Origin of the sequence: Planosporangium flavigriseum, assembly GCF_011947225.1 — a bacterium.
Classification (GTDB): domain Bacteria; phylum Actinomycetota; class Actinomycetes; order Mycobacteriales; family Micromonosporaceae; genus Planosporangium; species Planosporangium flavigriseum.
On the sequence record NZ_JAATVW010000003.1, the window covers coordinates 56,845 to 112,923 of the forward strand.

Annotated in this window: 59 protein-coding genes (2 of these 59 cut by a window edge); 20 read left to right on the forward strand and 39 right to left on the reverse strand. The window is 71.1% G+C overall.

Annotation, left to right across the window (positions count from 1 at the left end):
- Window positions 1-29, reverse strand: partial view of an NYN domain-containing protein gene (locus HC028_RS05335; protein WP_168073538.1) — the beginning only. Its footprint begins 538 nt before the window's first position; 29 of the gene's 567 nt are visible here — the first part of the coding sequence; it begins with the start codon at window positions 27-29; its stop codon lies beyond the left edge, outside the window.
- Window positions 30-94: 65 nt separating this feature from the next.
- The gene (ligD, locus tag HC028_RS05340) at window positions 95-1,102 is read right to left on the reverse strand and encodes a non-homologous end-joining DNA ligase (protein ID WP_168073540.1); all 1,008 of its coding nucleotides are present in this window, start codon (window positions 1,100-1,102) and stop codon (window positions 95-97) included.
- A gap of 76 nt (window positions 1,103-1,178) precedes the next feature.
- Between ligD and msrB the strand changes: the two genes are divergently transcribed.
- On the forward strand, window positions 1,179-1,589 hold the full coding sequence (gene msrB / locus HC028_RS05345) for a peptide-methionine (R)-S-oxide reductase MsrB (protein ID WP_239075540.1): 411 nt from the start codon (window positions 1,179-1,181) through the stop codon (window positions 1,587-1,589).
- Between the two features lie 9 nt (window positions 1,590-1,598).
- Window positions 1,599-2,027, forward strand: a complete 429-nt coding sequence (locus tag HC028_RS05350) for a GNAT family N-acetyltransferase (protein WP_168073544.1) — start codon at window positions 1,599-1,601, stop codon at window positions 2,025-2,027.
- Between the two features lie 35 nt (window positions 2,028-2,062).
- Here HC028_RS05350 and hemQ read toward each other — a convergent pair whose 3' ends face one another.
- The 3 genes from hemQ to hemE are packed head-to-tail and all read right to left on the reverse strand — an operon-like array spanning window position 2,063 to window position 5,202.
- Entirely contained in the window at window positions 2,063-2,776 is a 714-nt protein-coding gene (gene hemQ, locus HC028_RS05355; protein WP_168073546.1) for a hydrogen peroxide-dependent heme synthase, read from the reverse strand.
- Window positions 2,773-4,140 carry a protoporphyrinogen oxidase gene (gene hemG / locus HC028_RS05360; RefSeq protein ID WP_168073548.1) on the reverse strand — a complete coding sequence of 456 codons (1,368 nt, stop codon included), beginning with the start codon at window positions 4,138-4,140 and terminating at the stop codon, window positions 2,773-2,775. Before hemG ends, hemQ begins: the two co-directional genes overlap by 4 nt.
- An 18-nt stretch (window positions 4,141-4,158) precedes the next feature.
- Entirely contained in the window at window positions 4,159-5,202 is a 1,044-nt protein-coding gene (gene hemE / locus HC028_RS05365; protein ID WP_168073550.1) for a uroporphyrinogen decarboxylase, read from the reverse strand.
- A gap of 177 nt (window positions 5,203-5,379) precedes the next feature.
- On the opposite strand from hemE, the gene HC028_RS05370 reads away from it, so the two are divergent.
- The 5 genes from HC028_RS05370 (at window position 5,380) to HC028_RS05390 (ending at window position 11,805) form a co-directional block, all read left to right on the forward strand.
- The gene (locus HC028_RS05370) at window positions 5,380-5,961 is read left to right on the forward strand and encodes a DUF3000 domain-containing protein (RefSeq protein WP_168073552.1); all 582 of its coding nucleotides are present in this window, start codon (window positions 5,380-5,382) and stop codon (window positions 5,959-5,961) included.
- Between the two features lie 82 nt (window positions 5,962-6,043).
- Window positions 6,044-7,303, forward strand: coding sequence for an HRDC domain-containing protein (locus HC028_RS05375; protein ID WP_168073554.1), 1,260 nt, complete (start codon window positions 6,044-6,046; stop codon window positions 7,301-7,303).
- 199 nt (window positions 7,304-7,502) lie between these two features.
- A complete protein-coding gene (locus HC028_RS05380) occupies window positions 7,503-8,696 on the forward strand; it encodes a thiolase family protein (RefSeq protein WP_168073556.1) in 1,194 nt (397 codons plus the stop codon).
- Window positions 8,693-10,762, forward strand: coding sequence for a 3-hydroxyacyl-CoA dehydrogenase NAD-binding domain-containing protein (locus HC028_RS05385; RefSeq protein ID WP_168073558.1), 2,070 nt, complete (start codon window positions 8,693-8,695; stop codon window positions 10,760-10,762). Before HC028_RS05380 ends, HC028_RS05385 begins: the two co-directional genes overlap by 4 nt.
- 137 nt (window positions 10,763-10,899) lie before the next feature.
- Complete coding sequence (locus HC028_RS05390) at window positions 10,900-11,805, forward strand: DUF2637 domain-containing protein (RefSeq protein ID WP_168073560.1); 906 nt, start codon at window positions 10,900-10,902, stop codon at window positions 11,803-11,805.
- Window positions 11,806-11,865: 60 nt separating this feature from the next.
- Here HC028_RS05390 and HC028_RS05395 read toward each other — a convergent pair whose 3' ends face one another.
- From HC028_RS05395 to HC028_RS05415, 5 genes are all read right to left on the reverse strand, one after another.
- Entirely contained in the window at window positions 11,866-13,077 is a 1,212-nt protein-coding gene (locus tag HC028_RS05395) for a sensor histidine kinase (protein ID WP_168073562.1), read from the reverse strand.
- Window positions 13,074-13,748, reverse strand: coding sequence for a response regulator transcription factor (locus tag HC028_RS05400; protein WP_168073564.1), 675 nt, complete (start codon window positions 13,746-13,748; stop codon window positions 13,074-13,076). Before HC028_RS05400 ends, HC028_RS05395 begins: the two co-directional genes overlap by 4 nt.
- Before the next feature lie 232 nt (window positions 13,749-13,980).
- Window positions 13,981-15,921, reverse strand: a complete 1,941-nt coding sequence (gene dxs, locus HC028_RS05405; protein WP_203981384.1) for a 1-deoxy-D-xylulose-5-phosphate synthase — start codon at window positions 15,919-15,921, stop codon at window positions 13,981-13,983.
- 123 nt (window positions 15,922-16,044) lie between these two features.
- Window positions 16,045-17,256 (reverse strand): class I SAM-dependent RNA methyltransferase, encoded by a 1,212-nt coding sequence (locus tag HC028_RS05410; RefSeq protein ID WP_168073568.1) that lies wholly within the window; start codon window positions 17,254-17,256, stop codon window positions 16,045-16,047.
- Window positions 17,256-19,319 (reverse strand): APC family permease, encoded by a 2,064-nt coding sequence (locus HC028_RS05415; RefSeq protein WP_168073570.1) that lies wholly within the window; start codon window positions 19,317-19,319, stop codon window positions 17,256-17,258. The genes HC028_RS05410 and HC028_RS05415 overlap by 1 nt, the downstream gene beginning before the upstream one ends.
- Window positions 19,320-19,470: 151 nt before the next feature.
- Here HC028_RS05415 and HC028_RS05420 point away from each other — a divergent pair, with 151 nt between their 5' ends.
- Both HC028_RS05420 and HC028_RS05425 read left to right on the forward strand, forming a co-directional pair.
- Window positions 19,471-20,136, forward strand: a complete 666-nt coding sequence (locus HC028_RS05420; RefSeq protein ID WP_168073572.1) for a potassium channel family protein — start codon at window positions 19,471-19,473, stop codon at window positions 20,134-20,136.
- Window positions 20,136-20,828 (forward strand): potassium channel family protein, encoded by a 693-nt coding sequence (locus HC028_RS05425; RefSeq protein ID WP_168073574.1) that lies wholly within the window; start codon window positions 20,136-20,138, stop codon window positions 20,826-20,828. The genes HC028_RS05420 and HC028_RS05425 overlap by 1 nt, the downstream gene beginning before the upstream one ends.
- A 6-nt stretch (window positions 20,829-20,834) precedes the next feature.
- Here the strand turns inward: HC028_RS05425 and HC028_RS05430 are convergent, their stop codons facing one another.
- From HC028_RS05430 to dut, 4 genes are all read right to left on the reverse strand, one after another.
- On the reverse strand, window positions 20,835-21,512 hold the full coding sequence (locus HC028_RS05430; protein ID WP_168073576.1) for a DUF3159 domain-containing protein: 678 nt from the start codon (window positions 21,510-21,512) through the stop codon (window positions 20,835-20,837).
- Complete coding sequence (locus HC028_RS05435; protein WP_168073578.1) at window positions 21,509-21,892, reverse strand: OB-fold nucleic acid binding domain-containing protein; 384 nt, start codon at window positions 21,890-21,892, stop codon at window positions 21,509-21,511. The genes HC028_RS05430 and HC028_RS05435 overlap by 4 nt, the downstream gene beginning before the upstream one ends.
- A gap of 62 nt (window positions 21,893-21,954) precedes the next feature.
- Window positions 21,955-22,677: a DUF3710 domain-containing protein gene (locus HC028_RS05440; protein ID WP_168073580.1), complete on the reverse strand. Its 723-nt coding sequence runs from the start codon at window positions 22,675-22,677 to the stop codon at window positions 21,955-21,957.
- On the reverse strand, window positions 22,674-23,189 hold the full coding sequence (dut, locus tag HC028_RS05445; RefSeq protein WP_168073582.1) for a dUTP diphosphatase: 516 nt from the start codon (window positions 23,187-23,189) through the stop codon (window positions 22,674-22,676). The genes HC028_RS05440 and dut overlap by 4 nt, the downstream gene beginning before the upstream one ends.
- A 51-nt stretch (window positions 23,190-23,240) precedes the next feature.
- On the opposite strand from dut, the gene HC028_RS05450 reads away from it, so the two are divergent.
- A complete protein-coding gene (locus HC028_RS05450) occupies window positions 23,241-23,750 on the forward strand; it encodes a DUF3093 domain-containing protein (protein WP_168073584.1) in 510 nt (169 codons plus the stop codon).
- Window positions 23,751-23,757: 7 nt separating this feature from the next.
- Here HC028_RS05450 and HC028_RS05455 read toward each other — a convergent pair whose 3' ends face one another.
- Together HC028_RS05455 and HC028_RS05460 are read right to left on the reverse strand one after the other, a co-directional pair.
- Window positions 23,758-24,546: a hypothetical protein gene (locus HC028_RS05455; RefSeq protein WP_205861133.1), complete on the reverse strand. Its 789-nt coding sequence runs from the start codon at window positions 24,544-24,546 to the stop codon at window positions 23,758-23,760.
- Between the two features lie 273 nt (window positions 24,547-24,819).
- Window positions 24,820-25,116, reverse strand: a complete 297-nt coding sequence (locus HC028_RS05460; RefSeq protein WP_167923257.1) for a DUF4193 domain-containing protein — start codon at window positions 25,114-25,116, stop codon at window positions 24,820-24,822.
- Between the two features lie 405 nt (window positions 25,117-25,521).
- Between HC028_RS05460 and HC028_RS05465 the strand changes: the two genes are divergently transcribed.
- Window positions 25,522-26,058, forward strand: coding sequence for a LytR C-terminal domain-containing protein (locus HC028_RS05465; protein WP_168073586.1), 537 nt, complete (start codon window positions 25,522-25,524; stop codon window positions 26,056-26,058).
- Here the strand turns inward: HC028_RS05465 and HC028_RS05470 are convergent, their stop codons facing one another.
- On the reverse strand, window positions 26,059-26,880 hold the full coding sequence (locus tag HC028_RS05470; RefSeq protein WP_168073588.1) for an inositol monophosphatase family protein: 822 nt from the start codon (window positions 26,878-26,880) through the stop codon (window positions 26,059-26,061).
- 268 nt (window positions 26,881-27,148) lie between these two features.
- Between HC028_RS05470 and HC028_RS05475 the strand changes: the two genes are divergently transcribed.
- Both HC028_RS05475 and HC028_RS05480 read left to right on the forward strand, forming a co-directional pair.
- Window positions 27,149-28,747 carry an RNA polymerase sigma factor gene (locus tag HC028_RS05475; RefSeq protein ID WP_168073590.1) on the forward strand — a complete coding sequence of 533 codons (1,599 nt, stop codon included), beginning with the start codon at window positions 27,149-27,151 and terminating at the stop codon, window positions 28,745-28,747.
- Window positions 28,748-29,026: 279 nt separating this feature from the next.
- Window positions 29,027-29,257, forward strand: coding sequence for a DUF7455 domain-containing protein (locus tag HC028_RS05480; RefSeq protein WP_168073592.1), 231 nt, complete (start codon window positions 29,027-29,029; stop codon window positions 29,255-29,257).
- A gap of 92 nt (window positions 29,258-29,349) precedes the next feature.
- Here HC028_RS05480 and HC028_RS05485 read toward each other — a convergent pair whose 3' ends face one another.
- Entirely contained in the window at window positions 29,350-31,074 is a 1,725-nt protein-coding gene (locus HC028_RS05485) for a DEAD/DEAH box helicase (protein ID WP_168073594.1), read from the reverse strand.
- Window positions 31,075-31,277: 203 nt separating this feature from the next.
- On the reverse strand, window positions 31,278-31,523 hold the full coding sequence (locus HC028_RS28070) for a DUF3039 domain-containing protein (protein ID WP_239075751.1): 246 nt from the start codon (window positions 31,521-31,523) through the stop codon (window positions 31,278-31,280).
- Window positions 31,524-31,644: 121 nt separating this feature from the next.
- On the opposite strand from HC028_RS28070, the gene HC028_RS05495 reads away from it, so the two are divergent.
- Window positions 31,645-32,562 carry a pseudouridine-5'-phosphate glycosidase gene (locus HC028_RS05495; protein WP_168073598.1) on the forward strand — a complete coding sequence of 306 codons (918 nt, stop codon included), beginning with the start codon at window positions 31,645-31,647 and terminating at the stop codon, window positions 32,560-32,562.
- Window positions 32,559-33,515 carry a carbohydrate kinase family protein gene (locus HC028_RS05500; RefSeq protein WP_239075752.1) on the forward strand — a complete coding sequence of 319 codons (957 nt, stop codon included), beginning with the start codon at window positions 32,559-32,561 and terminating at the stop codon, window positions 33,513-33,515. Before HC028_RS05495 ends, HC028_RS05500 begins: the two co-directional genes overlap by 4 nt.
- Here the strand turns inward: HC028_RS05500 and HC028_RS05505 are convergent.
- The 4 genes from HC028_RS05505 to HC028_RS05520 all read right to left on the reverse strand — a co-directional run bounded on the left by HC028_RS05505 (window position 33,496) and on the right by HC028_RS05520 (window position 36,067).
- On the reverse strand, window positions 33,496-33,852 hold the full coding sequence (locus tag HC028_RS05505) for a DUF3099 domain-containing protein (protein WP_168073600.1): 357 nt from the start codon (window positions 33,850-33,852) through the stop codon (window positions 33,496-33,498). The two genes, HC028_RS05500 and HC028_RS05505, sit on opposite strands and share 20 nt — an antisense overlap.
- 110 nt (window positions 33,853-33,962) lie before the next feature.
- The gene (gene mscL / locus HC028_RS05510; protein WP_168073602.1) at window positions 33,963-34,376 is read right to left on the reverse strand and encodes a large conductance mechanosensitive channel protein MscL; all 414 of its coding nucleotides are present in this window, start codon (window positions 34,374-34,376) and stop codon (window positions 33,963-33,965) included.
- Window positions 34,377-34,495: 119 nt separating this feature from the next.
- Entirely contained in the window at window positions 34,496-35,113 is a 618-nt protein-coding gene (locus HC028_RS05515) for an HhH-GPD-type base excision DNA repair protein (protein WP_168073604.1), read from the reverse strand.
- Window positions 35,114-35,125: 12 nt separating this feature from the next.
- Window positions 35,126-36,067, reverse strand: a complete 942-nt coding sequence (locus HC028_RS05520) for a ribose-phosphate diphosphokinase (RefSeq protein ID WP_168073606.1) — start codon at window positions 36,065-36,067, stop codon at window positions 35,126-35,128.
- 102 nt (window positions 36,068-36,169) lie between these two features.
- Here HC028_RS05520 and HC028_RS05525 point away from each other — a divergent pair, with 102 nt between their 5' ends.
- The 3 genes from HC028_RS05525 to sigB all read left to right on the forward strand — a co-directional run bounded on the left by HC028_RS05525 (window position 36,170) and on the right by sigB (window position 39,226).
- On the forward strand, window positions 36,170-37,654 hold the full coding sequence (locus tag HC028_RS05525; RefSeq protein WP_168073608.1) for a DUF7782 domain-containing protein: 1,485 nt from the start codon (window positions 36,170-36,172) through the stop codon (window positions 37,652-37,654).
- Between the two features lie 2 nt (window positions 37,655-37,656).
- Complete coding sequence (gene dtd, locus HC028_RS05530; RefSeq protein WP_168073610.1) at window positions 37,657-38,079, forward strand: D-aminoacyl-tRNA deacylase; 423 nt, start codon at window positions 37,657-37,659, stop codon at window positions 38,077-38,079.
- A 160-nt stretch (window positions 38,080-38,239) separates the two neighbouring features.
- The gene (gene sigB, locus HC028_RS05535) at window positions 38,240-39,226 is read left to right on the forward strand and encodes an RNA polymerase sigma factor SigB (RefSeq protein ID WP_240939881.1); all 987 of its coding nucleotides are present in this window, start codon (window positions 38,240-38,242) and stop codon (window positions 39,224-39,226) included.
- Between the two features lie 46 nt (window positions 39,227-39,272).
- Here sigB and HC028_RS05540 read toward each other — a convergent pair whose 3' ends face one another.
- From HC028_RS05540 to HC028_RS05550, 3 genes are all read right to left on the reverse strand, one after another.
- Window positions 39,273-41,822: a bifunctional acetate--CoA ligase family protein/GNAT family N-acetyltransferase gene (locus HC028_RS05540; protein ID WP_168074192.1), complete on the reverse strand. Its 2,550-nt coding sequence runs from the start codon at window positions 41,820-41,822 to the stop codon at window positions 39,273-39,275.
- Between the two features lie 76 nt (window positions 41,823-41,898).
- A complete protein-coding gene (locus HC028_RS05545; protein WP_168073612.1) occupies window positions 41,899-43,074 on the reverse strand; it encodes an acetoin utilization protein AcuC in 1,176 nt (391 codons plus the stop codon).
- On the reverse strand, window positions 43,071-43,919 hold the full coding sequence (locus HC028_RS05550) for a sulfurtransferase (RefSeq protein ID WP_168073614.1): 849 nt from the start codon (window positions 43,917-43,919) through the stop codon (window positions 43,071-43,073). Before HC028_RS05550 ends, HC028_RS05545 begins: the two co-directional genes overlap by 4 nt.
- A gap of 53 nt (window positions 43,920-43,972) precedes the next feature.
- On the opposite strand from HC028_RS05550, the gene HC028_RS05555 reads away from it, so the two are divergent.
- A complete protein-coding gene (locus tag HC028_RS05555; RefSeq protein WP_168073616.1) occupies window positions 43,973-44,653 on the forward strand; it encodes an iron-dependent transcriptional repressor DtxR in 681 nt (226 codons plus the stop codon).
- Between the two features lie 56 nt (window positions 44,654-44,709).
- Here HC028_RS05555 and HC028_RS05560 read toward each other — a convergent pair whose 3' ends face one another.
- Window positions 44,710-45,234 (reverse strand): hypothetical protein, encoded by a 525-nt coding sequence (locus tag HC028_RS05560; RefSeq protein WP_168073618.1) that lies wholly within the window; start codon window positions 45,232-45,234, stop codon window positions 44,710-44,712.
- Between the two features lie 181 nt (window positions 45,235-45,415).
- Here HC028_RS05560 and lhgO point away from each other — a divergent pair, with 181 nt between their 5' ends.
- The gene (lhgO, locus tag HC028_RS05565) at window positions 45,416-46,603 is read left to right on the forward strand and encodes an L-2-hydroxyglutarate oxidase (RefSeq protein WP_168073620.1); all 1,188 of its coding nucleotides are present in this window, start codon (window positions 45,416-45,418) and stop codon (window positions 46,601-46,603) included.
- A gap of 23 nt (window positions 46,604-46,626) precedes the next feature.
- On the opposite strand, the gene HC028_RS05570 is transcribed toward lhgO, so the two are convergent.
- From HC028_RS05570 to gvpJ, 12 genes are all read right to left on the reverse strand, one after another.
- Window positions 46,627-47,718: an alpha/beta hydrolase gene (locus HC028_RS05570; RefSeq protein ID WP_168073621.1), complete on the reverse strand. Its 1,092-nt coding sequence runs from the start codon at window positions 47,716-47,718 to the stop codon at window positions 46,627-46,629.
- Between the two features lie 305 nt (window positions 47,719-48,023).
- Window positions 48,024-50,417, reverse strand: a complete 2,394-nt coding sequence (locus HC028_RS05575; protein WP_168073622.1) for an ATP-binding cassette domain-containing protein — start codon at window positions 50,415-50,417, stop codon at window positions 48,024-48,026.
- A 392-nt stretch (window positions 50,418-50,809) separates the two neighbouring features.
- A complete protein-coding gene (locus HC028_RS05580; RefSeq protein ID WP_203981190.1) occupies window positions 50,810-51,166 on the reverse strand; it encodes a type II toxin-antitoxin system PemK/MazF family toxin in 357 nt (118 codons plus the stop codon).
- Window positions 51,163-51,414 carry a hypothetical protein gene (locus HC028_RS05585; protein ID WP_203981191.1) on the reverse strand — a complete coding sequence of 84 codons (252 nt, stop codon included), beginning with the start codon at window positions 51,412-51,414 and terminating at the stop codon, window positions 51,163-51,165. The genes HC028_RS05580 and HC028_RS05585 overlap by 4 nt, the downstream gene beginning before the upstream one ends.
- Before the next feature lie 382 nt (window positions 51,415-51,796).
- A complete protein-coding gene (locus HC028_RS05590; RefSeq protein WP_168073625.1) occupies window positions 51,797-52,765 on the reverse strand; it encodes an SRPBCC family protein in 969 nt (322 codons plus the stop codon).
- The gene (locus tag HC028_RS05595) at window positions 52,762-53,286 is read right to left on the reverse strand and encodes a hypothetical protein (RefSeq protein WP_168073626.1); all 525 of its coding nucleotides are present in this window, start codon (window positions 53,284-53,286) and stop codon (window positions 52,762-52,764) included. The genes HC028_RS05590 and HC028_RS05595 overlap by 4 nt, the downstream gene beginning before the upstream one ends.
- Before the next feature lie 28 nt (window positions 53,287-53,314).
- A complete protein-coding gene (locus HC028_RS05600; protein WP_168073627.1) occupies window positions 53,315-54,046 on the reverse strand; it encodes a GvpL/GvpF family gas vesicle protein in 732 nt (243 codons plus the stop codon).
- Window positions 54,047-54,490, reverse strand: a complete 444-nt coding sequence (locus HC028_RS05605) for a gas vesicle structural protein GvpA (RefSeq protein WP_203981192.1) — start codon at window positions 54,488-54,490, stop codon at window positions 54,047-54,049. It abuts the gene before it with no gap.
- Between the two features lie 15 nt (window positions 54,491-54,505).
- Window positions 54,506-54,811: a gas vesicle protein K gene (locus tag HC028_RS05610; RefSeq protein ID WP_168073628.1), complete on the reverse strand. Its 306-nt coding sequence runs from the start codon at window positions 54,809-54,811 to the stop codon at window positions 54,506-54,508.
- The gene (locus HC028_RS05615; RefSeq protein WP_168073630.1) at window positions 54,808-54,999 is read right to left on the reverse strand and encodes a gas vesicle protein; all 192 of its coding nucleotides are present in this window, start codon (window positions 54,997-54,999) and stop codon (window positions 54,808-54,810) included. Before HC028_RS05615 ends, HC028_RS05610 begins: the two co-directional genes overlap by 4 nt.
- The gene (locus HC028_RS05620; protein ID WP_168073632.1) at window positions 54,992-55,744 is read right to left on the reverse strand and encodes a GvpL/GvpF family gas vesicle protein; all 753 of its coding nucleotides are present in this window, start codon (window positions 55,742-55,744) and stop codon (window positions 54,992-54,994) included. Before HC028_RS05620 ends, HC028_RS05615 begins: the two co-directional genes overlap by 8 nt.
- Window positions 55,741-56,079, reverse strand: the 3' portion of a protein-coding gene (gene gvpJ / locus HC028_RS05625; protein WP_168073634.1) for a gas vesicle protein GvpJ. 15 nt of this gene lie beyond the right edge of the window; only the last 339 of its 354 coding nucleotides appear in the window; its start codon lies beyond the right edge, outside the window; the stop codon is at window positions 55,741-55,743. Before gvpJ ends, HC028_RS05620 begins: the two co-directional genes overlap by 4 nt.

Genomic DNA, 56,079 nt, shown 5'->3' on the forward strand with positions numbered 1-56,079 from the left:
TAGGTCACCGCATTCGTTGATTCGACCACGCTGACACTCCCTAGCCCCTGTCGAGCGTACGTCGCCGCGATCGGAGGGCAGCGAGTCCGTACCGTCAGTTGTTCTTCAGGTCGCGGTCCTTGCTCGGCTGTACCCGCTTGGGCTCCCCCGGCATCTTCGGGTAGTCCGGCGGGTACGGCAGGTCGGCCGCGCCCTGCCGGTCGTACCACTCCAGCAGCGGCGTGAGGTCGTACGCGACCTCGTCGATCGCGGCGTGCGGATCGACACCGGCCGCCAGCCGCGCCGGCACCGTCCGCAGGTCGAAGTCGTCCGGCTCCACGTCGGACAGCTCGTCCCAGGTCACGGGGGTGGAGACGGTCGCGCGGGCGTTGGCGCGCAGGGAGTACGCGCAGGCGATCGTGCGGTCGCGGGCCATCTGGTTGTAGTCGACGAACACCTTGGACCCGCGCTCCTCCTTCCACCACGCGGTCGTCACCAGGTCGGGCCGGCGCCGCTCGACCTCACGGGCGAACGCGATCGCGGCGTGCCGCACGTCGACGAAGGTCCAGTCAGGCCTGATCCGGACGTAGATGTGCACGCCCCGGCCGCCGGACGTCTTCGGGTAGCCGGTCCAGCCCAGCTCGTCGAGGATCTCGCGGACCGTGCCGGCCACCTTCACCGCGTCGGCGAAGTCCGTGCCGGGCTGCGGGTCAAGGTCGATGCGCAGTTCGTCCGGGCGCTCGACATCGGCGCGGCGCACCGGCCAGGGATGGAACACGACCGTGTTCATCTGCGCGGCCCACACCACGTGCGCGAGGTCGGCCGGGCAGAGTTCGTCGGCGCTGCGCCCGCTCGGAAACGTGATCTTCGCGGTCTCGACCCACGGCGGTACGCCGCGCGCCGGCACCCGCTTCTGGAAGAACATCTCGCCGCCGACGCCGTCGGGGAAGCGCTGCAGCGTCGTCGGCCGGTCGCGCAGCGACCGCAGGATCGCGTCCCCCGCCGCGAGGTAGTACTCGACCACGTCCCGCTTGGTGAACCCGCGCTCGGGGAACGTCACCCGGTCCGGGCTGCTGACCCGGACCCGCCGGCCCGCTACCTCGAGGTGCAGATCGTCCGCCATGACCGCCCACCATACGCCGACCGGCGGCGACTGATGTTGTATTGAAGCCATGGAGCACCAGACCCAGAAGCCAGAAATGCACAAGACCGAGGACGAGTGGCGGCAGACGCTGTCCCCGGCGGAGTACCACGTGCTGCGCGAGGCCGGCACGGAACGACCCTGGACCGGTGAGTACGTCTCCACCACCACCAAGGGCGTGTACCGCTGCCGTGCCTGCGGGGCGGAGTTGTTCTCCAGCGACACCAAGTTCGAAAGCCACTGCGGCTGGCCCAGCTACTGGAGCCCCCTCGCGGAGGATCGGGTACGCCTCCTGGAGGACACCGCGCTGGGCATGCGGCGGATCGAGGTGCGCTGTGCCCGGTGCGATTCCCACCTGGGCCACGTCTTCGAGGGCGAGGGCTACCCGACCCCCACCGACCTCCGGTACTGCATCAACTCGATCAGCCTGACCCTGGAGCCCCTCGGGGAGGTACCGGCCGACCAGTAGGTTGAGCGGGTGATCCTCCGGACCGCGCGCTTCGCCGAACTCGACGCCGCCACGCTGTACGCCCTGCTGCGGCTGCGGGTAGACGTGTTCGTGGTGGAGCAGACCTGCCCGTACCCGGAACTGGACGGCCGGGACGTCGAGCCCGGCACCGTCCACGTCTGGCTCGACCAGGACGGGCGCCCCGCGTCGTACCTGCGGATCCTGGAGGATCCGGGCGCGGCGCGGATCGGGCGGGTCTGCACCGCCGCCACACATCGCGGCGACGGTCTGGCCGCTCGCCTGGTGGCGGCGGCGCTCGACCTGATCGGTACGCGGCCTGCCGTCCTGGACGCGCAGGCGCACCTCGCCGACTTCTACGCCCGGTTCGGCTTCGAGGTCAGCGGGGCGCAGTTCGTCGAGGACGGCATCCCGCACGTACCGATGCGGCGGAAGCCCTGAGGCAACGCCCTGAGGCAACGCGTTAGGGCAACGCGTTAGGGCAGCGCTGCGACCAGGTCGCCGACGGACCGGCGCCGGCCGGTGAAGAACGGGATCTCCTCGCGGACGTGCCGGCGGGCGCCGGAGGCGCGCAGGTCACGCATGAGGTCGACGATGCGGTGCAGTTCGTCGGCCTCGAACGCGAGCATCCACTCGTAGTCGCCGAGCGCGAACGCCGCGACCGTGTTGGCCCGCACGTCCGGGTAGCCCCGCGCCATCCGGCCGTGCTCGGCCAGCAGGGCCCGGCGCTCCTCGTCGGGCAGCAGGTACCACTCGTACGAGCGCACGAACGGGTAGACGCAGACGTAGTCGCGGGGGTGCTCGTCGGCGAGGAACGCCGGCAGGTGGCTCTTGTTGAACTCCGCCGGGCGGTGCAGCGCCATCTGCGACCACACCGGTTCGAGGTTGTGCCCCAGCGCGGTGCGCCGCAGCATCCCGTACGCCTCCTGCAGTGCGTCGGGGCTGGACGAGTGCCACCACACCATCAGGTCGGCGTCGGCCCGCAGGCCGGACACGTCGTAGGTGCCGCGCACCACGACGTCCTTGTCGGCCAACTGGGCGAACAGAGCCTCGACCTCGGCGGCCATCTCGTCGCGCGGCGCCGGACCGAGCGGGTCGTCGACCCGGAACACCGACCACATCGTGTACCGGATGGTGGCGTTGAGGTCCCGGATACGGGCTGCGTTGGTCTGCGACTCGGTCTCGGTCATGACGTCAATCCTTCCAGAACTCGGTCGGCGGCTACCCAGCCGGACCGGACGCAGGCGGGGATGCCGACCCCGTCATAGGCTGCGCCGGCGAGGGCGACGGTCGCCGGCACGCTGGCCCGGGCGGAGGCGACCCGTTCGAGGTGGCCCGGGGCGTACTGCGGCAGCGCGCCGCCCCAGCGCTGTACCCGCGACTCGATCGGCGCCGGCAGCGGCCGGCCCAGCAGCTGGCCCAGCTCGGCGTGGGCGAGGTCCACCAGCTCGGGATCGGAGCGCTGCAGGACCCGCTCGTCGCCGTAGCGGCCCAGCGACGTCCGCACGAGGGTCACCCCTGGCCGGCGCATGTGCGCCCACTTCCGGTCGAAGAAGGTGGCGGCCTTCACCGCATACCCTTCCGTCGCCGGCACGAGCAGCCCCGACAGCTCGGGCAACTCGACCTCGGGCAGGGCGAGGGTGACGAGCGCGACGCTGGCGTAGTCGAGCGTGCCGACGAGCGTGGAAGCGCCGGGGGCGACCTCGGCCAGCAGCCGCGCGGCCGGTGTCGCCGGGGTCGCGAGGACCACCGCGTCGCACGCGATCGTCTCCGGGTCCCGGGTGGAGCCGACGGTCACCTGCCAGCCCGCGCCGGCCGGCGTGATCGACCGGACCGGCAGCCCGAGCCGGAGGTCGACCCCGCCCAGGCGGTCGGCCACGGCCGACACCAGGCGCCCCACTCCCCCGACGATCGTGCCGAAGATCGGCCCGCTGCTCGCCGGCCGGGCGGCCAGCGCCGCGCGTACCGCGCCGACCAGGGTGTGCTCGCGCCGAGCGGTCGCGGCGAGGGCGGGCATGGTCACCGCGAGGGAGAGGTGGTCGGCGCGGCCCGCGTACACCCCGCCGAGCATCGGGTCGACGAGCCGGTCGGCCACCTCGTCGCCGAGACGCCGACGCACGAGCACGCCGACGCCCGTGTCCTCCTCGGGCCCCAGGAGCGGCCGGCCGCCGTCGTGGTCGCGCTCCGGAGCGGCCGCTGCGACCCCGTCGAGGGCATCCAGATCACCGGGTACGCCCATCAGCGTGCCCGCCGGCATCGGCCGCAGCTGCCCGTCGACGGCGAGCGCCGCCTTGCCGATCGCCGGGTACACCAGCGAGTCCGCCAGCCCGACCGCGTTCACCAGCTCGATCGCGGCGCTCGGGTTGCCCTGCGGGTCCCGGACCGCGAACGCCTCCGCGCCGAGCTCGACCGGCCCGCCGGCGATCTCGGTCGTGTGAAGTTTTCCGCCCAGCCGGGAGCCCTGCTCCACGAGCACCACTTCGGCGCCCCGCTCGACCAGCCGCTGCGCGGCGGCCAACCCGCTGATACCGCCCCCGACGACGACGATGCGCATGTACCTATCGTCCCCGGGTCAGCGCGCCGACAGCTCGTGGACCAGCTCGACGACGCTGGTCAGCACCTCAGGGTTGGTGTCCGGAAGCACGCCGTGCCCGAGGTTGAACACGTGTCCCGGGGCGGCCCGGCCCTCGTCGAGCACCCGGCGTACCTCCGCTTCGATCACGTCGGCCGGCGCGAAGAGCGTGCAGGGGTCCAGGTTGCCCTGCACCGCCTTGTCCGGCCCGATGCGCCGGGTGGCGACGTCGAGCGGGGTACGCCAGTCCACGCCGACCACATCGGCCCCGGCTTCGCCCATGGCGCCGAGCAGTTCGGCGGTACCGACCCCGAAGTGGATCTTCGGGACCTCGGTGATCCCGTCCAGCACGGCCTTCGAGTGCGGCAGCACGTACCGGCGGTAGTCGGCTTGCGACAGCGCGCCGGCCCACGAGTCGAAGAGCTGGACGGCAGAGACGCCGGCGTCCACCTGTACCCGCAGGAACGTCTGCGTGATCTCGGCGAGCCGGGCGCACAGCGCGTGCCAGACGTTCGGTGCGGTGTACATGAGCGCCTTGGTCTTGGCGTGCGTACGCGACGGGCCGCCCTCGACGAGGTAGCTCGCGAGGGTGAACGGCGCCCCGGCGAACCCGATGAGCGGCGTGGCGCCCAGCTCGGGCAGCAGCAGCCGGATCGCCTCGGTGACGTAGTCGACCTGCTCGGGCGCGAGCGACGGGATCGCCTCGACGTCGGCGAGGGTCCTTACCGGCTTGTCGACGACCGGTCCGGTGCCCGGCACGATGTCCAGGTCGACCCCGGCGGCCGCGACCGGCACCACGATGTCGCTGAAGAGGATCGCGGCGTCCACCCCGTGCCGGCGTACGGGCTGCAGCGTGATCTCGCAGACCAGGTCCGGGCGCCGGCAGGACTCCAGCATGCCGATACCGGAGCGCACCTCGCGGTACTCGGGCAGCGAGCGCCCGGCCTGGCGCATGAACCAGACGGGCGTGTACGGCACCGGTTCACGGCGGCAGGCGCGCAGGAACGGGGACTCGGCGAGGGCAGGCTGGAGAGATTCGCTCATCGCACGCCATCGTGCCACGCGCCGCCTGCGGCACCTCAATTAGGGACACGCGGTTCACTGATCCAGCACGCGTGGTGACCGGACGAACCCGAAATGACCGACTCCCGGTGACGCAAGCGGCACGCTTCTCGGCGCGGCGGGCCCGCTTAGCGGCCACTCGGGCCTACGCTTCGTCGTATGGCGCCCTCGACCGTCCCCCCGGAGGCGTTCACCCGCGCCGTCGCCCGGCTGCAAGCCGGGCAGCACCGACCCGAGATCATCCTCGAGGAGGTGCCCGCGCCACAGCGGCTCGCGCCCTTCGGGTACGCGATGAGCGGCACCGTGATGCGCGACGGCGACGAGGTGGCGACGGGGCGACTCATCCTGCTGCACGACCCCGCCGGACACGAGGCGTGGGAGGGCACGACGCGGCTCGTCACGTACGTGACGGCGGAGCTCGAGCCCGAACTCGCCGCCGACCCGATGCTGCCCGACGTGGGTTGGAGCTGGCTGTTGGACGCCTTGGCGAGCCACGGCGCTGCCTACACCGCGATCGGCGGCACCGTGACGCAGACGCTGTCGACCCGGTTCGGCACCCTGGCCGGGCCGCCCGGCACGGCCGACGTCGAGATCCGCGCGTCCTGGACCCCGCTCGACGAGGATCTGGCCATCCACCTGGAAGGGTGGTGCGCGCTGCTCGCCCTGACCGCCGGGCTGCCGCCACCGGGCGTGACCGCGCTGCCCGAGCCGCGCCCACCCATGCCCGCTGCCCGGGCCTGACGGGGCGCTCACCGGCACGGAGAACCCGACGCGCCGACCCAGCTGCACCTACCCGGAACGCCCGCGCCGTACCGTAGGCGACGTGACCGACGAAGCCCCCCAAAGCCGTCGGGACGCGGAAGAGCCGTCGGCGTCGCCCGCCTCGGTCCTGCTCACCGCACCCCGTGACGGCACACCGTCCCCTGTGACCACGCCGGCCGAGTTGGCGGAGGTGGCCCGGCGCTTCGCCGCCGGCACCGGTCCCGTGGCGGTGGACGCCGAACGCGCCTCGGGCTACCGGTACTCGCAGCGGGCCTACCTGGTGCAGTTGCGGCGGGAGGGCGCCGGAACGGCCCTCATCGACCCGATCCCGCTGTCCGACCTGACCGTGCTCAACGAGGCGATCGCCGACGCGGAGTGGATCCTGCACGCGGCCAGCCAGGATCTACCCTGCCTGGCCGAGGTGGGCCTGCTGCCCCAGCGGCTGTTCGACACGGAACTCGCCGCCCGGCTGGCCGGCTTCGAGCGGGTCGGCTTGGCCGCCCTGACGGAGTCGCTGCTCGGGTACGCCCTGGAGAAGCACCACTCGGCCGCCGACTGGTCGACCCGGCCGCTGCCCGAGTCGTGGCTGAGCTACGCGGCGCTCGACGTCGAACTGCTGAGCGACCTGCGCGAGGCCCTCGCGGCCGAACTGGAGCGCCAGGGCAAGGCACAGTGGGCGGCCGAGGAGTTCGCCGCGCTCGTGGCGAGCGCCGGCCAGCCGCCCCGCGTCCGCCCCGACCCGTGGCGGCGCACCTCGGGCATCCACCGGGTACGCGGAGCGCGTGCCCTCTCGCGGGTACGCGCCCTCTGGTACGCGCGGGACGCGATCGCGGCCCGCCGGGACGCCACGCCTACCCGGGTGCTGCCCGATGCCGCGATCGTCGCCGCCGCCGCGGGCGACCCGAAGGACGAACGGGCGCTCATCGCGCTGCCCGGCTTCGCCGGCCGGTCGGTACGCCGACTGGCCGGCACCTGGCTCGACGCGCTCAGTGAGGCCCGCACGCTGTCCGACTCGGAACTGCCGGTCACGCTGCCGACGGAGGGGCCACCGCCGCCGCACCGGTGGGCCGAGCGGGACCCCGACGCCGCCGCGCGCCTGGCCCGCTGCCGGGAACTGGTCAGCGGCATCGCCTCAACGCACCGGCTTCCTCCGGAAAACCTGATCACGCCCGACACGGTGCGCCGGCTGGCCTGGTCCCCGCCCGACCCGCTGGACGAGGAGACGGTGCGGGAGGTGCTGGCCGGGTTCGGCGCCCGGCGCTGGCAGATCGAACTGACGGCAGCCGGCCTGACGGACGCGCTGCGCGCTCCGGCCGAGTAGCCCCCTTCCGCGTCGATCTAGGAGGAGTGGCCCGCTGGCGCCCGTTTTGTGGCGCCATTCTTCCTAGATCGACGTGTGCCGCCCGCGATCGGCGGCAAGATAAACCGTCAGTGTGGGTCGCGCCACAACGGTCACCTCTACCGGTGACCCTACTGGCGAGTAACATCTGCGGAAAAGACCGTCCGCAAGGAGGCTCTCCGTGCCCCGTACCGTCCGCGACGTCGTCTTCGTCGACGGTGTGCGCACCCCTTTCGGCAAGGCCGGAGGGATGTACGCGAACACCCGCGCCGATGATCTCGTCATCCGCTGCATCCGTGAGCTGCTGCGGCGTAACCCGCAGCTGCCGCCCGAGCGCGTCGAGGAGGTCGCGATCGCCGCGACCACCCAGATCGGCGACCAGGGCCTGACGCTCGGCCGGACCGCCGCCCTGCTGTCCGGTCTGCCCAAGACCACTCCCGGCTACTCCATCGACCGCATGTGCGCGGGCGCGATGACCGCGGTCACCACGGTCTCGTCCAGCATCGCCATGGGCGCCCTCGACATCGCCATCGCCGGCGGCGTCGAGCACATGGGCCGCCACCCGATGGGCGAGGGCGTCGACCCCAACCCGCGCATCATCGCCGAGAAGCTGGTCGACCCGTCCGCGCTGGTCATGGGCTCCACCGCGGAGAACCTGCACGACCGGCTACCGGAAATCACCAAGCAGCGAGTCGACGCCTTCGCGCTCGCCTCGCAGCAGAAGACCGCGAAGGCGTACGCCAACGGCAAGCTCCAGCCCGACCTGGTGCCGGTCGCCGTGCGCGACCCGGCGACCGGCTGGGGTCTGGCCAGCGCCGACGAGGCGCCGCGCGAGACCAGCCTGGAGAAGCTCGCCACGCTGAAGACGCCGTTCCGCCCGCACGGCCGGGTCACCGCGGGCAACGCGGCCGGCCTCAACGACGGCGCCACCGCCGCGATCATCGCGGCCGAGGACGTCGCCCGGGAGCTGGGCCTGCCGGTCGGTATGCGGCTGGTCAGCTACGGCTTCGTCGGCGTGGAGCCGGAGATCATGGGGTACGGCCCGGTCCCGTCGACGGAGAAGGCGCTGAAGATCGCCGGCCTGACCATCGACGACATCGGCCTGTTCGAGCTCAACGAGGCGTTCGCCGTCCAGGTACTGGCGTTCATGGACCACTTCGGCATCGCCGACGACGACCCGCGGGTGAACCCGTGGGGTGGCGCCATCGCCATCGGCCACCCCCTCGCCTCCTCCGGCATCCGCCTGATGACGCAGCTGTCGCGGCAGTTCGCCGAGCACCCCGAGGTGCGGTACGGCCTGACCGCGATGTGCATCGGCATCGGCATGGGCGGCACGGTCATCTGGGAGAACCCGAACTGGGAGGGCAACAAGTGACGCAGCCAACCAACGAGGTCGTCACCAAGGCACTCGTACGCTTCATCGCCGTCCCCGGCCTGGACGGCGAGGCCGCGCTCATCACGCTCGACAACGGGTTCGACCACACCAAGCCCAACACGTTCGGCCCCGGTGGTCTCGCCAGCCTGGACGCCGCGATCTCCACCGCGCTCGAGCGCAACCCGCGGTTCATCGCGGTAACCGGCAAGCCGTACATCTTCTGTGTCGGCGCGGACGTCACCGTCATCCCGCAGGCCCGCTCCCGCTCCGAGGTGCTCGAGACCGGCCGGACCGGTCACCGCATCTTCAAGCGGCTGAAGGACTCGCAGATCCCGACGTTCGCGTTCGTCAACGGCGCGGCGATGGGCGGCGGCCTGGAGCTGGCGCTGCACTGCCACTACCGGACGCTGTCGACCGGTGCGGCCGCGCTCGCGCTGCCCGAGGTCTCGCTCGGCCTGGTACCCGGCTGGGGCGGCACGCAACTGCTGCCCAACCTGATCGGCATCCCCGGCGCGGCGCAGGTCATCATTCAGAACCCGCTGATGATGAACAAGATGCTCAAGCCCAAACAGGCGCGGGAGATGGGCATCGCCGACGAGCTGTTCGAGGCTGCCGACTTCCTGGAGCGGTCGCTCGAATGGGCCGCCGGCGTGGTTCGCGGCGACATCACGGTGCAGCGCCCCGAGGTCGACCGGGACATGTGGGACGGCGTGCTGTTCTTTGCCAAGCAGCAGCTCGACGAGCGGCTGCACGGCGCGCACCCCGCCGCGTACAAGGCCCTGGAACTGCTGGGCCTGGCCAAGGACGCGACGTTCTCCGACGGCACCGCCGCCGAGGACGAGGCCCTCGCCGACCTGGTGATGAGCGAGGAGCTGCGCAGCGGCCTGTACTCGTTCGATCTGGTGCAGCGGCGGGCCAAGCGGCCGGCCGGGGCGCCGGACAAGGGCCTGGCCCGCGACGTCACCAAGGTCGGCATCGTCGGCGCCGGTCTCATGGCGTCGCAGCTCGCGCTGTTGTTCGCCCGCCGCCTGGAGGTGCCGGTCGTCCTGACCGACCTCGACCAGGCCCGGGTCGACAAGGGCGTCGGGTATGTCCACGCCGAGATCGACAAGCAGGTGTCGAAGGGCCGCATGGACGCCGGCAAGGCCGCCAAGTACAAGGGCCTGGTCAGCGGCTCGGTCGACAAGGGCGCCTTCGCCGACGCAGACTTCGTCATCGAGGCCGTCTTCGAGGACCTGGGCGTCAAGAAGCAGGTCTGGGCCGAGATCGAGAAGATCGTCAAGCCCGAGGCCGTGCTGGCGACCAACACCTCGTCGCTGTCGGTCACTGAGATGGCCGCCGACCTGGAGCACCCCGAGCGGGTCGTCGGCTTCCACTTCTTCAACCCGGTCGCGATGATGCCGCTGCTGGAGATCGTCCGGGCGGAGAGGACCGACGACGCGACGCTCGCGACCGCGTTCGCTGTCGGCAAGAAGCTGAAGAAGTCCTGCGTACTGGTGAAGGACGCCCCGGCGTTCGTGGTCAACCGGCTGCTCACCCGGTTCCTGGGTGAGATCTTCGCCGCGGTCGACGCCGGTACGCCGCTGGACGTCGCGAACTCCGCGCTCGACCCGCTCGGCCTGCCCATGCGCCCGCTGGCGCTGCTGCAGCTCGTCGGGCCGGGCGTGGCGCACCACGTGGCCGGGACCATGCACGGGGCGTTCCCGGACCGGTACGGCGTCAGCGCCAACCTCGCCCGGATCGTCGAGGCGGGCAAGCCGGGCTTCCTCACCTCCGACGGCGAGGTCGACCCCGAGGTCGCCGCGCTGCTCCAGGTGGGCGACTCCCCGCTCACCGCGGATGAGGTCCGGACCCGGGCCCTGGACGCGCTCGCCCAGGAGATCCGCCTGATGCTCGACGAGGGCGTCGTGGCGGAGGCGCAGGACATCGACCTGTGCATGATCCTCGGTGCGGGTTGGCCGTTCCACCTGGGCGGCGTCACGCCGTACCTGGACCGGACGGGCACCTCGGAGAAGGTCACCGGTAAGCGGTTCCTGCCGAAGGGTGTGGCGAGCCTGCCCGCCTGACGGTCTTTCGGCAAGAGGGGCGCCCTCCTCCGCGTTTTCGTGGAGGAGGGCGCCCCTCTGCATGATCGAACAGATGTCACAGTCGACACGCCGCGGAAAGGGGTGGCGCGCCACCGGGGATTCAACAGAATCGACGGATGCCTCTGCCACAGCTACAACGCATCCGTTGGGCGGTCCGCAGCGCCCTCGCGCTGGGCGTGGCCGCCTCGGTCGCAGCCAACATCCTGCACGCCCAACCCAACCCGGTCAGCCAGGTCATCGCCGCCTGGCCGCCGCTGGCGCTGCTGCTCACCGTCGAGCTGATCTCCCGAATACCGGTGCACCGCCGTTCCCTGGCCGCAGTGCGAATCATCGCGACCTCGACGATCGCCGGCATCGCCGCCTGGGTGTCGTACTGGCACATGGTCGGCGTCGCGGCGCGGTACGGCGAGACCGGACCATCGCCGTACCTGCTCCCGCTGTCGGTGGACGGCCTGATCGTCGTCGCCAGCGTGAGCCTGGTCGAGTTGGCCGGCCGGATCCGGACGCTCGAAACAGCCGCGGCCGAGGCCGGGGTCGAGGTCACGGCCGACAATCCGGCCGAGGCCGTGGTCGAGGTCACGGCCGACAAGCCGGCCGAGGTCGAGACCGTCATTGTCGAGCCGGCCACCGTCGAGCCGGCCACCGTCGCCGTCCCGGATGACGCCCAGCCCAAGCGGTCGCCGGCACGCCGGGCCAGCCAGCCCCGCGCCACGAAGACCGCACCGGCCAAGGCCACAAAGGCCGCGCCACGTAAGCGGGCCACAACGAAGGCGACCTCGACCACCGCTGCCCCGACTGTGACGGCCCCGGCTGTGACGGCCCCCGCCGTGACGGCCCCCGCCGAGACCCCGCCGGTGACACCGCGCCCCGTCGGCCGCGACCTGCCAGCGGCTGAGCTGCTCAAGCTGGCCGAGCAGCTGAAGGCCGAACGGCCCGGCCTGACCCAGGCTGCGATCGCCGGCGAACTGGGCGTCACCACCCACCGCCTGCAGCAGGCCAAGCGCCAAGCCGTCGCCGCCTGATCCGCCCTCTCCATGATCACCCGGAGTTTTGGGCGCCATGACACCCAAAACTCCGGGTGATCATGGTGAAGTCGACGGGGGAACAGCCGCTGACCCGGTAAGCAGCGGCGTAGTGGCGGCGGCCGGCAGGCGTACCGTCACCTCCAGTCCCCCACCGTCAAGAGCGACCGCGGTCACCGCGCCGCCGTGCGCGTCGCACACCGCCCGCACGATGGACAGCCCGAGCCCGGAGCCCCGCGCGCCGGTCCGTTCCCGCCCACCGCGCCGGAACGGTTCGAACAGCCCCGGTACGTCCGCGGCCTCCACCTCGAAGCCGGTGTTACCCACCACGAGCCACGCCTGGGTGTCGTCGGCCCAGGTGCGTACCCAGATCCGACCGCCCAGGTGGTTGTAGCGCACAGCGTTCTCGATGAGGTTGCCGGCGAGGCGTTCGAGCAGGCCAGGATCGCCGACCACGGGCGCCGGGGCCAGCTCGGTCGTCACGTCCAGGCTGAGCCGGGAGGTCTCCTGGCGTACCGACGCGCACGCCGTCGACACGCCCGTGGCCAGGTCGGCCGGCACCTTGCGGGCCAGCCGCCGCCCCGCCTGGGCCTCCGTACGGGCGAGCAGCAGCAGCGAGTCCACGAGCGCGTTGGCCCGGATGGAGGCGTCGCGCACGACGGTGCCCATCCGGCGCAGGTCGGCCACGTCGGCGTCGGGGTCCGCGAGGGTCACATCGATCTCGGTACGCATGACGGTGAGCGGGGTGCGCAGCTCGTGAGACGCGTTGGCGACGAAGCGCTTCTGGCTTTCGAACGCGGTGCCGATCCGGTCGAGCATGGCGTCGAACGTGGCGGCGAGTTCGGCAACCTCGTCGTTCGCGCCGTCGTAGCGGATGCGCTCGTCGAGCGTCTCCCCCGACAGCCGCCGGGCGGCGGCGGTGACGGCGTGCAGCGGCCGCAGCGCCCGGCCGGCCACAAGGTAGGCCCCGATCACCCCGGCGGCACCGATCGCGAGCAGCGCCCCGGCACCCTTGACCAGAAGTTCCCGCTCGGCGGTGCGCATCAGCCCGTCCTGCCAGGCCCGGGCGTCCACGGTCCGCCCGTCGGCGAGCTGCACCTGAGTACCGGCGCGGAGCTGGTCGGACGGGTGCAGTGCGGAGCTGACGACGGTCCACGACAGCAGGACCAGTACCGCGCCCGCACCGATGAGCAGGATGCCGTTGAGCAGGGTGAGCCGCAGCCGCAGCGTCGGGCGGGGACGCCGTCGACTGCGCGCGTCGTAAAGGGTCACGTGGCGGTCTCCTCGGCGCGAAGCCGGTACCCGGCTCCGACGACGGTCTCGATCAACGCCGGCTCGCCCAGCTTCTTGCGCAGCGTCATCATTGTGACCCGTACCGTCGTCGTGAACGGGTCGGCGTTGGCGTCCCACACCCGTTCCAGCAGCTCCTCGCTGGACACCACCGCTCCGTCCGCTTTGAGCAGCTCCTCCAGCACCCCGAACTCCTTGCGGGTCAGGTCAATCGGCCGGCCGGCCCTGGTCACCACGTGCCGGGCCTGGTCGAGTACGAGGTCCGCCACGGTGAGCACGGGCGGCGTGGCCGGAGTGGCCCGCCGCCCCAGCGCCTGCACCCGGGCCACCAGCTCGGCGAAGTCGAACGGCTTGGGCAGGTAGTCGTCCGCGCCGAGCTGGAGCCCCTCGACCCGGTCGGCGACGCTGCCGCTGGCCGTCAACATCAGTACCCGGGTCAGGGCCCCCGACGACACCAGCGCCGCGCAGATCTCGTCGCCGTGCATTCCCGGCAGGTCCCGGTCGAGCACCACGACGTCGTACCGCGTGATGAAGGCCATCTCGTGGCCGTCGGTCCCGTCGTAGGCCACGTCGACCGCCATACCCGCGCGCCGCAGCCCGCGCGCGATCGCGTCGGCAAGGTTGCTCTCGTCCTCGACCACGAGTACCCGCACCCGGTCATCTCCTCCCACGCCGCCCAGCACAACGGGCCGGGCGTGAAGTCTGCGTGAGCCACGCTAGTGCGCACCGCCCCGCTCCGGTCAGGAGGCCCGCCAGACGCGCACCAACCCGCCCTTCGGCAGCTTCAGTTCGGCCAGCCACTCACCGAGGTCGATGACGGGCCCGGTGGGATGCCCCGTCTCGCCATTGTGCGCGCACGCGCGCTCCGACGGGGCGAGCGACGCGTCAGCGGCCGCTTCGGCCGTTCGAGACCACGCGCGTGCGGGGCAGCGTGGGGTCTTCCAGCCCGGTCATCCACTCGGTCACCTGTCGGGCGACGTCCTGGGCGGTGAGCCCGAGGGCCGCGAGGATCTCCGCGCGGCTGCCGTGCGGGTGCCAGTCCCGCGGTACGCCGAGGTCACGCAGGGGAACCCACACGTCTGCGTCGCGCAGCGCCTTGGCGACCGCGTCGCCGACGCCGCCGGTGCGCACGCCGTCCTCCACGGTCACCACGAGCCGGTGCTCCCGGGCCAGCCCGACGATCTCGTCCGGCACGGGGCGGACCCAGCGCGGGTCGACGACGGTCACGCCGTACCCCTGCTCGCTCAACCGCGCGGCGACCTCGACGCCGAGGTGGGCGAACGCGCCGACCGCGACGAGCAGGACGTCGCGTCGCTCGGCCCGGGCCAGGACGTCAACGGTGCCGACGCGGTCGATCGCGGGCAGGTCCGCGGCGACCGTACCGGTCGGGAAGCGCAGGATCGTCGGGCCGTCGGTGACCGCCACCGCCTCGCGAAGCTCCTCGCGCAGGGTCGCGGCGTCGCGCGGCGCGGCGATCCGCAGGCCCGGCACCACCCCGAAGACCGACATGTCCCACATGCCGTAGTGGCTGGGGCCGTCCGGCCCCGTGATGCCCGCCCGGTCGAGCACGATGGTGACGGGCAGCTTGTGCATCGCCACGTCGAGCAGGACCTGGTCGAAGGCCCGGTTGAGGAACGTCGCGTACACCGCGACGACCGGGTGCAGCCCACCGATCGCGAGCCCGGCCGCCGAGGTGATGGCGTGCTGCTCGGCGATGCCGACGTCATAGGCGCGCTCGGGGTACCTGCGCATGAGTTTGGCGATGCCGGTCGGCTCGGCCATGGCCGCGGTGATGCCGACCACGTCCGGCCGCTCGTCGGCGATCGCGACGAGTTCATCGGCGAAGACGCTGGTCCACTTCACCGAGGCCGGCGCGAGCAGCTTGCCGGTCTGCGGGTCGAACGCGCCCGGGCCGTGGAAACAGTCGGCCTCATGCTCCTCGGCCGGCTGGTAGCCGTACCCCTTGCGGGTGACCGCGTGCACGATGACCGGGCCGCCGAACGCCCTGGCCCGGCGCAGGGCCGACTCCATCGCGGCCAGGTCGTGCCCGTCGACCGCGCCGACGTACTTGATGCCGAGATCTTCGAACATCGCCTGCGGCGAGACGGCGTCCTTGAGGCCCTTCTTGAGGCCGTGCAGCACCTCGTAGAGCGGCCCGCCGACCACCGGCGTGTGCCCGAGGGCCTCCTTGAACAGGTCGAGGACCTTCTCGTACCCGGGGCTCAGGCGCAGCGTCGCCAGGTGGTCGGCCAGGCCCCCGATCGTCGGCGCGTACGAGCGGCCGTTGTCGTTGACGACGATGACCACGGGGTTCTTGGCCGCGGCGATGTTGTTGAGCGCCTCCCAGCACATGCCCCCGGTCAGCGCGCCGTCGCCGACCACGGCCACGACGTGCCGCTTCTCGCCGCGCAGCGCGAACGCCTTGGCGAGACCGTCGGCATAGGACAGCGCCGTGGAGGCGTGCGAGTTCTCGATGATGTCGTGCTCGCTCTCGCCCTGGCTCGGGTAGCCCGACAGGCCGCCGCGCTGGCGCAGCGCGTCGAAGCCCTCCTGGCGGCCGGTCACGATTTTGTGCACGTACGCCTGGTGGCCGGTGTCGAAAAGGATCTTGTCCTTGGGCGAGTCGAACACGCGGTGCAGCGCGAGCGTGAGCTCCACGACGCCGAGGTTGGGGCCCAGGTGGCCACCGGTGCGCGAGACCTTCGCGACGAGGAAGTCGCGAATCTCGGCGGCGAGCAGGGTCAGCTGCTCACTCGTCAGGCCCCTGAGGTCGCGCGGGTCTCGGATCGTGCCGATAACACTGGCTGGGCCCTCAGAAGCGCTCATGACGGGCCAGTCTAGCGGGGCGTCGCATCCGATCATCGGGACCGATCATTCCTACACATTTCCCTCACATACCCTACGATCACCGGGAGTTACGGGACTGATGGCACCCGCAACTCCCGGTGATCACGAGACTGGCGTGAGAAGGCCCACGAGCTCCACGTGCTGCGTCATGGGGTAGGCATCAAAACCACGCAACTTCGACAGCCGCCAGCCGCGCTCGCGGAACGTCGCCACGTCCCGGGCGAACGCGGCCGGGTCGCAGGAGACGTACGCGACCGCACGAGGGTGCCGGGCGGTCACCGCAGCGACCACCTCCCGGCCGATACCCGCCCGCGGCGGGTCCAGCACGACCAGGTCCACGCTGCGCCAGCGCGGGTTGCCCAGCACGGTGCCGACGTCCCCGGCCACCACGCGTACCTGCGGCAGGTCGGCGAGGTTGCGCCGGGCCGCGGTGACCCCGCCCGGCGAGGACTCCACGATCGTCACCCGCCCCTCCGGGCCGAGCGCGGGCGCGAGCGCCGCGGCGAACAGCCCGGCCCCGCCGTACAGGTCCCAGGCCCGCTCCCCCGGCCGGGGTTGGAGGAAGTCCAGAACCGCGCCCGCGAGCGCGTCCGGCGCGGCCGGGTGGACCTGCCAGAACCCGGTCGCGTCGATCTTCCATTCGCGGCCCACCGCACGTTCGCGGACCAGGCGCGGCCCGGAGACCAGGCGGGGTGTCCGGCCGCCCCGCGGCCTGGTGAAGATGGTGAGATCACCGCACGACGAGGCCACCACCTCAACCCCGCCACCCTTCACCGGCCAGGTGCGGTCGGTCACCGGCGCCTCCTGGATCCGCTCGTGCGCGATCAGGCAGCGGTCGATGGGGATGATGTCGTGCGAGCGGTGCTTGCGGAACCCCGGCCGGCCGGCCGCGTCCACGGCGTACTGCACCCGCGTCCGCCAACCGAGCGGCCCGCCGGGCAGCGGCTCCACGCGTACCCCGAGGTCGTCCACCTCGGCGACGGTGAAGCCGCCGATCCGGGTGAGCAACTCCCGCACCACGGCGGTCTTGAGCTCGTGCTGCGCCTCCGGCGTGGCGTGCTGCCAGTCGCAGCCGCCGCAGCGGCCCGGCTTGGCGTACTTGCACGGCTCCTCGACCCGATCCGGCGACGGCTGGAGCACCTCGACCGCGTCGGCGCGCAGGTACCCGCGCCGACGCTCGGTGACGGCCGCGCGTACCCGCTCCCCGGGCAGCGCGTGCCGCACGAACACCACCTGACCGTCGGGTAGCCGGGCGACGCAGTGCCCGCCGTGCGCAACGGGCCCGACCGTCAAATCCAGCAGCTCATCCATCATCAACCACGGGGTGCGAACTCGTCGTCGGCGCGCCTCGGCTCGTCGGGGCGGCCGGCACCGGCGCGTGGGCCGCGCTGCGTGGTACGCCACTCGACCGGACGCTCGATGTTCTTGCCCTGGGTCGAGCTGAGCTGCCACGGCACGCTGGTGACCATCACACCGGGCATGAACAGCAGCCGGGTCTTGATCCGCAGCGCGCTCTGGTTGTGCAGCAGGTGCTCCCACCAGTGGCCGACCACGTACTCGGGAATGAAGACGGTGACCACATCGCGGGGCGACTCACGGCGCATCGACTTCACGAAGTCGATGATCGGGTTGGTGATCTCGCGGAACGGGGAGTCCACGACCGTCAAGGGCACGCTCAGTTCGCGCCGCTCCCACTCCACCTGGATCGCCCGGGTGTCGCTGTCGTCGACGTTGACGGTCACCGCGGTCAGCGAGTCCGGCCGCGTCGCCAGGGCGTACGCGAGGGCCCGGAGCGTGGGCTGGTGCACCTTGCTGACCAGCACCACCGCGTGGTTTCGCGAGGGCAGCATCGGCTTGTCCTCCGACGGCTCCAGCTCCCGCGCCACCCGGTCGTAGTGCCGGCGGATGGTCAGCATCAGCAGGTAGATCATGCCCATCGCGACGATCGAGATCCAGGCACCCTTGGTGAACTTGGTGACCAGCACGATGACCAGGACGAAGCCGGTCAGCCCTAAACCGAAGACGTTGATCGCGCGGGACCGCATCATCCGCCGCCGGACCGCCGGGTCGCGCTCGATGCGTAGCAGCCGGTTCCAGTGGCGCACCATGCCGGTCTGCGACAGCGTGAACGACACGAACACGCCGACGATGTAGAGCTGGATCAGGCGGGTCGTCTCGGCCCGGAACGCGAGGATCAGCACGATCGCGAAGGCGGCGAGAAACATGATGCCGTTGCTGAACGCGAGGCGGTCGCCGCGGGTGTGTAGCTGGCGGGGCAGGTAGCGGTCCTGGGCCAGGATCGAGCCGAGCACCGGGAAGCCGTTGAACGCCGTGTTGGCCGCGAGCACCAGGATCAGCGCCGTGGTGGCGATCACGAACCAGAAGCCGACCGGGAAGTGGTTGAAGACCGCGCCGGCCAACTGGGCGACCACCGTCTGCTGCACGTAGTCCACCGGCGCGGAGATGATCTGCAGATCGGCGGCGGTGCAGCCCGACTTGATCTCGTCGCACTCGACGAACTGGACGCCGGTGATGCGCGCGAGCGTGATGATGCCGACCAGCATGGTGATCGCGATCACGCCGAGCATCAGCAGCGTCGTGGCGGCGTTGCGGCTCTTGGGCTGCTTGAACGCGGGCACCCCGTTGGAGATCGCCTCGACTCCGGTCAGCGCGGCACAGCCCGAGGAGAACGACCGGGCGAGCAGGAACACCATGGCGAAGCCGGCGATGGAGTGCTCGGCCCGCACGTGGATGTCGGCGCTCTCGGCCCGCACCGGATCGCCGAGCCCGAAGTGCCGGAACAGCCCCCAGGCAACCATGCCGATGATGCCGATCATGAACGCGTACGTGGGGATGGCGAACGCGGTACCCGCCTCCCGAACCCCGCGCAGGTTCAGCGCGGTCAGCACCAGCACGAGCACCACCGCGACCAGCGGCGCGTGCTCGGCCACCCAGGGCACCGCCGACCCGAGGTTCTGCACGCCGGACGAGATGGACACGGCCACCGTCAAGACGTAGTCCACCATCAGGGCGCTCGCCACCCCGAGCCCGTACCTGGACCCTAAGTTGACGGTCGCGACCTCGTAGTCACCGCCGCCCGACGGGTACGCGTGCACGTTCTGCCGGTAGCTCGCGACGACCGTCAGCATCACGACGGCGACGCCGAGCCCGATCCACGGCGAGAAGACGAAGGCCGACGCACCGGCCACCGACAGGGTCAGGAAGATCTCGTCCGGCGCGTACGCCACGGACGACAGGGCATCGGAGGCGAACACGGGCAGCGCGATCCGCTTGGGCAGCAGCGTGTGCTGGAGGCGGTCGGAGCGGAACGGACGGCCGACGAGCAGCCGTTTCAGATAAGAGGTGGGACTGGCCACGGCAGCAAGAGTAGTGCTACGCGCGCGTACCAAGACGTGGGTGGGTGATCTCTACCCTGGTAGGGGTACGGGTGTACCGTCCCGCATCGCGAACGGACACGCCGTGTCATGCTCACAGCGATACCTGAGGTAGGAAGTCCGGAGGGCCAGCGTGCACATCGTCATCATGGGCTGCGGCCGCGTCGGCTCGACGCTGGCGTTGAGCCTGCAAGCCCGGGGCCATACCGTGGCAGTCGTCGACCGCAACGGAGACGCGTTCCGCCGCCTGGGCGCCGAGTTCTCCGGCCTGACCATCACCGGCGAGGGCTTCGACCGGCAGGTGCTGACCACGGCCGGCATCGAACGCGCCGACGGCTTCGCCGCCGTCTCCTCCGGCGACAACTCAAACATCATCTCCGCGCGGGTGGCGCGGGAGACCTTCGGCGTACAGCGCGTGGTCGCCCGGATCTACGACCCCAAGCGCGCCGAGGTGTACGAGCGGCTGGGCATCCCCACGGTGGCGACCGTGCGCTGGACCGCAGAACGGATGCTGCGCCAGCTCGTCCAGGACGGCCCGGCCGAGGTGTGGCGCGACCCGACCAGCTCGGTGTCGATCATGGAGGTGCCGGTGCACCCCGGATGGGTCGGCCGACCGCTGCGCGCGCTGGAGGACGCTACCGGCGCCCGGGTGGCGTACGTCATGCGCTTCGGCATCGGCACGCTGCCGACCGTGTCGACGGTCGTGCAGGAGGGTGACCAGGTGTACATGCTCGTCACCGACGAGCTGGCGGCACCGGTGACGAAGATCACGGGCGCGGCGCCGGAAGGGGCACACTGATGAAGGTCGCAATCGCCGGAGCCGGCAACGTCGGCCGCTCCATCGCCCAGGAACTGGTGGACAACGGCCACCAGGTCATGCTGATCGAAAAGGAACCGGCCCGCCTGCTGCCGTCGCGGGTGCCCGCGGCCGAGTGGGTGCTCGCCGACGCCTGCGAGGTGTCCAGCCTGCAACAGGCCAACCTGTCCGAGTGCGACGTCGTGGTGGCCGCCACCGGCGACGACAAGGTCAACCTGGTGGTCTCGCTGCTGGCCAAGACCGAGTTCGCCGTACCGCGGGTCGTCGCCCGGGTCAACCGCGCCGAGAACGAGTGGCTGTTCACCGAGCAGTGGGGCATCGACGTGTCGGTGAGCAAGCCCCGCATGATGGCGGCGCTGGTCGAGGAGGCCGTGACGGTCGGCGACCTGGTCCGCATCATGACCTTCCGCCAGGGCGCGGCCAACCTCGTGGAGATCACGCTGCCGCCGTCGGCTCCGTACGTCGGTCACCCGGTGCGCGAGGTGCCGCTGCCCAGGGACTCGGCGCTGGTGGCGATCCTGCGGGGCAAGCGGGTACTCGTACCGAGCCAGGACGATCCGCTGGAGGCCGGCGACGAGCTGGTCTTCGTGTGCACCGGCGACGTCGAAGACGACGTCCGGGCGGTCATCCTCGGCTCGGACAGCGTTGAGCGGACCCGGTCCAGGACGTCCTGACGCTCGTCAGGCCGACAGCGTCCGGGTCACCCGGCGCACGGCGTACACCGTGATCACCAGAAGCAGGGCGTACGGCGGGTAGCCGAGCGCCAGCCGGGCGATGCCGAGAGCGTTGTCCTGGTTCGCGAGGTACAGCCCGCCGAGCACGGACACCTTGATCACATACACGGCGGCCCAGACGACGGTCAGCCGGCCGAACAGGCGAAGCAGCTGCGGCTCGGTGCGCCACCGGTCGGTGCCGCCGGCGAAGGTGACCGACCACAACCAGCCCACCAGGGGCCGGCGCACGACGACCGACCCGATCAGCGCCGCCGCGTACCCGAGCGTGTAGAGGATCGTCGGCAGGTGGAAATCCTTCGCCTGCCCGGTCCTGGCCGCCAGCACGGCGCCTAATGCGATGCCGAACAGCCCGTTGAGGGCGTGCCGGATCGGTTCCCGGCGCGACAGTCGGAAGCCCGCGATACCGAGCCCGACGACGACGGCGAGGATGACCGCCGGCCGCAGCGCCCACGCGATGTTGGCGACCACGAAGACCGCGACCGGGATGCTCGACTCGGCCAGCCCACGGACTCCGCCAAGCTGCTCGGCGATCTGCTCGGAGAAGGACGGGAGGGCGATCTCCTCCTCGTCGTCGCCGGTGCTCGGCTGGCGGGTGCTCAGGCGGCCATCGCCGGGCTGCGTCATGGGCGCGGGACTTCCAGTTCGTAGTACGGATTGAAGATGACCTTGCGGTCGTCGCGGAACGCGATGCGCCCCCGCGCCGTGATCGAACGCCCCGGCTCGATGCCGGCGATGTGCCGGCGGCCCAGCCAGATCAGGCGGATCAGGTCACTGCCGTCGTACAGGTCCGCCTCCAGCGTCGGCAGGTTGGTGCGCGGCGTATAGACCACTGTACGCAGCCTGCCGGTGACGGTGACCAGCTGTCCCCGGCGCACATCACACGCCGGGGTGCTGCCGCTCTGCGCCGCGTCCCGCTGGAGTTCCTCGGCGTCGAGCTCCTCGGGGCTCGCGAACAGGCGGCGCACGAACCGCCGTACCGGTGAGGACTTTTCCTCGGTGGCCATGGCCTTGCTGTCACCCTCCTTGGCGGGCGATGTTCCCGCACCCGTCATCATCGCGTGACCGGTCAAGCCTGACGAGGGGCTTGCTCGTCGGTGACCACGGCCATCCCGTCGGTGCCGTCGCTCTGCTCCGCCTGCTGGGCGACCTCGCGGGGCAGCCGCAGCGGCAGCGGCTCACGGACCGGCATGGCCTCGCTGCCGCGGTCGACGACCAGACCCTCCAGGCACGCAGCCAGTGGGCCGGCCTGCGCCGGATCGGCGGCCGCCGGGCCCTGGAAGACGGCGCGCACCATCCACCGCGGCCCGTCGATACCGACGAACCGGATGTCCATGGCGCCTTCCGGGGTCCGGATCTGCGAGCGCAGCTCGGTGCCGTACGCCCCGTCGATCTCCTCGGACGCGAAGCCGTCACCCGCCAGCTGCTCGCGGATCTCTTCGCGCACCTCGTCCCAGATCCCCTCGGTACGCGGGGCGGCGAACACGCCGAGCTGCAACGCGCTCTCCCCGGACACCAGCACGACCTGCTGAACCTGGCCGTCGGGGGCCGCCTGTACGCGCACCTCCACGTCCGGTACCGCGGGGATCTGCATGCTGCCGAGATCGAGGCGCTCAACGCCATCCGGCGCGGCGGTCACGTCGTACGGGCCGGTCGTCGCCGACGGCACCCGTTCGCCGTTGTCCGATCCGAACTCATCGCGGGCGCGCCGGTCCCCGGCGTGCCTGGCCCGCCGCGCGTCGTCCACCTTCTGGTGGCGCCCCCCGCTCCCGCGACTCCGCGAGAAGATCACTCAACGTCTCCGTTCGTTCCCGACCGGTCTAGGTCGCCAGACTGGTCGCTGACCAGCCCGGCGTGTCCGCCGGTCGAACCGTGACCCCCCACGCCCCGCCCGGACGGCGGTAGCTGGTCAACGACGTGGAAGTGTGCCCGCTCCACCTGCTGAACGACAAGTTGGGCGATGCGGTCGCCGCGACAGATCTTCGCCGTCGACTCCGGATCGTGGTTCACCAGGTTGACCATGATCTCGCCGCGGTACCCGGCGTCGACCGTCCCCGGCGCGTTCAGCACGGTCACGCCGAGGCGGGTGGCCAGCCCCGAACGCGGGTGCACCAGCCCCACGTACCCGTCCGGCAGCGCGATCTCGATCCCGGTACGGACCAGCGCGCGGCCTCCTCCCGGCGCGAGCTCGGCGTCCTCGGCCGCCACCAGATCCGCGCCGGCATCACCCGGATGGGCGTACGCCGGTAGCGGCAAGTCCGGATCAAGCCGCCGTACCGCTACCGGAACCGTCGTGTCTTCCATGCGCTACATCCTGCCGTGTCGACTACGCGGACTGCGTCGTACTCTCGCACCGTGCCACAGCAAGCCGCTGCGCAGACCGGCAACGAGGCCCCCATCCGACACGTGGAACGGCTACGCGTGCCGTGGTGGCTGTGGCCGCCCGCCCTCGCGTTCACCGCCCTGTTGGCCGCCGAGCTGCACCTCGGGGCGCCGGGGCTGCGGGCCTGGGTGCCGTACGCGATCCTGCTGCCGGCGACGGCCGCCGGCCTCTGGGCGCTCGGACGGCTGCGGGTGGCGGTCGCCGACGGCGAACTGCGCGTCGACGACGCCCGGCTGCCCGTGCGGTACGTGGCCGGGGTCACGGTGCTGGGCGTGGCGGAGAAGCGGACGCTGCTCGGCGTGGCGGCCCACCCGTACGCGTTCGTCGTTCAGCGGCCGTGGATCAAGGGGGCCGTACAGGTGCACCTCAACGACCCGAATGACCCCACCCCGTACTGGGTGGTCAGCTCACGGCGGCCGGCGGCCCTCGCGGCATCCCTGCTCGCCGCGCGCGCCAGCGCGGACAGCGCCCCGGCGGAGTAGCGGAGCGCTAGTCCCCCGGCTCGATCACGATCGGCCGGCGCCGCCCCAGATCCGCACGGATCTCCGTGCCGAGCGAGGTGGTCGCCCGCTGGTTGAGGAAGCCCGCGACCGCGGCGCCGGTCAGCAGCGGACCGAGGGAGGTCAGGTTGCGCCCGAGCCGGCGGATCAGCCGCTCCCGCAGCTCCTTACGGGCCGCCGTACCGAGGGCGGCCGCCACCCCCCGGCCCTGGGTGAGGGGGTTGATGCCGCGCCGGCTCGCCCATGCCTGTAACAGCGCGACCGCCCGCTGCGCGCCGTTACCGGGCACCGGCTGGCGGTAGACCTCGTGCAGCTCGGCGATGAGCTTGATCTCAACCGCGACGACGGCGACGGTCTCGGCGGCCAGCAGCACCGGCGCGGATAACAGCGTCGGCGCGGCGGCCCACTCGACGGCGGCCACGCCGCCGCTCGCCGCACCGATGCCGGCCGTGACGCGGGCGGCGTTGCGCACCAGGCGCTCGGCCAGGGCGTCGCCGTCAAGTCCGTCGTGGTGCGCCCGTAGCGCCGCAAGATCACGGACCGGAATGTGCGGGGCAGCCTCGGTCACGGCGTCGACCACCCACCGCACGGCGGTCTTCGGGCGCAGCAGATCCTTCACGCCGCGGTCGCGGATCTCCTGGCGCACCATCCGGCCGAGCAGCTTCGCCCGCGTTTTGCGGTCGAGCGTGTCGTCGGTCAGCGCGGCGACCGCGCCGGAGAGATCAGCGCCGTCCACATGGAGGGCCCCGTCGACGTCCGAACGGTCAACAGCCGCCAGTCGGGCCGGGTCGACGTGGTCGACTCTGTCGAGCCGCACGGTGTCGTCGCCCCTGTCAACGGCGTCGCCACCATCCGTCTTCTCGGGGCCGGCACCGCCGACCCCGAACCGATTCCCCTCGGACAGCTGATCACCCTCAGACACGGTACCGCCCTCCCTCGTACCCGCGACCAGCCTGGCCCGCGCATCGTCACGAGGTGTCCAGACCGGTCGCCGGATCGGTCGTCGCTCCTATGCCACTACCCGAAGCGACAGCAATCTATGCCGCCTGCGTCAGGCGCACTCGCGACAGATCAGCTCGCCGTTGCGCTCCGCCGCCAACTGGCTGCGGTGGTGCACCAGGAAGCAGCGCGAGCAGCGGAACTCGTCCGCCTGCATCGGCAGCACCTTGACGGTTAGCTCCTCGTCGGCAAGGTCAGCTCCGGGCAATTCGAAGCTCTCCGCCACCTCGGCCTCGTCCACATCGACGATGGCCGACTGAGCGTCGACGCGTCGCGCCTTGAGCTCCTCCAGACTGTCCTCGCCGAGGTCGACCTCGTCGCGACGCGGGGCGTCGTAGTCGGTGGCCATCGGTCAGTCACACTCCCCAAATTCGTGTCGCGCCGTGCGTACCGCCGGACGTCGTCGTTTCCGTACCCGCCCTGGAGCACTTCTCGCCGCGGCTTCCGGCACTGATCGTGCATACCTGCGCCGGAAATGTATCTTGCGAGCGCGGAACCTTACCGCTCCCGTGCGTTGGTTGTACGCCTCCGCGCGGAAACTTGTTCCCAATGTGATTCAGGCGACACCACGGTACGGGCTTAGAGGTCAAGGGAACATCCGCTCGGCGAGCCGCGCCGACTGGTCGCGCACGGCGAGCGGGTACACGCTAACCTCGGCGGCGACCATAGGCTGCACGCCGCGCCGCGAGTCAACCACCGTTGCACGCCCGCCCGGCAACTGTCGGGTGCCAGACAGTTCTACGGGAGCCGACAGATGACCATTGCGAGAATTCGAGCGCTCGTCATCGTCGGCGCGCTCTTCCTCGCCGCGCTCGTGCTCGTGACGGTCAGCATCGTCAAAGACAAACAGACTCAGGCCAAGGGCGCTTCGTGCCCCAAGGACGCCGTGCGGGTGGATACCCGGCTCGCGGACTCCGAGACCATCCAGCTGAACGTATACAACGCGACAGATCGGCCCGGTCTGGCCAAAGAGATCGCCCAGGAATTCAAACAACGGAAATTCAAGGTGGACCCGGAAAAGGCGAGCAATGACCCGCTCGCTAAGCCGGTCGAAGGCGTGGCAGTTCTACGGTACGGCCCGAAGATGGTCGGCGCGGCGTGGGTAGTCCGCTCGTACTTCCTGAACGAAGCGGTCCGTGAATTCGACCCGAGCCGTCAGGACGAAACAATCGACGTCGTACTGGGCCCGTCATTCAAGAAGCTCGCCACCGAAACCGAACAGCGGCTGGCACTCGCGTCCGTCGGTCGCGCCCCGTTGCCCAAGGGCACCTGCGACATCCGCGAGACCTGATCACGGCCCGCCGGTCGCGTCGAACGCGACGAGCAGATCATGCAGGGGCCGGTACAGCGCCTCGGGGGCTGCCACCACCATCTCGCCGCTGGGCGGGGCGCCGGCCAGGCCGGTGACCCGTAGCCCGGCCTCCTCGGCCACGAGCCCACCGGCGGCGTAGTCCCACAGGTTGAGCCCCTTCTCGTACACGGCGTCCAGGGCGCCCTCCGCGGCCAGGCAGAGGTCGATCGCCGCAGCACCCATCCGCCGGACGTCGCGGACGCGCGGGAGCACCTGCGCGAGTACCCGCGCCTGATGGGCCCGGCGGGCCGCGTCGTACCCGAAGCCGGTCCCGACCAGCGCCTGACCAAGTTCCGTGACCTGCGAGCCGGCCAGCCTGCGCCCACCGGAGTACGCGCCGCCGCCCCGCGTCGCCGTCCACTCGTCGCCGGTGGCGGGATTGCGCACGACGCCAGCGACAACCACCCCGTCCACCTCCGCAGCGAGAGATACGGCATACACCGGAAGGCCGTAGAGGTAGTTCACCGTGCCGTCGATCGGGTCGAGGATCCACCGCACCCGGCTGTCCCGGCCGTCGACGGCCCCGGACTCCTCGCCCATGACGGCGTCGTCCGGCCGGCGGATCCGCAAATCCTCGATGACCTGCTGCTCCACCGCCCGGTCGGCGGCGGTCACGATGTCCGTGTCGGTGCTCTTGGTCGATATGCCTTCGACGCCGCGATCCCGCATCGATCGGGCCAGGTCAGCGGCTCGGCGAGCCACAGCGACGGCGATGTCGAGCAGGTCCGCCGCTGCCGGGAGCGGAGCCGGTGCATGGTCCATGGTTACCTCCTAAGGCGCGGGTACGATACTTCCCAGCCCAAGCCCGGCGATGTGATCCGCAACAACGGAACCACCTCGTCCGCTCGCAGCAGGTCGATCCCGAATATCAGCGTTACAATTCACGCTTGCCCGCTGCGTTACGGATCGCCCCGGCCCGCGGCGTACGGGCTCCAAGACATCAAACCCGGCCACACTCGTAAGCGGTTTCGTCCTGCGGCGAAGCTGGTCGGGGAGGCCACGCTCGCTCTTTGCCTCGGGAAGGTCGTCCGTGACAGCACCCCGCCAGACCGGCGCCGACGTACGCTCACTAGCCGACTCGCTGATCGCACATGCGACCACCAAGGGTGGCCAGCTGACGTCGGCAGATGTAGCCCGCGCGGTCGAATCCGCGGAGGTGACTCCCGCTCAGGCCAAGAAGCTCCTCCGCGCTCTGGCCGAATCGGGAGTGACCGTGGTGGTCGATGACTCCGGCTCCAGCCGACGCCGGGTGGCCGCCGCCCGGTCCGCCACGCCGGCCTCCAAGGCCACCACCGCGAAGGCACCGGTAGCCACCCGAGCGGCGGCCCCGAAGCCCGAGAAGAAGGTTGCCGAGCAGGGTTCGGACGAGTCCGCCGACGCCCCGGCGCAAGCGGCCAAGACCGCCAAGAAGACCGTGGCCAAGAAGGCCACCGCCGGCGACGCCGCCAAGACCACCCGCAAGGCGGCGCCGGGCGACGCCGCGGCGAAGACCGCCAAGGCCACCCGCGGCAAGAAGGCCGACGGCGACGAGCCCGACGAGGGCGAACTTGACGCCGAGGCGTTGGCCGCCGACATCGAGGACATCGTCGAGGAGGAGCCGACCCCCGAGCTGGCCCAGGCCGCCGCGGCGGACGCCGCGGACGACTTCGACTGGGACGACGACGAGTCGGAGGCCCTCAAGGCGGCCCGCCGCGACGCGGAGCTGACCGCTTCGGCGGACTCGGTCCGGGCCTACCTGAAGCAGATCGGCAAGGTCCCCCTGCTGAACGCCGAGCAGGAGGTCGACCTGGCCAAGCGGATCGAGGCCGGCCTGTACGCCGCCGAGCGGCTGCGCGCCGTCGAGGAGAACGGCGAGGAGATCGCCATCCCGATGAAGCGCGACCTGCTCTGGATCTCCAGGGACGGCGAGCGCGCCAAGAACCACCTGCTCGAGGCCAACCTGCGGCTGGTCGTGTCGCTGGCCAAGCGGTACACCGGGCGGGGCATGGCGTTCCTGGACCTCATCCAGGAGGGCAACCTCGGCCTCATCCGCGCCGTGGAGAAGTTCGACTACACCAAGGGCTACAAGTTCTCCACGTACGCCACCTGGTGGATCCGCCAGGCCATCACCCGCGCCATGGCCGACCAGGCCCGCACCATCCGTATCCCGGTCCACATGGTCGAGGTGATCAACAAGCTCGGCCGCATCCAGCGCGAGCTGCTGCAGGACCTCGGTCGCGAGCCCACCCCGGAAGAGCTCGCGAAGGAGATGGACATCACCCCCGAGAAGGTGCTGGAGATCCAGCAGTACGCTCGGGAACCGATCTCGCTCGACCAGACCATCGGTGACGAAGGCGACAGCCAGCTCGGCGACTTCATCGAGGACTCCGAGGCGGTCGTGGCCGTCGACGCGGTGTCCTTCTCGCTGCTGCAGGACCAGCTACAGCAGGTGCTGCAGACGCTGTCGGAGCGCGAAGCGGGCGTCGTAAGGCTCCGCTTCGGCCTCACGGACGGGCAGCCGCGCACCCTCGACGAGATAGGCCAGGTCTACGGGGTGACCCGCGAGCGGATCCGGCAGATCGAGTCGAAGACGATGTCGAAGCTGCGTCACCCGTCACGCTCTCAGGTACTCCGCGATTACTTGGACTAAGCGGCGGGTACGCAGTCATCCGAACGGCCATTCCATGGTGTGTCCGTGGTCACACTAGGCGTACGTCCGTACTCAGACCTGGGTATGTGCCGTCTTGTGATCGGTTCTGTGGCAGGCTATGAAGACGTCACCGCAGCCAGCGGTGGCCGGTCGCGACGGAACTGTGACCTTCGTCCCGTAGGTGGGCCGGGAAGGCTTATCGCCCGGCCAATGTTGAACGATGTGTGAAACGGCAACGTATTAAATGCGTTCGTCGGTGACGACCAAAGGAGGATGGCGATGACCCCGACTCTCACGCCGCCGCCGGAGCTGGTGGCGCCCGCCACCGATGAACGGTGCGACCGCTGCAACGCGGCGGGCAAGCTGCGGATCCGAGTGGCCGAAGGCGGCGAGCTCGTGTTCTGCGGACATCACGCAAACAAGTACGCCGAACAGTTGGCGAAGATCGCGGTCGACGTGGCCGTCGCTCCGGAGTTCTCCTGGCGCGGCACCGACCTGATGAACAACTGATCGGTCTGATAACGAACGCAGGGCGTCCCTTCGGGGGCGCCCTGCGGCATTTTCCGGCAGGCACTCGCACCTGGCGGAGGCTGATCGTCGCCTCAGAGCGTCTGTAGCGTGGCGATCCGCTCTTCGAGCTGCTCGATCGTTGCCTGGGCGCTCGGCGGACCCCCGCACCGGCGGCGCAGCTCCGCGTGGATCTTCCCGTGCGGTAGCCCGGTCCGGTGGTGGTGCGCGGCGACCAGCGCGTTGAGCTGGCGGCGCAGGACGACCCGCCGCTCCCCCGCGGTGGTCGGTGCGGCCTGTCGAGGGGCGGCCGGCTGCTCGGCGACCGCCGTCGCCCGGTGGCGGCTCTCCGCCGCGACCTGCTCGGCCTGCCGCTTCGACAGCAGCATCGACACCTGGTCGGGCGTGAGGAGACCGGGAAGGCCGAGGTACTCCTCCTCCTCGGGCGTACCGGTCCCAACCGGCGTGCCGAACGACGCGCCGTCGAAGATCACCTGGTCCAGCTCGGCGGTGGCGCTGAGCGCCTCGAACTGCTTCTCCAGCTCCCCGCTCGCCTGCTCGTTGCGCTGAGCCCGCTCCAGCAGTTCGTCGTCGAAGCCTTCGCGCTTCTTGGGCTCGCCGAGCACGTGGTCGCGCTGGACCTCCATCTCGCTAGCCAGCCCGAGCAGGTGGGGCACGCTGGGCAGGAACACCGTCGCGGTCTCGCCGGGGCGGCGAGCCCGGACGAACCGGCCGATGGCCTGGGCGAAGTAGAGCGGGGTGGAGGCGCTCGTCGCGTACACGCCGACGGCCAGCCGCGGGATGTCGACGCCTTCGGAGACCATCCGGACCGCGACCAGCCAGCGGTCCTCCGAGGCGGAGAACTCCGCGATCTTGCCCGACGCGCCGGCGTCGTCGGAGAGGACGACGGTCGCCTTCTCGCCGGTGATGTCGTGGAGCAGTTTCGCGTACGCCCGGGCGGACTGCTGGTCGCTCGCGATGACCAGGCCACCCGCGTCGGGCATGCCGCCGGCCCGCTTCACGCGCAGCCGCGCGTCGGCCGCCCGCAGCACCTGCGGCATCCAGTCCCCGCGCGGGTCGAGCGCGGTCCGCCAGGCCTGCGCGACGAGGTCCTGGGTCATCGGCTCGCCGAGGCGCGCCGCCAGTTCATCACCGGCCGAGGTGCGCCAGCGAGTCTCCCCCGAGTACGCGAGGAAGATGACCGGGCGCACGACGCCGTCGGCGAGGGCGTCGGAGTACCCGTACACGGCGTCGGCCCGCGACCGCGGCAGCCCGTCCGACCCCCGCTCGTACTCGACGAACGGGATCGGGTTGTCGTCGGAGCGGAACGGCGTACCGGTCAGCATCAACCGGCGTACCGCCGGCTCGAACGCCGCCTTCACGCCGTCACCCCACGAGCGCGAGTCGCCCGCGTGGTGGATCTCGTCGAGGATCACCAGGGTCTTGCGGGTCATGGTGCGCCGGCGGTGCACGTCGGGCGCCATGCCGACCTGGGCATAGGTCAGCACCGCTCCGTGGAAGTCGGCCGAGGAGTGGACGTCGGAGTTGCGGAACATCGGGTCCAACTGGATCCCCACGCGCCCGGCAGCAGTGGCCCACTGGACCTTCAGGTGCTCGGTCGGCGCGACCACCGTCACCGCGTCGACGGTTCCGTCCGCCAGCAGTTCAGCGGCGATTCGCAGCGCGAAGGTGGTCTTACCGGCGCCCGGCGTCGCGACCGCCAGGAAGTCCTCGGCGGGCCGCCGCAGGTACGACACGAGGGCCTTGCGCTGCCACGCCCGCAGATTGGGGCTGGCCTCCGGTGTTGGACGCGGCGGCATGCACTCCCCTCCCGTGATGGCCGACGGCGGATCGCCGACATGAATCAGCCCCCGCGGCGGGCAGGCCACACGGGGCGAGCCGGGCTACGCGAAGGCGTCGGGAGAAGCTTAACCGCCGGGAGACGGATCGAGGCGCATCTCGTCCCGCGTGCCGGCCTTCAAATGAGGCCGGCACCGCACGACAACGTCACGACAGAGGGCCGTTACTCGGGGATGACCTCGTCATAGATTCGCTTGCACTCGGGGCAGACCGGGAACCGCTGTGGATCCCGTGACGGCACCCACAGCTTGCCGCAGAGCGCTCGTACCGGAACGCCCTCGACCATCGCCTGCATGAGCTTGTCCTTGGGCACATAGTGCGAAAAACGCTCGTGGTCGCCCTCGTCGGTGCGATAGTCGACCCGTTCTTCGACGATCGTGTCGGTGCTGGACTCGGGGCCAGTGGTCACCACGCGCTCCCTCTCTACGAACTTGCTGGGAGCGGCACCCGAAGGCGCCGCCACCGGTACGGACATCCCAGTCTGCCAGCCGAACGGCGGTCGGTGCCGCGCCGGGCCGTAGGGTTTCGCTGTGGGTGACTTCTCGATCAGATTCAAGCCCGAGGTGGCGGCGGCGCTCCGCGATGGTCGACCCGTCGTGGCGTTGGAGAGCACGATCATGTCGCACGGACTGCCCCGGCCGGACAACCTGAAGGTCGCGCAGGAGATCGAGCAGACCGTACGCAGCGCGGGCGCCGTCCCGGCCACCATCGGCATGGTCGGTGGTCAGCTCATCGTCGGCCTGGACGAGGCGCAGCTGGCCCGGTTGGCGACCGCCGACGACGTGGCCAAGCTCTCGGCGCGCGACCTGGCCGTGGCGGCCGCCCTCGGCGTCGACGGCGCCACGACGGTCGCCGCCACCGCCGCCGTTGCGGCGCGCGCCGGCATCCCGGTGTTCGCCACGGGCGGCCTCGGCGGGGTGCACCGGGCCGCGGCGGAGAGCTTCGACGAATCCGCTGACCTGACGACGCTGGCACACACCCCGATCACGGTCGTGTGCGCCGGGGTGAAGTCGATCCTGGATGTCGGCGCGACGCTGGAGCGCCTCGAGACGCTCGGGGTGCCCGTCGTCGGGTACCGGACCCGCCGGTTCCCCGGTTTCTACCTCGCCGACAGCGGGCACGACCTGGACTGGTCGGTCGAGAGCTCGGAGGAGGTGGCTCGGATCATGCAGGCGCGCGAGAGCCACGGCGTGTCCCGCGCGGGGTTGATCGTCGCCAACCCGCTGCCGGCCGATGAGCAGCTCGACCCGGAACTGCATGATCGGGTACTGGCCGACGGGCTGGCCGGCCTCGCCCGCGCTCGCATCGCCGGCAAGGCCGTCACGCCCTACCTGCTGGCCCACTTCCACGCCGCCACCGAGGGTCGCAGCCTCGCCGTGAACATTCGGATCATCCTGCGCAACGCGGAGCTCGCCGCGAAGGTGGCGCTGGCCTACGCCCACCCGTGACCACGCCCGTGACCACGCCCGTGGCAACGGTTGTGCTCGTGGTCGGCGACGTCATCACCGACGTGGTCGCCGTGCACCAACAACCCCTCGCCGTCGACTCGGACGTCCCTGCGAAGGTACGCATTCTGGGCGGGGGCTCGGCCGCCAACACCGCGGCCTGGCTCGCCGCCTCCGGCGTACCGACGGTGTTCGTCGGCGTGGTCGGTGCGGACCAAGCGGGAGCCGCTCGCGTGGCCGAGTTGGAAGCGGCGGGAGTACGCACGATCGTGCGCCGCGCCGAGGGCGCGTCCACCGGCAGCGTGGTCGTCCTGTCGAGCGCCGGGACGCGGACGATGCTGTCCGACCGCGGCGCGAACCTTCTGCTGACCACCGCGGACGTGGACGCCGGGCTGGCGTCCGGCGCGCGCCATCTACACCTCAACGGGTACACGCTGCTGGATCCCCCAGCCCGGGACGCCGGCCGGTACGCCCTGGCCGCCGCCGCCCGCGCCGGCCTGACCACCAGCCTGGCGCTGGCCGCCGCGCCGTTGCTGCGGCGCATCGGGGCCGAGGCCATGCTGTCCTGGGTACGCGGAGTCGACGTCCTCCTGGCTAACCTCGAGGAAGCGACGGTACTGGTCGGCGACGGCTCCCCGGTCGAGGTGGCGATCCGGCTCGCTGGCTACGTGGGGCATGCCGTGGTGACGTGCGGTGCGGCCGGTGCCGTGTGGGCGACCGCGGGCGTCTCCGCCGCCTCGGCCACCTCGGCCGCCTCCGGCGGCGGCGTGATCGAGGCCCCCGCTGCGCCCGCGTCGGTGGTGGACGCGACCGGGGCCGGGGATGCGTTCGCCGCAGGGGTGCTGTCGGCGTGGCTGTCGGGCGGATCTCCGGCGCAGGCGCTCCGCGCGGGTACGGACCTGGGTGCCGCAGCCGTCGGCGTGATCGGCGGGCGCCCTACTCCTCTGCGTCGATGACCGTCGGCTCCCGGGCCGGGGCGATCGCGTTGGGCGGCGCCTCCTCGGCGCGGGCGCGCAGGTGCAGCTTGTTGGACAGCCGGTACTGCTCCTTGGGCGGCCGGTCGTTCGCCAGCATCACCGCGAGCCATGGCAGGAGAATCATGGCGGTCACGCACAGGATCAGCCAGAGCGGCAACAGCGGCACGCGCAGGCTCACCAGCACGGCCGCGAGAATCAGGCAGAGCGCCCTGATCGACATCATGATCAGGTACTTGATCTGCCGTGACCTCAGCTGATCGTCCTGGCTCGGCTCGGCGTCGGTGATGATCACCGACCGCTGCACCCGTCGTCTCACCTGGCCGCCCCTCTGGCACTAGGCACCTCCCGAGTCTTGCACCGGGTGTGCCCATCGACCAAGGCCCGTGGCCGGGGCGGACGCTGCCCCGGCCACGCGGGGGGGGACGACTACCGGCGGTCGTCGGCGTGCGCCACTTCCGGCCGGGGGCCGGCCAGCGCGTCGCGGATCTCGCGCAGCAGCAGGATCTCCTCGCTGGGCGCCTTCGGCCGGGGCTCATGGCCGCGCGCGCGGCGCTCAGCGAGCTTGTTCATCGGCAGCACGACCAGGAAGTACAACGTGGCGGCCGTGAGCAGGAAGGTGATCGTCGCGTTGATGAAGGCTGCGTAGTCGAACGGCTCGCCGGCGATCTTGAACTGGCCCTTCATCTGGCCGGTGCCGCCGGTGATCAGGCGGATCAGCGGTTCGAGAAACGACTTGGTGAACGTGGTGACGAGGGTGGTGAACGCCGCACCGATGACGACGCCGACGGCGAGATCGACGACGTTTCCGCGCATGACGAAGTCTTTGAAGCCGCGAAGCATGAACCATCTCCTGTGACCCGGGGGGAGGGACGCGAACCACCCTAACGGTCAGGTAGTCGATCACCCACTCGGTCCAACCGGTCGATGGACGAGGACTGGGGCCATCGGCAGCGCCCGTCTTACGTGGCCGCTTTCGCGGCGGCAGCCTTCATCTGCTGCTTGTACGACCGGACCTTGACCAGGCTCGTCTCGTCGACGATGTCGGCCACCGAGCGGTACGAACCCTCCTCGCCGTACGCGCCGGCCGCCTCGCGCCAGCCCTGCGGCTGGACGCCGTACTGCTTGCCGAGCAGCGCCGTGAAGATCTGCGCCTTCTGCTTGCCGAACCCGGGCAGCTCGGCGACGCGCTTGAGTAGCTCCTTGCCGTCCTTGGCCTCGGTCCACAGCCGCGCGGTGTCCCCGTCGTAGCGCTCCACCAGCAGCTGGCACACCTGCTGCACCCGCGCGGCCATCGCCTTCGGGAAGCGGTGCAGAGCGGGGCGCTCGGCGAACACCGCCGTCAGCGCCTCCGGGTCGTACTCGGCCAGTTCCCGCGCGTCCGGCTCGTGACCGAACCGCTGCACCAGGTCGTACGGCGCGCTGAACGCCCGCTCCAGCGGGATCTGCTGATCCAGGACCATGCCGATCAGGAGGGCGAGCGGGCTGCGCGAAAGCAGTTCGTTAGCGGCGGGCTCGATGGGCAGCGAGATCACCGTGGTTACCTCCTGATGGTTCGGGCTCGGCGTACATCCTCCCATCAACGTGACTGATCAGTGCGCGTCGAACAGCGCGCTGACCGACTCGCCGCCGTGGATGCGCCGTACCGCTTCGGCCAGCGCCGGGCCGATCGACAGCACCTTCAGCTTCGGCGACGAGTGCAGGACCGGGACGCTGTTGGTGCAGACGATCTCCAGGACGTCCGGCTCGGCGCCGATGCGGTCCAGCGCGCCGTCGGAGAACAGGCCGTGGGTACACGCGACGCGGACCGAGCGCACCTTCTGCTCGCGCAGCAGGTCGAGCAGTTCGAGCACGGTGGTGCCGCGGGCGATCTCGTCGTCGAGGACGATCACGTCCCGGTCGACGACGTCACCGATGATCGCACTGATGCGTACCTTGTCGTCTGACAGCCGCTCCTTCGCGCCCGCCGCCACCGGTACGCCGAGCATCCGCGCGAACCGGGCCGCCTCCTTGGCGTTGCCCAGGTCCGGGGAGACGACCACCGTGTCGGTCAGGTCGTACTGGCGGAAGTGCGCGGCCAGCTCGCGCAGCGCGTGCAGGTGGTCGACCGGGACGCTGAAGAAGCCGTGCACCTGCGGCGAGTGCAGCGTCATCGCGAGTACCCGGTTCGCGCCGGCGGTCTGCATCAGGTCGGCGACCAGGCGCGCCCCGATGGAGATGCGCGGCGCGTCCTTCTTGTCCGACCGGGCGTACGCGAAGTGCGGCATCACCACGGTCGTCCGGGCGGCCGAGGCGCCGCGGGCGGCGTCGAGCATGAGCAGCATCTCGACGAGGTTCTCCTGCACCGGCGGCACGAGCGGCTGGATGATGAACACGTCGCGCTCCCGGCAGTTGGCCTGCAACTGCACTTCCAGGCAGTCGTTGGCGAACCGTTTGATCCGGGTCGGGTGCAGCGGAACTTCCAGATGCTTACAGATCTCGGCCGCCAGCTCCGTATGTGCGCTCCCACTGAAGACCGCGATTTCCGCCTGCACAAACGCCCCCTCTTGCTCCAGGTTCCGCACAAAAGTACGTGAACGCTGGCTGAACGCCGAACCCGCTGCGAGGCGATCACCTGTACAGGGCAGGATGGGACGGTGACCGAAGCCATCCTGGCCCCCGACGGAATCGCCCGGCTCCGGGAAGCTCTCGCTGGCGCGGGATACACCTCGACCGGCATCGCCGAGCGCATCGGGCCGGCCGGCACGGCCGGGATGCGCCACAACGATCTACGGGCAGCGCTGCGCGCGACGGCCGGCGCGACCGATCCCCTCGCCACGCTGATCCGCCTGTTCGTGTGCGGCCAGACCGAGCCGGAGCAGGCCGTGGCGGCCGCGCTGGCGCCGCTGCCGCTCGCCGACGCGCTGACCGCCGGCATCGTGGAGCGCTCGGGTGGTGGGTTGCGGGCGGCGCTGGAGATCGAGGCGTACGGCGACCAGTGGATCGTCTCCGACGTCGACGCCGCCATGCGCCCCGGCCAGCCGCTGCCGCCTGAGCACGTCCTCGGGGTCGGCGGCGCGTCGACGACCCTGGCCCAGTCGACGATCCGCAAGCCGGTCGCGACCGCCCTGGACCTCGGCACCGGCTGCGGCATCCAGGCCCTGCACCTGTCCACGCACGCGGCGCGGGTCACCGCGACCGACCTGTCCGAGCGGGCGCTGCGCTTCGCCGCGACGACCGCCGCCCTGAACGGGCTGGACTGGGAACTGCTGCGCGGCGACATGGCCGCCCCGGTGGCCGGGCGCCGGTTCGACCTCGTCGTGAGCAACCCACCGTTCGTGGTCGGCCCGGGTACGACCACGCACACGTACCGCGACTCGGGGCGCGCCGGTGACGCCGTCTGCGCCGAGCTCGTGGCGGCCGCGCCGCGGCTGCTCAACGAGGGCGGGTACCTGCAGTTCCTGGCGAACTGGCTGCACGTCGCCGGCGAGGACTGGTCCGACCGGGTCGCCGGCTGGGTCGCCGGTACCGGCCTGGACGCCTGGATCATTCAGCGAGAGGTGTCCGACCCGGTCGGGTACGTCAACCTGTGGCTCGACGACGCGTCCGAAGATCCGGCTACCCGGCCGGCCCGCGCGGCCGCCTGGCTGGACTGGTTCGACGCCAACAAGATCGAAGCGGTCGGGCTGGGCCTGATCACGCTACGCGCCGGCGGCCACGACGACCCGACCGTACGCATCGAGGACCTGCGCCAGTCCGTCGAGCAGCCGCTCGGCGCGCAGGTGGAGCCGTGGTTCCACCGCCAGGACTGGCTGCGCCGGCAGTCCCCCGGCGACCTGCTCGGCGCCCGGCTGGTCGCCGCCGACAACCTGCAACTGCGGCAGGAGGCGACCCGCGGGCCGGACGGCTGGCAGGTCGACAGCCAGTTCCTCACCCAGCTGGAGGGGCTGCGCTGGGTCGAGCAGGTCGACCCGTTCGTCCTCGCGCTCGTGAGCGCCTGCGACGGCAACCTCGCCCTGCGCGACCAGCTCGACGTGCTCGCGGCCGCGCACGAGGCCGACCCGGCGGCGTTGAGCCAGGCCGCCGTCCCTCTCGTCGCGCACCTGGTGGAGCGCGGAATCCTGCTGCCGGTCGGAGGCTGACGGTGCGCGCGGTGGTGCAGACGGTGAGCCGGGCGAGCGTCACGGTCGACGGCGAGGTGGTCGGGGCGATCACCGACGGGCTGCTGGTCCTGGTCGGGGTGACGCACTCCGACTCCCCCGACCACGCGGAGACCCTCGCCCGCAAGGTGCACGAGCTACGCATCCTCGACGACGAGAAGTCGGCCGCCGAGGTCGGCGCCCCGCTGCTGGTGGTCAGCCAGTTCACGCTGTACGGCGACGTACGCAAAGGTCGGCGGCCGAGCTGGACGGCGGCCGCGCCGGCCGGCGTCGCCGAACCGCTGGTCGAAGCGTTCGTCGAGGCTCTCCGGGCGCGGGGCGCGCTCGTCGAGACCGGCCGGTTCCGGACCCACATGCTGGTCGAGAGCGTGAACGTCGGACCCCGGACAATCCTCCTGGAGGTGTGACCCGTATTACTCGCGGTTCACAGCCTCCGCATCACTTCCTCACCCTGGCTTAACGCCACCTAGGCGAAGCTGTCCCCACATGATGCGCCGCTTTGTCAACGGGGAGGCGAGGAGAGTGGCTCAGCCGCTGATCGATCTGAAGTCCGAGACCCGCACCAGGCTGGACGCCTCGGGATTGGACGGCGCGGACCTCGACACGATCGAGGTGTCCGAGCAGGCTGCCGACGAGCGAGGTGTCTCGGCCGACCTGGTCCGGGCGTACCTCAACGCGATCGGCCGCACCAAGCTGCTCACCGCAGCGCAGGAGGTCGAGCTGTCCAAGCGGGTCGAGGCCGGCCTGTACGCAGAGGAGAAGCTGAGCGCGCAGGAGATCGACGACGCCGAACTGCGCGCGGACCTGGCCATCGTGGCCGCGGAGGGTCAGTCGGCAAAGGACCACCTGCTCGAGGCGAACCTGCGCCTGGTGGTGAGCATCGCCAAGCGGTACACCGGGCGGGGCATGGCGTTCCTGGACCTCATCCAGGAGGGCAACCTCGGCCTCATCCGCGCCGTGGAGAAGTTCGACTACACCAAGGGCTACAAGTTCTCCACGTACGCCACCTGGTGGATCCGCCAGGCCATCACCCGCGCCATGGCCGACCAGGCGCGCACCATCCGTATCCCGGTGCACATGGTCGAGCAGGTCAACCGCATGGTCCGGGGCCGCCGAGAGCTGTCGATAACGCTCGGCCGGGAACCCACCATCAAGGAACTCGCCCAGCACATGGGCATCGAAGAGTTCCAGGTGATCGAGCTGATCTCCTACGACCGGGAGCCGGTGAGCCTGGACCAGACGGTGGGTGAGGACGGCGAGAGCGCGCTGGGTGACTTCGTCGCCCGCGTCGATCCACGCGAGGAGCCGGCCGACACGGGAGAGGGCGGGATGCTGCGCGGCGAGGTCGAGATCGTCCTCGCCACGCTGTCCCAGCGGGAGCAGGCGGTGATCCGGCTCCGGTTCGGCCTCGACGACGGCCGCCAGCGCACGCTCGACGAGGTGGGCCGCGAGTTCGGCCTGTCCCGCGAGCGCATCCGGCAGATCGAGAAGGTGACGCTACTCAAGCTGCGCGACCCGGAGCGGGCGAAGAGGCTCGAGGCTTACGCCAGCTGAGGGGGCGCGAGAAGGGGCACCCACGGGGGTGCCCCTTCTCGCGTTTTCAGCGCAGGCGGCGCGGACCCGTGTCGGGGCGCGCCACCGGCGTGCCGATCCGGACATTCACGTGCAGCACCGAGATGCCGTCCGGCCGGGCCAGCACCGGGTTGAGTTCCAGCGAGTGCAGTTGCGGATGCACGTCGGCCATCCGGCCCACTCGCAGCACCAGGTCGGCGAGCGCGTCCAGGTCGACGCCCGCCGCGCCGCGGTACCCGGTCAGCAGCGGCGCGGCGCGCGGTGCGCGTACCAGCCGCGAGGCGTCCTGGTCGGTCAGCGGCGCCGGGCGCCAGGCCCGGTCACCGATCAGCTCGCTGGCGACGCCGCCGATGCCGAAGCCGACGACCGGCCCGAACGCCGGGTCCTCGGCCGCCTCCACGACACAGCCCACGCCGGGCGGGACCATGGGCTGGACCGCGACCTTCACCCCGGCCCCGAACAGCCGCTGTAACTCGTCGTAGACGCGCATGACGTCGTCGGCGTCGGCGAGGTCGAGCCGTACGGCGCCGAGATCGATCCGGTGCCGCCACGGCGAGCGGGCGACCTTCAGCGCCACCGGGAACCCGATCTCGGCGGCCACCGCCGCCACCGCCTCGGGCGGCCCGGCGCAGGCCCGGCTCGGCACCACGTCAATGCCGTAGCAGGACAGCAATTCGTCCACCTCGCCGAGGTCGCCGAGCTCCGTCTTCGCTGCGGCGGCGAGCTCCGCGATGATCAGCCGGGCGCGGCCGGTGTCCGCGTCCGGCAACTCCGGCACGGTGCCGGACGGTTCGCGCCGCCACTCCGCGTACGCCGCGGCGCGGCCCAGCGCGCGTACCGCCTCCTCGACGGTCGGATAGACGGGCACCGTACCCGGACCGGACCGCTCGGACTTCCACTTCGGGTCGGAGGGGAAGACCGCCAGTACGGGCTTGTCGCTGCCGGCCGCCGCCGCGTGGACCTCGTCGGCGACGACGGTGGCGGCTTCCCACTCCTCGGCGAGCGCCGGGGCGTACGCGACGACCAACGCGTCCACCCGCGGATGGTCGAGGGCGTCGGTCACCGCCTGCCGGATCGTCGCCGCGTCCGCCATCGGGCCGACGTCGTGCGGGTAGCCCGGGGCGAACTCCAGCGAGAACGCCGGCGCGGCGCCCATGGCGAGCGCGCCGAGCGCGGCGGCGTTGGTGACGAGGCCGATCCGCCGGCCGGCCGGCAGCGGCTGGTCGGCCAGCAGTAGCCCGACGTCGAACAGTTCGGCGACCGTGTCGACCCGGATGACACCGGCGCTGGCGAACAGCGCCGTCACGCCGCGCCCATCGGGGCCGGGCGCGACCGCCTGGAGCGCCGGCGGGCGTACCGCGCTGGCGACGGCGACGACCGGCTTGTGCTGGGCGAGTTCCCGCGCGATGCGGGCGAACTTGCGCGGGTTGCCGAACGTCTCCAGGTACAGCAGCACCACGTCCGTACCGGGGTCGTCGCGCCAGTACTGCAGCAGGTCGTTCCCGGACACGTCGGCGCGGTTGCCGGCGGACACGAAGCTGGACAGGCCGAGCCCGCGCCGGTCTGCCTCGCCGAGCAGCGCGGTGCCCAGCGCGGCGGACTGGCTGAAGAAGCCGACCCGGCCGGCGCGGGGCAGCAGCGGCGCAAGGGTGGCGTTGAGACCTACCGCCGTGTTGGCGATGCCCAGACAGTTGGGGCCGACCAGGCGCATGCCGTGGCTGCGCACCGAGCGCAGGAGCCTGGCCTGCTCCTCCGCCCCCTCCAGGCCGGCCTCCGCGAAGCCGGCGGACACCACGACCAGCCCATGTAGGCCGGCCGCCGCGCAGTCCGCGACGACGTCGGCCACCCCTTCGACCGGCACCGCGACGACCGCGAGGTCGACCGGGGCGGGCGCCGCGGTCAGCGTCGGATAGGCGGTCAGGCCGTCCACGGTCGGCGCCGTCGGGTGTACGGGCACGATGTTTCCGGTGAACCCGCCGCTTCGCAGGTGCCGCAGCAGCGCCGCGCCGACTCCGACGCCCCGCGACGACGCGCCGTAGACGGCGACCGCCCGCGGGCTGAGCAGCCGGGCGATCGAGGCCGCTTCGGAGCGCTGTTCGCGCCGCCACTGCACCGTCAGCGACTCCGGCGTCGGCGCGATCGGGAACGTCAGGTGGACCACGCCGTCGGCGTACTCGCGCTCGACCGAGTACCCGGCGTCGGCGAAGACGCGCAGCATCGTCGAGTTCGTCGGCAGCACCTCGGCGACGAACCGGGTGATCTCCTCCTCGCGCGCGGCCGCGGCCAGGTGCTCCAGCAGCACCGAGCCGAGCCCGCGACCCTGGTGGGCGTCCTCGACCACGAACGCCACCTCGGCGTCGGCCGCGCCCGCACCGAGCCGGTCGTAGCGGCCGATGGCGATCAGCTCGTCGCCCAGCTCGACCACGAACGCCTCCCGGTCGTGGTGGTCGACGTTGACGAAGCGTTCCAGGTCGCGGGCCGGGATCCGCGGGTACGGGGAGAAGTAGCGCAGGTAGCGGGTGCGCTCGGAGAAGCGCGAGTGCAGCGCGACCACGGCCGGCGCGTCTTCGGGCTGCATCTGGCGTACCCGGGCGGTCGACCCGTCGGCGAGGACGATGTCGGCGGCTCTGGTGCTTTTGCTGTTCGGCACGGCGTCAGTCCCTTGGGTCTTTCGGGTCCAGGCCGAGCAGCGGGAACACCGCCCGTCGGGTGGCGAGGATGGACCGGTCAATGGCGTCCGGCGCGTCGAACCCCGGTGTCCAGGGGTGGTACACCGGATCGACCCCGTCGGTCATCAGGTCGGCGCTGCGGCGGTCGGGACACCGGTCGGCGGCGAGCGCCCGCCAGCTCTGCGGTATCGGGAGGGCCGGGTCCAGCGGCTCGCCGGTGACCACCGCCAGCAGGTGCGTCCAGGCCCGCGGTACGGCCTCGACCAGCGCGTACCCGCCACCGCCCAGGGCCACCCACCGGCCGCCGCACAGCTCCTCGGCGAGGTCGCGCAGGGCGAGGTACGTGGCGCGCTGGCCGTCGACGGTCAGCCGCAAGTCGGCGAGCGGATCGAGCCGGTGCCCGTCGGCGCCGCACTGCGTGACCAGCACCTGGGGCCGGAACGTACGCAGCGCGCTGGGCACGATGGCGTGGAACGCGCGCAGCCAGCCGGCGTCGCCCGTACCCGGTGGCAGCGCGACGTTGATCGCGGTGCCCTCCGCGCCCGGCCCCCCGGTCTCGGCCGGGTACCCGGTGCCGGGGAACAGCGCCAGGGGGGTCTCGTGCAGGCTGATCGTCATGACCCTGGGGTCGTCGTAGAAGATCTCCTGTACGCCGTCGCCGTGGTGGACGTCGACGTCGACGTACCCGATCCGCTCGGCGCCCAGGTCGAGCAGGCGGGCGATCGCGACGGCCGGGTCGTTGTAGACGCAGAACCCGGAGGCCCGGTCGGGCATCGCGTGGTGCAGGCCGCCCGAGATGCTGACGGCTCTCGTGGTCTCGCCGCGCCACACCGCCTCGGCAGCAGCCAGGCTCGCGCCGGCGACGAGCGCGCTCGCGTCGTGCATGTGCGGGAAGACCGGGTTGTCGGGGGTGTTGAGCCCGTGGTCGTGCGTCCCGGTCGTGGCGTGCCGGATCGCGTCGAGGTACTCGAGCGTGTGTACCCGCAGCAGGGCGGCTTCGTCGGCCGGCTTCGGCGCTTGGAGACGCACCCCCGGGCGGTCGAGAACGCCCAGTTCACCGGCGAGAGCCATGGTCAACTCGACGCGTACGGGGTTGAGCGGGTGCTCGCCCATGTCGTAGCCGAGCAGGGCGTCGTTCCAGACGACGGTCGTGTCGGTCATGGTTCCTCCCCCGTCGCCACCGGCCTCGACTGGTCGGTGATCCATTGACTCCACGAGCCCACATACAGGGCCGGCTCGAATCCGGCGATGGTCAGCGCGAGAACGGTCTGCGCCGCGGTCACCCCGGACCCGCAGTATGCGGCGACCGGTTGATCTTCATTCACCCCGAGGTGGGCGAATTGTCGGCGCAGCACGTCCGGCGGCTGGAGCCGGCCGGCGGCGTCGACCGTCTCGGCGGCCGGTTGGTTGCGCGCGCCCGGGATGTGACCGGCGACCGGGTCGACCGGTTCGGTCTCGCCCCGGAACCGGGCCGGTACGCGAGCGTCGAGCAGCACCCCGTGAGCCGCCACGCCAGCGGCGCCGACCGCGTCCACGACCGGCAGCGAACCCGTCTTGACCGTCACGTCGCCGGGGACCGGGGTCGGCTCGGCCCGCGTGGTCGGGCAGGCGGCCTCGATCCAGGCGGCGTACCCGCCGTCGAGTACCCGTACGTCGGCCAGGCCGGCCCAGCGCAGGATCCACCAGGCCCGGGCGGCGGCGCCGGTCGGCGGGGCGCCTCCGGCGTCGTACACCACCACGGGGTGCCCCGCCCGTACCCCGCTCCGGCACAGCGCGACCTGCAGATTCTCGGGATCGGGCAGCGGGTGGCGCCCCCGCGAGCCGGGCGGGCCGGCGAGGTCGGCGTCGAGATCGAGGAAGACCGCGCCCGGCAGGTGGCCCGCGTCGTAGGAGGCGCGGCCACCGCCGGTGAGCGTCCAACGCACATCAAGTACGGTCGGCGGGTCGGCGCGGCCCAACTCGTCGATAAGTCCGGCCACGTCGACGAGGTGTTGCCGGTTTGTCATGAGCCCAGTCTGTCCTACTCAGCGGGTAACATTGACGATCGGGAGGACGCGTTTTGAACGACCTGGTCGACACCACTGAGATGTATCTCCGCACGATCCTCGAGCTCGAGGAGGAGGGCGTCCGGCCGCTGCGTGCCCGCATTGCGGAGCGGCTGCACCAGAGCGGGCCGACGGTGAGCCAGACGGTCTCCCGGATGGAGCGCGACGGGCTACTGACCGTGGAGGGCGACCGGCACCTCGTGCTGACCGAGGCCGGCCGCGGCTACGCCGTCTCCGTCATGCGCAAGCATCGCCTCGCCGAACTGCTGCTGGTCAACGTCATCGGCATGCCCTACGAGGAGGCCCACGAGGAGGCCTGCCGCTGGGAGCACGTCATGAGCGAGGCGGTCGAGCAGCGCGTCTACGACCTGCTCGGGCGGCCGACCCGCTCGCCGTACGGCAACCCGATTCCGGGGCTCGGCGAGCTGGACGGCGAGGAGGTGACCGCGCCGAGCCGTGACGGCGAGCGCAATCTCGCCTTCCCCGGCCTGGCCGGGCCGGTGGTGGTCAGCCGTATCTGCGAAAGCGTGCAGACCGACGCCGACGTCCTGCGCCAACTGCACACCGCCGGGATCAACCCCGGCGCGAGGGTCACGGTGGCGCAGGAGCGGGACGCGGTGCGCGTCGACGGCGGTGGCCAGGAGATCCGGCTCCCTCGCGAGATCGCCTCGCGCGTGTTCGTCGCGCTGTCGTAACCGCCTCGACCAGTCCGGCCCGCGGTCTCCGCCGGGCGGCCCGGACCAGTCGCCGCTCAGACGCCGTCCCGGTCGATCTTCTTCGCCAGCGCGACGAGTTTGTCACTCAACGCGCTTTCGTCGCTACCCGGCCGGCAGCGGTAACGCAGGACGAGCAGCCGGCCGTTACCTGACAGCCAGCCCACCTCGACCCCCGGCCCGGCCGGCTCGACCGCCGGCACCCCCGCTGTGTACCCAGCCTTGCCGAGTTCGGCGACCGCCGCGGCTCCCGAGGGTTTCGCGGTTGACAGGAACGCCGCCGGCTCGACGTTGACGGGCGTGACCGCGAGGGTCAGGTCCGGATAACTGCCGGCCTTCGTCTGCAGGACGCAGGTGGCCGTGGCATCGGTGGCGCCGGCCGCCGACACGTCGAACGAGGTGCCGAGGATCTGTTCGATCACCTCGTACTCCAGCAGGTGGCAGGCTCCTCCGGGGGCGCTCGCGGGGGAGCGCGTCGACGCGGGCGTACTGGCCGCGGTGAACCGCGCCCGGGTCCCGGCGCCACAACCGGTAGCCCCGAGGACCGCGACAGCGGACGTCACGACGGCGCAGATCGTCCGAATTGACGCTGACCGCCGCACCGACCCTCTCCCCTCGCCCGCGGCACCACCGTACGGCCTCCGCCGCGCTGGCGGAACGGCGTCGATTCCGAGCGTAGGATCCTAGCCGCGTCGATCTGAGAGCGCAGGCATAGCGGCGAAGAATGAGCTGAACGGGGCATATATGCGATATGCCGTTATTGGCGGCGGGATCGTCGGCCTGGCGACCGCCCATGAGCTCCGCAGGGTGCACCCCGGTGCCGCGGTCACCGTCGTGGAGAAGGAGGCCGGCTGGGGCGCCCATCAGACCGGCCACAACTCGGGCGTCATCCACGCCGGCGTGTACTACGCGCCGGGCAGCCTCAAGGCCGAGCTGTGCAGGGCCGGGCGGCGGTCGATGCTTGACTTCTGCGCGGAACACGACATCCCCTTCCAGGTCTGCGGCAAGCTGATCGTCGCCACCGACGAAGCCGAACTGCCCCGCCTCCACGCGCTGCACGAACGCGCCCGCGCCAACGACCTCGAGGTCCGGTTGATCACCCCGGAGGAGGCCCGCGAGTACGAACCGGAGGTGGCCTGCGTGGCCGCGCTCCACGTCGCCGCCACCGGCATCGTCAACTTCGGCACGGTCTGCGCGCGCCTCGCCGAACTGCTGGAGAAGTCCGGCGCCGACATGCGTACCGGCGAGCGGGTCATCGGCATCCGCAGCGCGACCGCCGACGGACCGGTGACCGTGCAGACCACACGCGGCGAACTCCAGGCGGACGTCCTGATCAACTGCGCCGGCCTGCACGCCGACCGGATCGCCCGGATGGCCGGGGTCCACCCACCGGCCAGGATCGTTCCGTTCCGCGGCGAGTACTACGAACTGCGCCCCGAGCGCCGCGGCCTGGTCCGGGGGCTCATCTACCCGGTACCCGATCCGCAGTTCCCGTTCCTCGGCGTGCACCTGACCAAGATGATCGACGGAAGCGTCCACGCCGGCCCGAACGCCGTGCTCGCCCTGGCCCGCGAGGGTTACGGCTGGAGCCGGATCCGGCCGGGCGACCTGCTGGACGCGGCCACGTACAGCGGGCTGTGGCGGTTGGGGCGGCGGCACTGGCGGTACGGCGCCAGCGAGGTCGGCCGGTCGCTGTCCAAGCGGCGCTTCGCGGCCAGCCTGGCCCGGCTCGTACCCGCCATCGGCCCCGACGACCTGGTCAAGGCCGAGGCGGGCGTACGCGCCCAGGCGATCCGACCCGACGGCAGCCTCGTCGACGACTTCCTCATCGCGCGGCAGGGCCGGCAGGTGCACGTACTCAACGCGCCGTCACCCGCCGCCACCAGTTCCCTGGAGATCGCCAAGCACATCGTCGCCGGCCTGCCCGCGTAGCGGCGCGAAGCGCCGGATCTGAGCTAGTCCCGCGCCGCGCCGGTCGAACCGCCGAGCACGATCCGGGCGACGGCCCGCAGCGAGTCGGAGCCGGGTACGAAGTAACCGTCGTGCTCGACCACATTGTCGACCGGCAGCCGGCGCGCGCCGAACGCCGCGTCGAACGGCAGGGTGCCGTGCCCGGCGCCCAGGATCCGGATCCCGGGCAGCTCGCGAGTCCAGTCCGACAACGTGCTACCCGCCCACACGCGGGCGCTGGTCCGCAGTTCGGTGGCCCGTTCGACTCCCATGCCCGGGCTGCCCAGAGCGACGATGTCCTGTACGTGCCGCCCGAGGGCCGGCGCCGCGAGCCCCGCGACGACCGATCCGTAGCTGTGCCCAACGAGGGTCACCGTCGCCATCGGACGGTACTCCCCCAGTCCCGCCACGAACCGGACCAGCGCCGCCGCCCCGTCCCGCGCCCGCTCCTCGCGGGCCGCCTCGCGCCCGATGCCCTCCGGCGGGTCGTAGCCCAGCCAGGCGATCACCGCGACGCGGGCGTTGCCGTCATCCGCCCGTACCTGCTGAAAGAGCTGCCGGGCCTGCCACGCGAGCGCCCGCCGCTCGCGACCGGCACAACCCCGGTCGAAGTTGCCCAGCCGGTTACTCAGCCCCGGGACGATGACCGCGATCCGGTCAGCCGAGGCGAGATCCCCGAGCACCTCGGCGACGCGCCCGTTGCCGCGCGGGTCGTACGCGATCAGATGGCGCTCGGGCGACCACGCGGAGCGGCGTGCGTTGGCGGCGAACCGTAGGTCCAGCGGCGCGCCGTCGAGGTTGCCGACGATGGCCGGGTACCGCTCGGCGAGCGCGGCGCGGGCCGCCGGTTCCAGACCGACGAAGAACCGGGCAATCTGGGCCGGGGTGGCCCGCCGTGGGTCCGGCAGCGGCTGCCCCGCCACCCGGTCGGCGACCCACGCGGAGATTCCCGGCAAGTTGGCGGAGGCGCTCGCGGCCGCGGGTTCGGCCGGCCCGAACAGCCAACCACCAAAGCCGGCGACCACGGCCAGGACCGTGGTCGCCGCATCTCGGGTCAGCCGGAGCATCAGGCGCCGAGGGTCGCCGAGCAAACTCATTCATCGCCTCCTGGAGTCGGACACCTCTTGTCCGACTACGAAGCAGCCGGTGCACGGGGTTCACGATCGCCAACCCGGACAGCCGCCGCCGATTCGCCCCAAACCGTACTGGCGCATACATCAAATCCGGGTTAGGAGGTGGAGAAAAAGGATGATCAGCTCTATATCCGGCACCTTCGGCTCGGCCTCTCCCGTGCTGCCCATCGGCGTAATCACCGCAGGAATCGTCAAGCGGGACCGGAGTTACGTCGTCAAGGGCTCGGCCGGACCACCTGTGGTCGCCCTAATCCCGGCGTTCATCTACCTCAATCGCTTGTGCCGACGTAGGCCGCGAGGTGCTCGCCGGTGCGGGTGGAGCGGGCGGCGACGAGGTCGGCGGGTGTGCCCTCGAAGACGATCCGGCCGCCGTCGTGGCCGGCGCCGGGGCCGAGGTCGATGATCCAGTCGGCGTGCGCCATGACCGCCTGGTGGTGCTCGATGACGATGACCGACTTGCCGGAGTCGACGAGCCGGTCGAGCAGCCCGAGCAGCTGCTCGACGTCGGCGAGGTGGAGGCCGGAGGTTGGCTCGTCGAGGACGTAGACGCCGCCGTTGGAGGACATGTGGGTGGCCAGCTTGAGCCGCTGCCGCTCGCCGCCGGACAGCGTGGTGAGCGGCTGGCCGAGGCTGAGGTAGCCGAGCCCGACGTCGGCGAGCCGGTCGAGGATGGCGGCTGCTGCCGGCGTGCGCGCCTCGCCGGCGCCGAAGAACTCCTCCGCCTCGGTCACCGACATCGCGAGCACCTCGCTGATGTCGCGGCCGCCGAGGTGGTATTCCAGCACCGGTGCTCCGAACCGCTTCCCCTCGCACTCCTCGCAGACGGTGGCGACGCCGGCCATCATCGCCAGGTCGGTGTAGATGACGCCGGCGCCGTTGCAGGTGGGGCAGGCCCCCTCGGAGTTGGCGCTGAACAGCGCCGGCTTCACACCATTGGCCTTCGCGAACGCCTTGCGGATCGGGTCGAGCAGTCCGGTGTACGTCGCCGGGTTGCTCCGTCGCGAGCCGCGGATCGGGGTCTGGTCGACCGCCACCACCCCGTCCCGTCCGGACACCGAGCCGTGGATCAGCGAGCTCTTGCCCGAGCCCGCGACGCCGGTCACGACGACAAGCACCCCGAGCGGGATGTCGACGTCGACGTCGCGCAGGTTGTGCGCCGTCGCGCCGCGGATCTCCAGCGTGCCGGTGGGCGTCCGCACCGTGTCCTTGAGGGCTGCCCGGTCGTCGAAATGGCGGCCGGTGACGGTGCCGCTGGCCCGCAGCCCCTCGACGGTGCCCTCGAAGCAGACGGCGCCGCCCGCCGTACCGGCTCCTGGGCCGAGGTCGACGACGTGATCGGCGATCGCGATCGTCTCCGGCTTGTGCTCTACGACGAGCACCGTGTTGCCCTTGTCCCGCAGCCGCAGCAACAGGTCGTTCATCCGCTGGATGTCATGGGGGTGCAGCCCGACGGTCGGCTCGTCGAAGACGTAGGTGACGTCGGTGAGCGAGGAGCCGAGCTGGCGGATCATCTTGACGCGCTGCGCCTCACCGCCGGACAGCGTGCCCGACGGCCGGTCGAGACTGAGGTAGCCGAGCCCGATCTCGACGAACGAGTCGAGGGCGTGCAGCAGCTTCGCCAGCAGCGGCGCCACCGACGGCTCGTCGAGGCCGCGGATCCAGTCGGCCAGGTCACTGATCTGCATCGCGCAGGCATCGGCGATGTTGATCCCCTTGATCTTCGAGGACCGGGCCTCCGCCGCGAGCCGGGTACCGACGCACTCAGGACAGGTGGTGAAGGTGATCGCCCGCTCCACGAACGCGCGGACGTGCGGCTGCAGCGCGTCGATGTCCTTGGACAGCATGGACTTCTGGATCCGCGGGATCAGGCCCTCGTACGTGAGGTTGATGCCCTCAACCTTGATCTTGGTCGGCTCCTTGTGGAGCAGATCGTGCAGCTCTTTCCCGGTGTACTTGCCGATCGGCTTGTCCGGGTCGAAGAAGCCGCAGCCGGTGAAGATGCGGCCGTACCAGCCGTCCATGCTGTAGCCGGGGATCGTGAGCGCACCCTCGTTGAGCGACTTGCTGTCGTCGTACAGCGCAGACAGGTCGAAGTCGGTGACCGAGCCCATGCCCTCGCAGCGCGGGCACATGCCGCCGAGGCGGTTGAAGGTCGCTTTCACGGCCTTCCTGGCACCACGCTCGACCGTGATCGCACCGCTCGCCCGGACCGAGGGGACGTTGAAGGCGAACGCGCTGGGCGGGCCGATGTGCGGCTGCCCGAGTCGGCTGAAGAGGATGCGCAGCATTGCGTTGGCGTCGGTGGCGGTGCCGACCGTCGAGCGGGGGTCGGCACCCATCCGCTGCTGGTCGACGATGATCGCGGTCGTCAGCCCTTCGAGCACGTCAACCTCGGGCCGCGCCAGCGTCGGCATGAAGCCCTGCACGAAGGCGCTGTAGGTCTCGTTGATCATCCGCTGTGACTCCGCGGCGATCGTGCCGAACACCAGGGAGCTCTTGCCCGAGCCGGAGACGCCGGTGAACACCGTCAGCCGGCGCTTCGGGAGCGCGACGCTGACGTCCTTGAGGTTGTTCACGCGCGCGCCGTGCACGCGGATCAGATCGTGGCTGTCGGCAACGTGCAGCGCAGGCGACTGCGTGTCGGACCTCGTGGCCATGCTCATCGTGTCTCCATCTGTGCGGCGGGGCCACCTTTGCGGTTTCCGTCGGCGTCGCCCGGCTCGATCTAACCAGCTTCGCGCAGTACGTGATTGCCTGGCTTAAAGACAAATGGGAAGTCCGGAAATCGACAGCCCGATCGCCCCGGATGGCGATTTCGCCGTTGGCCGTTCGTCGTAACGGTGGTTTGTTGAGGCTGGCGGGGACAGGGGCCGGCGGTAGGGCTTGTTTGCGCAGTTCAGGAGGTCGTGATGACTGCGCGTCGGACGTGCCTGCCGGCGACTGGGCCACCAGCCCCACTCCAAGCGCTTCTGACCGCCGTCACCACCGGCCAGAAATCAGCCGCTATCTCCCGCCTTAACAAACCACCGCTAGGTTGCTCCTCGCTCGTCAGTACCTAGGTCGGCGGCCAAGCGAGCATGCGCTGGAGCCAGCTTCCAACCTCGGCCGCCTCCGATTCGGTGAGCCGACCCAGCGGCCTCTCACCCTTCAGACGCGCGGTCGAAATCGACGTGACGTCCTCGGTCCGGGCCCAACTCGTCCGGCTCAATCCCCCGTCGGATGAGTTGATCAGTACGTGGTGAGGCAGTCCGCGGTCCCGCGTCGTCAACGGGACCACCAGGGTCATGTCGATCGGGAACCGGCAGTGCAGTTCGGACGCCACGATCACGGCAGGGCGGACACCGCGCTGCTCGCTCCCGATGGGCTGGCCGAAATCCACCAGCCAGACCTGCCAGGGGCGGACATGGCTCACGCCGCCGGATCCTGACGCATCCAGTCGCCTGCCGCGTTGTCCGTGAGCCGGGACTCGTTGCGGTACGAGGCCCATTCGTCCTCGTCGGCGCGCAACCGCTCATAGGCTGCCAGCGCTTCGCGCTCCTCGTGCTCCGCCAGCAGCCGACGCAGCGCCTCAGCGAGCGTCGCGCCGCCGTAGTCCTCCGACGCAAGGCGAGCGAGGCGGTCCCGCAGCTCGGTCGTGATCTTGATCGTCGTCATGCTCATGCCAATAAGCATGACACGACGGTATGCCGATCAGCATTCTTCCACTGCCCCCTCGCCTCGGCGGCGCTAGCTGAGGTTGGCAGCGGGTCTTCGCCGAGCGCGGCGGCGACGAGGTCGGCGTCCTGGCGCCGGGGTCGCCGAGCAATCGCATTCATCGCCTCCTGGAGCCGGACAGCTCTTGTCCGACTACGAAGCGGCCGGTGTCCGGGTTCACGATCGCCAACCCGGACACCGGCCACCGATCCGCCACAGACCGTACCGATGCCGTCATGCGGTCGCCGAGGGCACCGGTCCGAATAGGGATGATCGGCGCAATACTCGACACCTTCCGGCCGGGTGGGACCCGCGTCGCAGCGCCGGACGCCCCGGCTGATCCCTTCGGCTACCGCGAGCCGCGGCTGTCGGCTGACACGGGACGCGAGTCGTCCTCGTCGTCGGCGTCGTCGTCGTACTCGTCCTCGTCGTACTCGTACTCGTCGTCCTCGTCGTCCTCGTCGTCGGCGGTCCGATCGTCGGGCGTCGTCGGCGGCTCCTGATCGCCCTGCTCAACCTCCTCCCACTCGGCCTCCTCCGGTTGGTGGACGACCTCGCTGTCGCGGATCTCGCCGCGCCACGCCCCGGTCGCCTCGCCGTTCAACGTGACGAACCGGCGGAAGTTCTTGAGATCCAGCCGGGCCCGACGGCCGCCGGCACGCCAGAGGTTGCCGGTCTTCTCGAACAGGCCCTGCGGGTAGTACTCCATGACCAGCAGGACCCGGGTCAGGTCATCGGCGAGCGGGTGGAAGGTGACGACCCCCTTCGTGGAACCCTTGGCACCCTCGCTCGTCCAGACGATGCGGCGGTCCGGAATCTGCTCCTGGGTGACGGCCTTCCAGGTACGCCGGGACTTGAACACCTTGACCCGCCACGTGGTCTCGGTGTCGCTGATCCGGTCGACCCCCTCGACGCCCTTCATGAACTTCGCGAACTCCCCGTACTGGGTCCACTGGTTGTAGACCACGTCGACGGGCAGCCCGATGTCGATGTCCTCGCTGATGTGTGTCACCTTCGGCTTTCCGCCGCCCTCGCCGCCGCCGAGAGCCGACTTCACCTTCTCGGTCAGGCCGGTCATCGCCGCGCTGATACCGGCGCGCATCGGGGACTTGCCTTCGGCGAGCCCGCGTACCCCGACGAGCGCGGCCTTCAGACCGCCACCGTCACCGCCTTCGTTCAGCCGCTCGATGAGGTTGTCGACCAGGTGGTTCGCCCGCGCCAGCGCATAGTCTCTGGCTTCCCGTCCGAGGCGTGCCATGGCCGGGTTGTCACGCAGGGCCCGGCCGAGGTCGGCGAGAGGGGAACTGGCCTCGCTCATGCGGTGTCCCCACCCCGTGGTGCGCTGCGGCGGCGGGCCGGTTCACGGCCGCGACCAGACTCGCGGCTCCGCGCTGTCTTCCGGCTGCGCGCCGGCTCAGGATTCTCGTCGGTAGAACGCTGGGCCGGGGTACGCCGCACCGCTTTCGCCTGCCGTTTGGTCGCGCGCGGCGACACCGACTCCTCCTGATCGGCGTCGTCGACGGGCTCGTCTTCGGACGATCCCGAGATCTCGATCAACTGCGATGTGCGCTGGTGCAGGGAGTCGGCGAGCGCGGTCGTACGGGATTCGATGGTCGCGGCCACCGCGCGCTGCGCCGCCGCCAGCAACGGGCCACGCACCTGCGCGGCGAGCTTGGCGACCTCTGGGGACGTCGCCAGAGTCGTGATCGCCGCACGAGGGTTGCCCAGCCGGTTCCCGCTCAGCCAGAGCGCCAGGCCGATCGCGGTCTTGCCCTTCTTGGTACGGCCGAGCAGATAACCGCCCACGACCGCCGCCGTCAGCTTCGCACTGTCCCTCATCGTCCGTTCCCCTTCGCTCGCACCGTCGTCACCAGCTCCACCGCCCCGTACCGGCTTCCGGCTGCGGCAGCTCGCCGGCGATGAAGTCGAAGGCCGGAAGTGGTCCCGCGTACTCGATCCCGTAGTTCTCGCCGAGATCGGCCCGCACCTGCTCGACGAGGTCGTCGAAGTCCGCCAGCCGATCGGCACGGACCAGGAAGGCGAAGCTCGCCTGCGTGACGTCATCGGGCAGCGAGACGACGTGCGACGCCGCGAGCGGGGCGAGGACCTCCACGATCCGGTCGCTGAGTTCACTGCGGCGAGCGTCCAGCGCGTGGCTGATCTCCTCACCTATTCCGATACGGAGATCCAAGCTCTGGCCGTTGCGGCGGCCCTGCTCCATCAGGTCACGCAGGCGCGGCGCGGCGGCGAGTACCTCCCGGATCTCGGCCTCCTCGTCGGCGGACACCTCCAGCCTGACCTCGACCAACCCGTCCAGCTCAGCGAGGCGGCCGGCCACCAGATCGGCGTCCGGATCGAGGATCTCCTCGCGTACGGCGGCCTCGTCCGGCGCCACGGTGCCGAACCGGACCGGCAGCACCGGGCCGTCGCGCAGCAGGGCGGTGAGCACGTCGAGGTACGCGATGGCGTCCGTCTCGTGCAGCTCGGTGTCCGCGAGGTCGCTCACGGCTGCCGCGACCGGCCCGGACCGGACGAGACGGACCGCGGCGGGCGGATCGGGGTGCTCCGCGCGTACGAGGCCGTAGACCTGAACAGCCATCTAGTCCTCCTCCCGTCCGGTGCGCCGGCTGGGCGCTCGCCGACCCGAGGGTGCGCGCCGGCGGTCGTCGTCCTCACCGTTCAGGAACGCGTCGGCGGCGTCGCTGAGCGTCTCCTTCACCCCGCTCAACACGCCTTTCGTCCGGTGCTTCGCGGCCCCCTCGTTCACTCCCCTGGAGATCCCCTGCACCAGGCCGGGAAGGCCGGTGACCTGCCCTTCCGGCTGCAGGTCCAGCCGGTTGACCGCCTCGGCGAAGCGCAGGTAGGTGTCGACGCTCGCGATGACGATGCGGGCGTCGATCGTCAACAATTCGATACCGACGAGGGAAACGAGCACGTACGCGTCGATGACGATGCCCTTGTCGAGGATGAGTTCGAGTACGTCCGCCAGGCCGCTGGGTCGCGGAGCGCGCGTTACTCCTGAATACGAACTGATCGCTGCCACCTCTTTCGGTTGGGGTCAACCCTTCTCAGCCGGCGGTGGCGGTTCGGTCACCGCCAGCCGGTCGAGGTCGGTGTTGGACAGTCGGATGTCGTCCGCGGAGATGTCGAAGATCTCGCGGAGTTCGGTGAAGCGCTGGTCGAGCGCCAGCAGGGCCCGGCCAAGTCGCTCGATCTCGTCGTCGGTCAGCGAGCCGGCGTCCACGCGCCGCAACGCCTGGCGTTCGAGTAGCTGACGGACGATCTCCAGGAGGGCGATCACGAGCCGGCCGAGCCCGCGCCCGGCGTCCTCCGGGTCGATGTCGAACCGCAGGGGCGTGTTCATCGGCCTTCTCCACCGTCCGCCAGCGTGTCCACCGCTGCCAGCAGCAGCCGGGCGTCGAGGCGGATCAGGTCGATGCCGGCGAGCCCGATGACGATGTCGCCGACGACGACCGCGCCCCGGTCGATAACCCGGTCGAGCAGGTCCACGAGGTCGTTGGTGCCGACGCCGTGCGCGGGCAGCTCACTCATCGGCGGTCACCGTGAGGTCCACGAAGGAGTACGGCGGCCAGGGCCCGGTCACGCGAAGCGCCAGGCCGTCGACCGCCAGCCGGTCGCCGCAGCGGTCCAGCGCTTCCACGAAGCGTGGCTGCTCGTCCCGGCGCACCAGGTAGGCGCGGTCGAGCAGGAGAGCGTCCTGCCGCTTTCCAGGCACGGTGTCGCGGGCCGTCTCGCCCAACGCCCCCTCGGTCCAAGCCACCAGCTCGAGCGCCGCGCGGCGGCGCTGCTCGAGCCGGTCGAAGTGCTGGCGTCGCCGCAGGAGGTACGCGGTGCCGGATTCAGCGGTCGATGCGTCAGCCGGCTCGGCTTCGGCATGAGGGTCGCCGTCCTCGCAGACCGTGACCCCCCACTCGTCGCAGCCGGCAACCCGCGCGAGCTGGGCACGAAGCGCGGCCACCCGGGCGGTCAGGAAACGCCTGGCCGCCTGCCGGTCCGTCACGACGGTGCCGAGCCGAAACGGAAGCGTGGCACCGCCGGACGCGGCGACGGCCCGGACCACGGCGTCGTGGCGCTGCGCGAGGGCCCCGACCAGGCGTGGGTCGGCGGACTCGGCGACGACCGCCGCCAGGTCGGCCGTCGCCACGTCGCTGACGGCGAGGCCGAGGCCGTCCGCCGTGAGTACTTCGACCGGTCCGTCGCCGACACCGCGAAGGGCGTCGACGGCGGTGTCACCCGGCACGGCGGCGTACAGGTAGAGGGCGCGTTCGGGGGTCACGACGGCTCCCCCTGACCGAGGCTGCGCTCCAGCGTGTCGAGGCGGGCGCGAAGGTCCCGGTTCTCGGCCTCCAGTGCGTCGCGCTCCCTGGCCGCTTTCGAGCTGAGTGAGGGGTCGTTCATCCACCAGTCGATGCCCATCTCCTTGGCGGTGTCCACCGAGGCGACGAGGAGCCGTACCTTCAAAGTCAGCAGTTCCACGTTCGCGACACCGACGACGATGTCCCCGACGATCACCACGCCCCGGTCGAGGACGCGTTCGAGGATGTCCGCGAGGGAGTCCGACGACCGCTGCCCGCCGCCGAAGCGCGACGACGAGGTGGCGTACTTGCTTCG

Bases quoted from the DNA above. Each gene is read 5' to 3' on its own strand.
- HC028_RS05575 (WP_168073622.1), bottom strand. From the start codon at position 50,417: ATGAGCATGGCCACGAGGTCCGACACGCAGTCGCCTGCGCTGCACGTT.
- HC028_RS05390 (WP_168073560.1), top strand. From the start codon at position 10,900: ATGCCTCTGCCACAGCTACAACGCATCCGTTGGGCGGTCCGCAGCGCC.
- HC028_RS05550 (WP_168073614.1), bottom strand. From the start codon at position 43,919: ATGACAAACCGGCAACACCTCGTCGACGTGGCCGGACTTATCGACGAG.
- hemE (WP_168073550.1), bottom strand. From the start codon at position 5,202: ATGAGCGAATCTCTCCAGCCTGCCCTCGCCGAGTCCCCGTTCCTGCGC.
- HC028_RS05600 (WP_168073627.1), bottom strand. From the start codon at position 54,046: ATGGCTGTTCAGGTCTACGGCCTCGTACGCGCGGAGCACCCCGATCCG.
- dxs (WP_203981384.1), bottom strand. From the start codon at position 15,921: ATGAGCGCTTCTGAGGGCCCAGCCAGTGTTATCGGCACGATCCGAGAC.
- HC028_RS05430 (WP_168073576.1), bottom strand. From the start codon at position 21,512: ATGACGCAGCCCGGCGATGGCCGCCTGAGCACCCGCCAGCCGAGCACC.
- hemG (WP_168073548.1), bottom strand. From the start codon at position 4,140: ATGCGCATCGTCGTCGTCGGGGGCGGTATCAGCGGGTTGGCCGCCGCG.
- hemQ (WP_168073546.1), bottom strand. From the start codon at position 2,776: ATGACCGAGACCGAGTCGCAGACCAACGCAGCCCGTATCCGGGACCTC.
- ligD (WP_168073540.1), bottom strand. From the start codon at position 1,102: ATGGCGGACGATCTGCACCTCGAGGTAGCGGGCCGGCGGGTCCGGGTC.
- HC028_RS05610 (WP_168073628.1), bottom strand. From the start codon at position 54,811: ATGAACACGCCCCTGCGGTTCGACATCGACCCGGAGGACGCCGGGCGC.
- msrB (WP_239075540.1), top strand. From the start codon at position 1,179: ATGCACAAGACCGAGGACGAGTGGCGGCAGACGCTGTCCCCGGCGGAG.
- HC028_RS05485 (WP_168073594.1), bottom strand. From the start codon at position 31,074: ATGCCGCCGCGTCCAACACCGGAGGCCAGCCCCAATCTGCGGGCGTGG.
- HC028_RS05515 (WP_168073604.1), bottom strand. From the start codon at position 35,113: ATGGGAGGATGTACGCCGAGCCCGAACCATCAGGAGGTAACCACGGTG.
- HC028_RS05540 (WP_168074192.1), bottom strand. From the start codon at position 41,822: ATGCAGCCCGAAGACGCGCCGGCCGTGGTCGCGCTGCACTCGCGCTTC.
- HC028_RS05370 (WP_168073552.1), top strand. From the start codon at position 5,380: ATGGCGCCCTCGACCGTCCCCCCGGAGGCGTTCACCCGCGCCGTCGCC.
- HC028_RS05615 (WP_168073630.1), bottom strand. From the start codon at position 54,999: ATGAGTGAGCTGCCCGCGCACGGCGTCGGCACCAACGACCTCGTGGAC.
- HC028_RS05470 (WP_168073588.1), bottom strand. From the start codon at position 26,880: ATGGACCATGCACCGGCTCCGCTCCCGGCAGCGGCGGACCTGCTCGAC.
- HC028_RS05465 (WP_168073586.1), top strand. From the start codon at position 25,522: ATGACCATTGCGAGAATTCGAGCGCTCGTCATCGTCGGCGCGCTCTTC.
- HC028_RS05460 (WP_167923257.1), bottom strand. From the start codon at position 25,116: ATGGCCACCGACTACGACGCCCCGCGTCGCGACGAGGTCGACCTCGGC.
- HC028_RS05410 (WP_168073568.1), bottom strand. From the start codon at position 17,256: ATGATGGATGAGCTGCTGGATTTGACGGTCGGGCCCGTTGCGCACGGC.
- HC028_RS05425 (WP_168073574.1), top strand. From the start codon at position 20,136: ATGAAGGTCGCAATCGCCGGAGCCGGCAACGTCGGCCGCTCCATCGCC.
- mscL (WP_168073602.1), bottom strand. From the start codon at position 34,376: ATGCTTCGCGGCTTCAAAGACTTCGTCATGCGCGGAAACGTCGTCGAT.
- HC028_RS05545 (WP_168073612.1), bottom strand. From the start codon at position 43,074: ATGACCGACACGACCGTCGTCTGGAACGACGCCCTGCTCGGCTACGAC.
- HC028_RS05585 (WP_203981191.1), bottom strand. From the start codon at position 51,414: ATGAGCATGACGACGATCAAGATCACGACCGAGCTGCGGGACCGCCTC.
- HC028_RS05570 (WP_168073621.1), bottom strand. From the start codon at position 47,718: ATGAGTTTGCTCGGCGACCCTCGGCGCCTGATGCTCCGGCTGACCCGA.
- lhgO (WP_168073620.1), top strand. From the start codon at position 45,416: ATGCGATATGCCGTTATTGGCGGCGGGATCGTCGGCCTGGCGACCGCC.
- HC028_RS05595 (WP_168073626.1), bottom strand. From the start codon at position 53,286: ATGAGGGACAGTGCGAAGCTGACGGCGGCGGTCGTGGGCGGTTATCTG.
- HC028_RS05435 (WP_168073578.1), bottom strand. From the start codon at position 21,892: ATGGCCACCGAGGAAAAGTCCTCACCGGTACGGCGGTTCGTGCGCCGC.
- HC028_RS05480 (WP_168073592.1), top strand. From the start codon at position 29,027: ATGACCCCGACTCTCACGCCGCCGCCGGAGCTGGTGGCGCCCGCCACC.
- HC028_RS05590 (WP_168073625.1), bottom strand. From the start codon at position 52,765: ATGAGCGAGGCCAGTTCCCCTCTCGCCGACCTCGGCCGGGCCCTGCGT.
- dut (WP_168073582.1), bottom strand. From the start codon at position 23,189: ATGGAAGACACGACGGTTCCGGTAGCGGTACGGCGGCTTGATCCGGAC.